We start from the raw sequence: 57,671 nt of genomic DNA on the forward strand, positions 1-57,671 counted from the left end.
TATAATGTATAATGTATAATGTATAATGTATAATGTATATATTATTAATTTATGATCGTTTAACCGGTACCCTTATATGCTGTGCCTGAATAGAATATAAGGTAAGGATCAGTCAGACAAAACTCAATAATAAAAAAAATACCCGGAGAATTCTCCGGGTATTTTTATGACAGTAAGTGATCATCAGTTCACTTTTACCATATTATTTTCAGGGTTGACATCTGCCAGTCTCTGGCTGAGGTCGATCCCCAATGCCGAAAGCTGGGATTTTGTATAAGGCACCGTTATACTGTACTCTTTCTGGGTCCACGGCCAATACGGCATTGTTTTGAATTCACCAAATGCATCTTTCTCCTTCCAGGTATGGGTCATACTCATCGGGATCTGGTAGTTGATGACTTTATTATCTTTGGTAACGATACTGAAATCTACCGGCATCGGCACCTGTCCGTTGTTTATCAGGGTGATGGTAGTAGACCTGTCGCCGTACTGCACCTCCTTGATACCGTAATCGATCGTTTTTGTTGTATTGATCCAGTAATGCTGGAACCACTTCAGGTCCATACCGGAGACCTTTTGGGCAATATGGAGAAAGTCCCTGTCCGAAGGATGCTTCATCGCCCATTGGTCATAATATTGTTTCAGGGTTTCGGCAAGATTCTGCTCACCCATGATGTACCCCAGCTCCACCAGATACAACTCCCCTTTCACGTAAGAAGCATAAGTATAGGCCGTTCCGTTATCATGATGGTCTCCCAGCCATACCGCAGGCTCTTCAATGCCTTTCTTTATAAAATTGCGGTAGGCGTTGACGGTATTTACAAACGGGTTCGGCAGCGGCTTTGCCGGAGGGAACAGCTGGTTCATCACATAGCCTTCCGCATAGCTGGTAAAGCCTTCATCCATCCACGGGCGCATCGGTTCGTTGGTGGCCAGCATCTGCTGGTACCAGGAGTGTGCGCCTTCATGGGCCATCAGCCCCATCAGCCCTTCAATATCTTCGGCTTCTCCCAGGATCATGGTACACATCCCGTATTCCATCCCGCCGTCTCCACCCTGGATGAAAGCATAGGAAGGATACACATACTTGCCGAAATGGCTGTTCATCAGCTGGTAATATTTTGTAAGATAAGGCGGAGCCTGTTCCCAGACTTTCGTTTTATCATTGTTCTGGTACACCAGGAATACTTTCGGGCCCTGCGGGACATCGAAGCTTTTCACAATATAATCCCTGTCGGCGGCCCAGGCAAAATCCAACATGTTCTTAGCGGTCCATTTCCAGGTTGCTTTGTTTTTATCAGCCTTGATTCTGGCATTGGCATCATAGCCTTTTACCTCAGCCGGATTCTCTAAAGTTCCGCCGGCGCCTACTACATAGTCTTTGTTTATTTTAATCGTCACATCAAAATCCGAGAACGGGGCATGGAATTCCCTTCCCACATAATCGAAAGTGGCCCAGCCGTCATAATCATATTCTGCGATCTTCGGATACCACTGGGTCATCGTCATATCGACTCCTTCCCGGTTGTTCCTTCCGCTTCTCCTGATCTGCTGCGGGATTACGGCATCCCATTCCATGGTAAAGGTAGCTGATGAATTCGGTTTAACCGGTTCGGCAAGGTAGACTTTCATCACGGTTTCCTGGATTTCAAACTTCAGATTTTTTCCGTTTTGTTTAATCCAATGGATATGCTGCGCGCCTTCCTGGTCTTTGGGAATGGAAGCAAGTCTGGATATTCCGTCTTTCTGCAGTCTGGAATCACCGTTTTTCCCCTGAGATGCCACCCGCTGGTCCATCATGGAACCCGGCCTGAACGCATTCCAGTATAAATGGAAATACACCACTTTAAGTTCGTCCGGCGAATTGTTTTTGTAGTCTAAGGTCTGTTTTCCTTCATAGGTAAATTTTTCTGCGTTGACATCGATGTCCATCTTGTATTTCGCACCCTGCTGGTAATAAGGACCCTGCTGGGCATGAAAATGGGAAATGATCAGGGCAAAAAGAATCGCAACCGTCTTTTTCATGTACAATTTTATTTTTTTCTAAAGGTAAGTATTTAAAATAAAAGCCTCAAATAAACAGGAATCATGAAGTCTTTTCCTTTACCTTTAGATTAAATTTCTACTGGGGGTTAAGTTCGCGCTAATTGTTTTATGTTAATTTATATTTGAAATTACCAGCTTCTTAATCAGAGTAATCTGTCCCAGATGATAATAACAGTGTTCGATCATTCCATCAATATTTCTGAGGAAGGTTCCATACTTTTCATCAACGAAAGGTTCGTTCATTTTAGTATCAGGCATCTGTTCCAGCAAAACGGCAAATCTCTCAGCATCGCTCAAAAGTGTATTCAGCAATGATTCCCATTGCTCCTGCGACTCAACAGGAGGAAGATCAAAGCTGTATTTATCTTTAATCTCCAAAGGTCCGCCTTCAAAAACCTGAATCAATCCTGCAATATAGTAATCGATGTGAAAGGTAAGCATGGCAATGGTATTCAGAGAACCGACTCTTGTGACGGCCTGCTCCCACGTTACATCAGAAAGCTGATCCTTAAAATTGGTATTGGCAATCCACAGACCATCCAACAATACTTCCCTGAATCTTTTGGCTAATTGTAATACGGTACTCATTTCTTGTAATTTTCTTAAAGATAATTATTTTTACTTTTCCTGGCTGCCCATGCTTTTTAAAATGAATCTGCAAATTCCTCAGCTATTGAAGCTTCTGTTTTTATGCGTAAACATCTGTGAAATCCGGTTGATCTGTAGGAAAATAAAAATCCTTCAGGGTTTTTGAAAACCTTGAAGGAGTATAAGCGTTTTAAGACTTTAAATTAAGCAAAAAGCTCTTTCTTTCCGCTGCGTAAAATCTTTTCGAGGATTCTTAATGTAATCAGGTAAGTCGGTTTTACTCCTGTCAGTCCCAATCCTCCTGAAGAAAGCGTGCTTCCTGTTTCCAACGGATTATCGGATGCGTAATACGCGTACATTACGAAAAGGTCCGGCGTGATATGATGCCTGATCTTGGAGGCTACCTGTATGGCTTTCTGGTAGTGGGCACCTTCCATTTCCAGCCCGATCGCTTTCCATGACGTATTCATAAAGTAGGAAAGAATATCCCTGTTCTGCAGCGACGTTCCCAACACGGTTATCATCGGCCCTTCGAAGGCCAGCAGTTCATCATCTTTAAAATCTTCCAGCTTCAGGGCATTTTCAAAAGGATAGTTATCGGCCGTCCCTTCAAAAATATGGGCGGTCGGGATCATAATGTCGCCTTTTCCGCCCGCCAGGATTCCTGCTTTCCCCATGATGGATACGGATTTTACCTTCATCATATACACTTCGCCTTTATGCTCAAAAGGCCTCAGCAGCTCGTCCATCACTTCAAAAGCCTGTTCCCCGAAAGCATAATCGAACACCATTACCACATCGTCCCCGTTGTACTTGATATCATTGAAGGGCGTATTCTTAAGGCTGGTTTTGCTTAAATCGAAGATCTGGACATCGATATTGCTGCCGCTTTTATCGTTGATATAGATCATTCCTTCTTCCAGGGCATACTTGGAAACCTTATCGCGGAGTTCTTTCTTATCGGAAATATCGCCGTACAGCTTATAGTCTACTTCCTTCTGGTCTTTTTTCTTCAGTGCATCGTTTCCGTACAGCATGTTTTTTACCGAATGCATATTGGCAGAAATGATATGAAGCGGACGCATATGGAGGTCATTCTCATACAGCACTTCTTTTACCTTATGGGCCCATTTTTCCCCGAAATAATGGTGCCCTACCCTTTCTTTCAGGATGGCGCTGAAGTGGATTTCCCTTTCCCGGGTCTGCTTGGCATCTTCCAGGCTCACTTTGGCCAGATGGTAAATGATCTTAAACAGGCGGTCCGGATTTTCATCTTCCCCGAAGGTGTTATAGGCGCGTAGGGTCTCGTCAAACGTTCTTCCTATTAAAGAAGACAGGTGGATCAGGGCTACTTCCTTTTCCTTTCTGCTGAATTTCTTTTCCCCTTTCACCACTTCTTCGATGATCTTGAAAGCACGGGTCGGCTTCCAGTTCTCGTCCTGCGCAAAGGCCAGGTTCCTGATCTTATCGGCTTCAATGAACAGGAAAGTAAGATGGGTAAGGATATCGTAGATTTCGGAACGGCCGAGCAGCACTTCAATGTTCATCTGATGTTCATCGATGCGGTAGCAGTTCCTTCTTCTCTTTTTGGGAACGATGGGCTCAAAACTTCCCTTGTCAAACCCTTCATCCGAAGTAAGATGGATAAAGGCACATTCTTCAATGCCTTCAGGAAGGCGGTCCAGCACATACATCAGTCCGTTCAGTTCCAGTTTGCCCGGCACGTTCATGCTCCCGTAGATCTCAGGATTGATGATCTTAAGCAGACTTCTGATGGTCTCGCCCGAAACTCCGGCAGGTTTAAAAAAACCTCTGTAAAAGAGGTGTCTCATAGAAATATACAGTCTTTCGATCGCTTCCGTCGTTTCTCTTGCTCTAGAATTCGTCATACAATAAATTTCACACAAATATACAAAATCTCCGCCCAACCTGTTTTAAGTAACTTTTAATAAGTTGCTTAACCGTCATAGATAATACGGGACTGTATTCCTTCTATTCACTTCAATGAAAACCATCCGGTTTTGTTAACAGCCCCGGTCCGGCGATGATCCATTTTCCGGTCCCAGTTCTTTGTTTTCCTTCCTTTCCACTATTTTTCAGGAGTTATTTCCTGCTATCCGCTCATACTCCTCGCGCCGGCATATGCCTGTAACACCATCACCGATCCTTCCGCCCGCCAGCCTTCCCGCCCTGCTGTGGGGTAACCGCTGCTATCAGGACTAAGGCGGAAACCTTCCCGCTGAATCTGCTTTTGACACATTTTGCCCGCCATAACCTTACTCCGGCCTTATCAATTCACCCACAAGGATATCCCGGAACTTCAATCCTGAATCCCGAATCCTGAATGTAAAATCCGCTACACCCCTTTTTTAAATCAAATCTTTGTTTAAATTTTTGTTAAATTTCCGTTAACCCCTTAAATTTTCAGGGTAAAAATATTTTCACTGCTTTTTTTTCGTAAATTTGCCCCGTAAAAATCAAACCTAATATGTCAACTTTAAGATTCAAAGCGTTAGAAACTTTACCATTCAAGGATTTCAGGAGAGATCACTCTGTTGAGGTTCCTGTAAAACTTTCAGAACTGTTCTGCCAGAATGTTTTCTCTGAGGAAACCATGAGAGAATATTTGACGAAAGAAGCATTCACTTCCATTATGGATGCTGTGAGAAAAGGAACCAAAATCCAGCGTCACATTGCAGACCAAGTGGCAGTAGCCATGAAAGACTGGGCCATGAGCAAAGGGGTAACCCACTATACGCACTGGTTTCAGCCGCTTACAGGAAGCACCGCAGAAAAGCACGATTCTTTCTTTACTCCGATCGAAGGCGGCAGAGCCATCGAAAGGTTCAGCGGAAACCTGCTGATCCAGCAGGAGCCGGATGCGTCTTCTTTCCCGAACGGTGGTATCAGAAACACTTTTGAAGCAAGAGGATATACGGCATGGGATCCTACCTCCCCGGCATTCATTATGGGAACAACCCTGTGCATCCCTTCCATCTTTATCTCTTATACAGGAGAAACACTGGATTATAAAGCACCTCTTCTAAGAGCACTGAATGCAGTAGACGAAGCAGCGACCAATGTCATGCAGTATTTTGACAAGAACGTAACGAAAGTAACGCCAACCTTAGGATGGGAGCAGGAATACTTCCTGGTAGATTCCGCCCTGTACCAGTCCCGCCCGGATCTTGTACTGACAGGTAAGACATTATTAGGACATTCCCCGGCTAAAGGCCAGCAGCTGGACGACCACTATTTCGGGTCCATTCCAACCAGGGTCATGAATTTCATGAAAGAACTGGAAGTAGAATGCATGAAACTGGGAATCCCTGTAACAACAAGGCATAACGAAGTGGCACCGAACCAGTTTGAGCTGGCGCCGATGTTCGAGGAAGTAAACGTAGCCGTAGACCACAACTCGCTGCTGATGGACATCATGGCCAGGATTGCCCACAGACACCATTTCCATATTTTATTCCACGAGAAACCGTTTGCAGGCGTAAACGGAAGCGGAAAGCACAACAACTGGTCACTGGCAACCGATACCGGAGAAAACCTGCTGAGCCCGGGAAGGAACCCTAAGAAAAACCTGCAGTTCCTGACTTTCTTCGTCAACACCATCAAGGCTGTTTATGAATATGCCGACCTTTTAAGAGCAAGTATCGCTTCGGCCAGCAACGACCACAGATTAGGAGCCAATGAAGCCCCGCCGGCCATCATTTCCGTTTTCATCGGAAGCCAGCTGTTCAGGGTACTGGAAGAGCTTGAGAAAGTAACCAGCGGAAAACTTTCCCCTGAAGAAAAAACTGAACTTAAATTAAATGTCGTAGGAAAGATCCCTGAAATCCTGCTGGATAATACCGACAGAAACAGGACTTCCCCGTTTGCATTTACCGGAAATAAATTCGAGATCAGAGCCGTAGGTTCTTCTGCCAACTGTGCAGAATCCATGACAGTAATGAACACCATCGCTGCCAAACAGCTGAGCGATTTTAAAAAAGAAGTGGATGCGCTGATCGAAACCGGGCTTAAGAAAGATGAAGCCATCTTCAATGTATTAAGAGAATACATCAAGCAATGTAAGGATATCATGTTTGAAGGTGACGGATATTCAGACGACTGGGCACAGGAAGCTGAAAAAAGAGGCCTGAATAATTTAAAGACCACTCCGGAGGCACTGAAGCAGGAAATGGATGAGAAGTTCATGGCCCTGTATGAAGAAATGGGTATTTTCACCCACAGAGAAGTGGAAGCAAGAAACGAAATCAAGCTGGAGAAATATTCTACGGTTATCGATATCGAAGCCAGAGTGCTGAGTGATATTGCAAGAAACCATATCATTCCTTCCGCTTTGAATTACCAGAACCGGTTGATTGAAAACGTAAAAGGCCTTAAAGAAATTTTTGGGGAAGACGAATTCAGAAGCCTGGCGAAAGAACAGATGAGCCTGATTACCCAGATCTCTGAAAACGTAGCCGTGATCAAGCTGGGCGTTGAAGACCTTATCACCGCCAGGGAAGCGGCAAAAGCAACTACGGACAGCCAGCAGCAGGCAGAAGATTACTGTAACAAGGTGAAGCCTTTATTCGATGTCATCAGAGAAGCATCCGATGCGCTTGAGATGATGGTGGATGATGAGCTTTGGCCGATGACAAAATACAGAGAGATGTTATTCACAAGATAACCTCTGTAAAGTTCCATATTAGTTAATAAACTCTCCGGTTTCCCGGGGAGTTTTTTTCATAAATAATATGATCATCAGCGCCGGGCTTTGTTCTGCATGTTATATAAGCCGGGATTCTTCAGCAGCCAAATTAATACAACATAGTAGCCATAGATGATATAGCCCGCAAGATGGAAAGCTGAATATTTCCGTCGTGTAACAATTAGAGAGCAGAGCTTTGTGTGATGCCGCAGTACCGTATCAGCAAAATCTTACTGTAAAACCCTGAGCAACCGGCCCGAAACATTTTGGACTACGCCCCCTCTGACTGAAAAGAAATACCTGAACCATTAGGCGGAAAACAGCAGCCCTAATGATTTCACGGGCAGAGCGCCTGGATTTCCTTTATTTCGTCCTGTTTACCATCGTAAAACATAAAAATATGATCTGAACCGTTATAAACATAAGCTCCGTAAAAGAAACAGGAAAATTAAAAAACATTGGAAAAGCACACATTAGTCATTCTTCAGGGAAATTACTGCCTCTATAATTAAACAATCATTTAATTAACGATAGTGTTCATCATCACGGAGTTACAGACAGGTTCGGATACCACTAAATATTAGAGTTATCGCATCAGATCTGTGGGACTTTGTAAAAACAGAGCTTTTATAATGTTAAAGAATCTTAATAAAAAAAACCGTAGCCGCACCTGAAACAGGGCGTTACGGTTTATTTTTCTTTAACATACACGCACGATATGTTAAAATGTGTTAAAAACAGAACCTGACAATAATCATATCAAAGTCCTTTTGAACGGAATACATATTTTTGTAATGCTTTTGAAAAATACTTAATCCTTATTTATTTAACACGGTAATCAAATATATATGAAGAAAAGAGTTTTGTTTTACTTAGTCGCTTTTGTATCTACAGTATCGTTACAATCGTGTGTTACCAATTATGTAGTGTCAAAACCAGCGACTTACACTAAAGAATACAAAACAGATGCCAAACTTGCTTCTATCGAAACCAATAAAATGGAGCAGGACAAACAGCAACTGATCAATTCCTTCCTCTCTGAAAAGGCTGCCTCTCTGGCCAACGCCAAAAACTCCATCAAAAATTCTGAAATTGCCAAGGCAATCCGCCACAATAAAACCATCGATAACATTTTAACCGAAGCTGCAACTTACCTGGGAACACCTTACCGTTACGGAGGGATGACCAGAAACGGGATCGACTGTTCAGCTTTTGTTCTTTCGGTTTTCGGTGCGGCGGCCGGACTCAGCTTACCAAGGGTAGCCGCTTCCCAGTCTCAGGAAGGAGATAAGATTGAAAAGGAAAATCTTCAGAAAGGTGACCTTATTTTCTTTTCTCACGGCAGAAGAATCTCTCACGTGGGAATCGTGGAAAATGTAACGCCTGAAGGGGAAATCATGTTTATCCATGCCGCAACCTCGAAAGGAGTTATGGTTTCTTCACTGAATGATTCCTATTGGGGACCTAAGTACAGATTCGGGAAAAGAATCATCAATGAAAACGGCGATGCAGTAAATGCTAACCTTGCAGCAACATCTCCTGCTGAAAATACGGCTGCTTTTTAATTTTAAATAATTGATTTACATACTAAAACCATCAGATGACTGATGGTTTTTTTATTTTTAATGAATTCCTGCCCATCCTGCTTGCAGATGTACAGAATCGTATGGAAATTAAACCAGGAGCTTGCAAGATAACAGAATGTTACGGAGTCACACCGCTCAGCTGTTCTTATCAATTTCAATATCCAGATAAGTGAGGAGTCCGTGAACCTCGGAAAGCGAGAATTTAGCTTTTCTGAGCTTGTTCAGTGAAGGATTAATGGAATAGTTGAAGGAAGTACGAAAATCTACTTTTTCAAGGTGGGTCCTTTCAAAAACGGCACCGGAAAGATCGCAGTTGGTGAATATGGCATTTGAAAGGTCTGCTTCGGAGAAATCCGTTTCGGTAAGCCTGCAATTCCTGAACATGGTTTTCTTTAAAGATGTTTTATAAAAGACGGAATTGTTAAGCAGGCAGCCGTCAAAACTGAATGACAGCCCGAATTCATGGCAATCGTTAAACGGCATCCCGAACATTTTGCATTCCCTGAATTCAACCTTCCGGAAAGCTGTGGAGGCAAGTTTTGCCATACTCAGGTTACAACCGGAAAATTCACAGTTGCTGAAGTGGCAACCGGAGAGATCGGTATATTCAAAACTGCAGTTCCGGAATGTACAGTTTTCGTATTCCGCTTTCATAAAAGGTTCCTGTGTAAAGTCCTTGTTTTCGAAATGCAGGTCTGAAAAAAAGTTGCGCATCATTATTACTTTTTAGACATAAAATTAGCATATCATAAGACTGAAAAATGAAAAGCACACCCCATATCCTGCTGCCTATACAAGACTGTTCTTATCCGAATAATTAAGCTTGAAGAAAATAAAAGTCATCATTGAAAAGGCGAGCAGTGAGCTTCCGCCGTAACTGAAATAAGGAAGCGGGATCCCGACGGTTGGAAAGAGCCCCATTACCATGCCTAAATTGATGGTAAAGTGCATCAGCAGGATCGAAGCAAAGCAATAGCCGAAGACCCGGTTAAAACCTGATTTCTGCTGTTCTGCAAGATAATAGATCCGGCCGATGAAAATCATGTAAGAAAGAATCAGGACAGCACTCCCAGCAAAGCCCCATTCTTCTCCCACGGTACAGAAAATATAATCGGTTTCCTGCTCCGGAACAAATTTCCCCTGGGTTACGGAACCTTCCCGGTATCCCTTTCCCCAGAGTCCTCCGGAACCAATAGCCGTTTTGGAATAGAGCAGGTTATAGCCGGAAGTATCCCGGAAAGCCTTTTCCCCCTTAAAAAGAACCTCAATTCTTTCCCGCTGGTGCTTCGGCAGTTTTTCCAAGATAAAAGGCGAACCGAAAGCCAGGCCACATAAAATGACCACTGAGCCTACAATGCCGGAAATGGAAATAACATTCCAGGACATTTTATAATAATTCATGGCAATCCAGCCACCGACAATAACAACAATCGTAAGGGCTACCCAGACTGGATCCACAGCGAGAGAGATCAAAAAAACACCGGCAAAAAGAAACCCGATGCCGAAGAGGAGCCCGTTAAGCCCTTCCCGGTACAGGGCAATGAAAAACGCAATGAACACCAGCATGGAACCTACATCCGGAATCGCCAGTACAACCACAGCAGGAATTCCCACGATTCCTAAAGTCGTGAGAAGCGATTTCCTGTTTTTCAGGTTGAACTCCGGTCCGGAGACGTAATTTGCCAGCATCAGGGCAGTACCTATTTTTGCAAATTCTACAGGCTGCATGGTAAAGCTCCCGAATTTATACCAGTTTTTCTGTCCGAGGATTTCTTTCCCGAAAGGAAACAGCCCTATCAGCAGAAGGACTCCGCCGATGTAGATGATCCCCGCCATGTTTTCGAAAAACTTGCTCCGGCTCACAAAAATCACCAGCCCTGCAAACACGGAAATACCAAAAAAAATCAATTGCTTTTCCCCAAGTTTCTGATCCACACTGTAGATATTGGCAATAGCAAACAGGCAAAGCAGGAAGTACAGCCCGAGCCCTAATTTATCAATTCCTTCAGCCCATTTCATTGTTTCACCGGTTTTTTGTTGGCATTCTTTTTTTCCTTGTCTATCTTTTCCTGCAGCTTTGCTTTCTGCTCTTTGATCCGCTGCTGTAAGCTGTCCTGGATTCTTTTCTGCTTAATAGAATCCTGGCTTGGCTTATAGAGCCCTTTCCTTTTCAGATCGGCAATCCATTGTCTTTTGTATTCGGGCATAAAGCTGGAAGTCACCATTTTTTTGTACAGGTGCTCACGTTTTACATCTCCTGTAATATACTTCTCCGCAATAACGGTAGCAGCAGGCCCTGCCCAGGTAGCTCCGAAGCCGGCATGTTCCATCACTGCCGCCACCACAATCTTGGGCTTATCGGCAGGCGCAATCAGTACGAAGATGGAATTGTCTTTTCCCTGCGGCACCTGGGCCGTACCGGTTTTTGCCAGCTGGGTAAAATCGCTGGACTTTAATCCGTGTGCCGTACCTCTCAGTACCACCGCTTCCATTCCTTTCAGTACGGGATCAAAGTGTTTTTTATCCACCAGGGTCTGGTGCTTCTTTTTGAACCTTGGGTCCGGGTTTGGCTTCCCGTCAATGGCTTTTACAATATGCGGCGTATAATACCAGCCTTTGTTGGCAATGGCAGATACGTAATTGGCAAGCTGAAGAGGAGTTACCAGCACATCCCCCTGCCCCATTCCGTTATAAATGGCACCGGTAGACATTTCATCCCAGTTTTTCAGATCCGCCCTCTTGGAACCGCTGGCTTTGATGATGGCCTTGAATCTTTTTTCATAGAAATCACCGGAAGGAATTCTCCCTTTACCACCTACCGCAAAGTCATTATTTAAAAATTCCCCGACGCCAAAGCTGCTCATGATTTTTTTCCATTCATCCACGCCCCGGGAAGGATTTCCGGGATATTTTTTGATGATGGCAATAAAGGCATACGTAAAAAAGCAGTTGCTGGAAACCTGTATGGAAGGGATCAGCGGATCTGCCCCGCCATGGCCTTTGATTCTTTTTCCTTTGTAATAAAATCCGCCGCCGCAGGGAAAAATCGTATTTTCATCCATCACGCCCATCTGCATGGCCGCCAGTGCGGTTAACAGCTTGAAGGTAGAACCCGGAGGATATGCCGCCTGCAGCGACCGGTCGAAAGTCGGCTTATTTTCATAGATGGTATCCTTGGATAAGGCGTACAGGTTCCTGGATTTATTAGGGCCGGTAAAAAGATTGGGATCGATATCCGGGCCTGTAGCGGCTACCAGCACCTCCCCGTTATTGGGGTCGATGGCCACAATAGCGCCATGTTTATTTACCAGCATTTCTTCGGCAATCCGCTGCAGGTCGTAGTCGATGGTAAGGGTAATATCTTTTCCGGTAATCACATCTTTATCCAATGATCCGTTTTTATAGGGCCCGACGTTCCGGAGCCTGATGTCTTTCTGGATGTAATTAATGCCTTTTATTCCGCGGAGTTCCTTTTCATATGCCTTTTCAATTCCTGTTTTCCCTATGAAATCGCCCGGCAGGTAATAGGCCGAATCTTTTTTGATTTCCCGTTCGTTTACCTCGCTGGTATAGCCGAGGAGGTTTCCGGAAGTTGATACTTCATACTGGCGCTGAGGCCTGGAGACAATACTGAATGCAGGATATTTGAATATGATTTCCTGAACCCTTGCGATATCCTCGCGGCTGAGGTTTTTCATAAACGTCATCGGTGTCAGCTTGGAATAATATTTTTCCTTTTTGATGTTTTCAATGGTCTTGATGAAATCATTTTTTGAAACCTTCATCAGGTTACAGAATCCTACTGTATCAAAGTCCGGCCTCATCAGGGCCTGGGTAAAAGAGATCTCATAGGCCGGCTGGTTCCCGACAAGAATCTTGCCGTTACGGTCAAAAATAACACCCCGCTGAGGAATGATATATTCGGTCTTTATGGAAGTATTGGCTGCATTAAGTGCATACCGGTCTGTAAGAAGCTGTAAATAGGCGATGCGCGCCACAAAAATGAGGGCGATTATGATAAGAGCCGATAAAATCTTTAAATAACGTGTGTTCAAACTTTCTGTTTGATTTTAAATATTAATGCATAAATAACGATAAACACGAAAGATATGATGCTTGTTACCGTTACATTCAGCAATATTTCAAAAAACCTGCTCAGCTTAAAAAATTCAATATACTGTACCAACAGCTGATGCAGAAAAATACTGGTAAACAAAAAGAGCAAAAACTGCGCCCATTGCAGGGACTGAAAAGAGAAAAAATCAGTGGAGGTATCGGTGGAGGTCCTGAAAATCAATGTCCTGAAATAAGCCACTACGGTTGTGGCAAAAGCGTTGATTCCCCAGGAATAGAGAAAAGCATCTACCGAAAGCCCGATAAGGAAGCTCAGGGCCAGGAACTGGAACCGGTTCCTGAAAAACGGATAGAACATCACAAACACGGGATACAGCACAGGCGTATATTTCCCGAACAGGGTAATCCTGTTCAGTACGAAGATCTGCAATGCTACCAGGAACATCATGATCAATATATCCGTAAACAAAGTTCTGCTAATCATTTTCCTTTTTTATTACCGCCTGCAGGGTATCCTGAATCTTCTGGACTTCGGCTTTCTTAAGATTTTTTACAACGTATACTTTATTCAGGGCGCCCATTTTCTCGCTCAGCTCTACGGAGATATCCCAGAATCCGGTTTTATTATCTACGGAATAGCCTGCAATGGTCCCGATCATCACTCCTTTCGGAAAGATGGCGGATTTTCCGTCCGTTACTATGGTATCCCCCACTTTCAGGGCTACATACTTAGGAATGTCTGCCAGGTGCATCACCCGGGAATTTTCACCACTCCAGGTTAGAGTCCCGAAGTATCCGGAATTTTTCAGCGCCGCATTAATCCTGATTTTATTGACGCTGAGCACCGATTGTACCAAAGCATAACTGTCCGTGGCATTGATAACGATTCCGGCGATTCCTTTTGGAGCCATAACGCCCATCTGCGGAAATACACCATCCCTACGGCCCCGGTTGATGGTAAAATAGTTATTGCGCCTGTTGATGCTGTTGAATACGATTTCACCATCCACAAAGGTATAGATCTGGCCGCCGCCCAATGTATCATGAACTTTTCTGAACTGAGGATTTTTTGTGCCCTGTTTCCCGTAGAGCTGCAGCATAAGCGCCTTGTTCTGGGTCACCAGATCTTCATTGATCTGCTTCAGCTTAAGATAGGAAACACCCTCGTCGATATATCCGGATACCCAGGAGTTCAGCGCAGCTGACTGGCCCGCAATCCAGGATTTCTGCATCGCATTTTTAGAGAATATCAGAACCAGAGCAATGATTTGCAGGAATATAAAGAAGACAAAAAGTGCGTTCTTCGAAAATAATCTCAGCAAAAATCCCATTCAGATGTGTCGTAAAAGTTAAAATTATTTAATCAGGAAGTTGAATTTATCCATGTTTTTAAGCGCGATCCCTGTTCCGCGTACCACGGCCCTTAAAGGATCTTCAGCAACAAAAACAGGAAGCCCGGTCTTTTTATGAAGCCTGTCGGCAAGCCCTCTCAGAAGCGCACCGCCGCCGGCAAGGTAAATCCCGGTCTTGTAAATATCAGCTGCCAGCTCAGGAGGCGTAAGGGAAAGGGTTTCCATTACCGCATCCTCAATCCTGATGATGGATTTGTCAAGAGCCCTGGCAATCTCTTTGTATCCCACCATGATTTCTTTCGGTTTTCCTGTAATCAGGTCCCTTCCCTGTACCGGAATATCCTCGATATCCACATCCAGGTCTTCCACGGCAGAACCTACTTCAATTTTGATTCTTTCTGCCGTTCTTTCCCCGATATACAGGTTATGGTGGGTTCTCAGGTAATAAGCGATATCATTGGTAAATACGTCACCGGCAATCTTCACGGATTTATCACAAACAATACCTCCCAAAGCAACAACGGCAATTTCCGTGGTTCCTCCGCCGATATCGATGATCATGTTCCCTTCAGGCTTCTGGACGTCAATCCCGACTCCTATTGCCGCTGCCATCGGCTCATAAATCAGCCTTACTTCTTTGGCATTTACTTTCTGGGCAGAATCGCGTACCGCTCTCTTTTCCACTTCAGTGATCCCGGAAGGAATACAGATCACAATCCTCAGTGCCGGCTGGATAAATTTACCTTTAATGCCCGGAATTTTCTTGATGAATTCTTTAATCATGTGCTCAGAAGCGTGGAAATCGGCAATCACCCCGTCTTTCAGCGGACGGATGGTCTTGATATCCTCATGAGTTTTTCCCTGCATATGTTTTGCCTGCTCTCCCACGGCAATCGGTCTACCCGTAGAACGTTCGATGGCAACAATAGACGGCTGATCTATAACAATTTTATTATTATGGATGATTAGGGTATTGGCAGTACCAAGGTCTATCGCAATTTCCTGCGTAAACATATCGAATAAACTCATATTTCCTTCTGATTTTTTAAAGAGTTACAAAGATATAAATTTAACATGACCGAAGAAATTTCGCAGCCATATAATTTGGTTAAAATTTTATTAAAATTAAAAAGCGCTTATTAACTTTCAGTTGAAGTATTTACAGGCTTTAATTTAAGCGGGATTGAAGAAAATTAACAGGGTCTCAGGGGAATATCCGGCCGGATCATTGTCCTGTTATTTTTACGAAATATTTGCATGAAAGAAAAACCGCCGGTGAGGAGTATAATCTGTTTTCCGGTACCGGTTTAGCTGTGATGGCAGGGCCTGCAGCACCCTCTGTAAAAAGAGAAGCCGGATGCAGGAATAGTTTTTTACGATAATTATCATATACAGGATCAGGAAGCCCTTTGGCAAAAAAAGCGTAAATTTGCATCGCTTATGTTACAGTATTCCAACATCCATCAGACCTCGAATTTTGCGGTACTTTCCATCAGTTATGAAAAAGCTGATGCCGAGACGCGCGGAAAATTTGCATTTTTTGATGAAAACATCAAAAGTTTTGTCACCAGGATCCATGATGAAGACCTGGGAGATGCCTTTGTGGTTTCTACCTGTAACAGGACGGAAATCTATACCACTTCTCCCAATTACCTGCTGGTAGCAGAAGAATACTGCAAGACCATCGGTGTCAACCTGATGGATTTCCTTCAGTTTGCCAATATCCTTACCAAGGAAGAAGCGCTTACCCACCTGTTCCGGGTAGCGGCCGGACTGGAAAGCCAGATCATCGGGGATTTTGAAATCATCGGCCAGATCAAAAAAGCATATAACCGTTTCAAAAAGGAAAGAAGGAATTCCAATCCTTTTCTGGAAAGGGCCATTAATTCCGCAATACAGATTTCAAAAAGGATAAAAAACGAGACGGCCATTTCCAATGGGGCAGCTTCTGTTTCTTACGCGGCCGTACACTACATCCTGAACAGCCAGAAGAGAATTACCGATAAGAACATCCTTCTTCTCGGAGTAGGTGAAATCGGGCAGAATACCGTAGAAAACCTGGTAAAGCATGTGTACCAGCCAAAAATCAGGATCGCCAACAGGACCCAGGAAACCGCAGCAAAAATTGCAGACAAGTACCACATTCCCTATATCGACTATTCTGATTTTGATAAGGAACTTAAAAATACCGATATCCTTATTGTGGCGACAGGTGCAAGACACCCCATTGTCAACAGGTCCCATTTCCCTAACGGAAAGCAGACACTGGTAATCGACCTTTCTATTCCGCATAACGTTGAAAAAAACGTGACAGAAAATGAAAACGTAACCCTGGTGGATGTGGACGACCTCTCCAAACAGATCCAGGAAACCATCCAGCAGCGGGAAAAAGAGATTCCGAAAGCAGAAAAGATCATCAAGGAAATGACAAAGGATTTCATGGAGTGGGAAAAGAAAAGGAAACTCGCCCCTAATATCCATCACTTCAAAGCGGTCCTGAAAAATATGGAGCGCAATGAAATGCATAACTTTTACAGAAAAAACAAATACATCAACATCACGGATATGGAGCTTTCTGATAAAATGATCCAGAAGATTACCAGCCGTTTTGCAAAATACATCATCGATAATCCTTTGAAAGCCGAAGAAATTAGTAAATTAATGCACGAAATATTAGTTGAACAACCAAACAACGAATTCAATGAAAAGCATTAGAATCGGAACCCGGAATTCCGCCCTTGCCCTCTGGCAGGCAAGAGAAGTAGCGAGACACCTTCAGAACCAGAATTACCTGACGGAAATCGTTCCTATCGTTTCTTCAGGCGATAAAAATCTTAACCAGCCGCTGTATGCACTGGGAATTACCGGTGTCTTTACCCGTGACCTGGATGTGGCACTGCTGAATGATGAAATTGATATTGCCGTACACTCCCTGAAAGACGTACCGACCCAGCTGCCGGAACATATCGAACTGATCGCCCACCTGGAAAGGGATTATCCCCAGGATGTACTGATCAGGAAAGAATCGGCGAAAAATAAGGAATTCCATGAACTGAAGCTGGCGACCAGCAGCCTGAGAAGAAGGGCTTTCTGGCTGAAAAACTTTCCGGCTGCCGAATTTTCGGATATCCGTGGAAACATTCAGACCCGCCTGCAGAAACTTGAAGAAGGGGATTTCGATGCGACCATTCTTTCTCTGGCAGGTATCAAGAGGATGAATATGGATATCGACTATGAGATGTTGCCTTTTATGATTCCTGCGGCTTCACAGGGCGTAATTTCCGTAGCCGGCCATTCCAATAAAAAGGAAATCAATACCATTGTAAGTTCCATCAACCATAAGCCAACACAAATCTGCGTAGAGATGGAAAGGAATTTTCTGAGAACGCTGGAAGGAGGCTGTACGGCGCCTATCGGTGCTTTTGCCGAAATTTTCGATAACCAGATCCGTTTTAAGGCAGCACTCTGCTCCCTGGATGGAAAAAGCAGCATTGCCACCGATGAGAATTTCATTTATAACGAAGAGGAAAACTCCGGTGAAAAATTTGCCGCCATCGTTCTTGAAAACGGGGGAAAAGAACTGATGGCCGAAATTAAGAGCCAACTGTAATTTCCTGTATCTTTAAAAGTGCGCTTATGAAAATCCTGTTTACCAAAAACATAAAGGCTTCTGTTATTTCCCAGGCTTTAGGCCCGGATATCACGGCCGATTGTATTGAGGTAATCAGGACAAAAGCTTTACCGGTCCAGCCCTTTGCCCTCAAAGCCCATTCCCTGATTTTCACCAGTGTCAACGGAGTAGATTCATTTTTCAGGAACGGATTCCGGCCCAATGAAGATTTTACGGCGAAATATTACAATAAAATCTACTGTGTGGGCGAAAAAACAAAACGTGAGCTCAGGAAGCATGGATTCGGAACTTTCAAAGTACTGAAAAATGCCGATGCCCTGTCGAAGTTTATCACTGCTTACTGCCAGCACGAAAGCTTTCTGCATTTCTGCGGCAACCTGGCCATCAGTGTGCTGGATAATGACCTTCCGCTGCAGAACATGCGGTATAAAAAAATTACGGTTTACGAGACGGAAGAAATCCGGCCGCTGATTCATGAAAAATATCATGCTGCCGTATTTTTTAGTCCGAGCGGAGTTCGTAGTTTTGCACAGCGGAATTCTTTTGAAGGCATGACGCTGTTTTCAATAGGGGAAACCACTTCGGGCGAGCTGAGAAAACATGTTTCCCAACCGGTTTTTACCGCTGAAGGAAATACGCTTTCCTCTCTTCTGGACCTGATCAGAAAAACAGCTGCAGACAGAAAATGAAAGATGCGCTGTCGGTAGACGACGATATTAGTTGAATAATGCTATGCTATGATTAAAAACGACCTATATTTAAAAGCCCTTCGCGGGGAAATTGTGGAAAGGCCACCCGTTTGGATGATGAGGCAGGCCGGAAGATACCTGCCGGAATTTATTGCCCTCAGGGACCAGTATGATTTCTTTACGCGGTGCCAGACCCCGGAGCTGGCTTCCGAAATTACCGTACAGCCGATCAGAAGATTCCCGCTGGATGCCGCTATTCTTTTTTCAGATATCCTGGTTGTTCCCCAGGCCATGGGAATCGATTTCAAAATGAAAGAAAATGTAGGCCCGTGGCTGGATAACCCGATCCGTACCCTGGAACAGGTACAGAACGTTCCCGTTCCGGATGTGAATGATACGTTAGGATACGTTTTTGATGCCATTGAACTGACTTTACAGAAATTAGATAACGAAATCCCGCTGATCGGGTTTGCCGGCTCGCCATGGACGATCCTGTGCTATTGTGTGGAGGGGAAAGGAAGCAAGGCTTTTGATATTGCCAAGTCCTTCTGTTTCCGCCAGCCGGAAGCGGCCCACCTGCTGCTTCAGAAAATCACCGACACTACCATCGCTTACCTGAAAAGGAAAGTGGAAAAAGGTGTTTCAGCCGTCCAGGTTTTCGATTCATGGGGCGGAATGCTTTCGCCGGCAGATTATCAGGAATTTTCATGGCAGTATATCAACCAGATTGTTGAAGCCTTAAAGCCGCTGACCCACGTTGTAGTGTTCGGGAAAGGTTGCTGGTTTGCCCTGGAAGACATGACCCGATCCGGAGTTTCTGCTTTGGGCGTAGACTGGACCATTACTCCGGAACTGGCCAGGACATTCACCGGCAATGCCGTAACGCTTCAGGGTAATTTTGATCCTGCCAGGCTGCACTCTACTCCCGAAACCATCAGAAAGATGGTTCATGAAATGATCAGCCGCTTCGGGAAAGACAAATACATCGCCAACCTGGGCCACGGAATCCTGCCTAACATCCCGGTAGAAAACGCGGAAGCATTTATCCGCGCGGTGGTGGATTGGAAACCATCCGTCTAAGTAGCATGAACTTTTCTATCCCAACCAAAAATAAACACCCTTTCCATACCAGAAAGGGTGTCTTTATATAAAATTCTATCTCACTGCAGGTCTGTAGCCGGCACCGAGACCTGGTCTGCAAAATACTGCTCCAGATCTTTCAGGGTTTCCGGATGGGTACGGATATCCTTTACTACGGTTCCCTTATTTACCACCACAATCCTGTTGCACACTTCCGTGGTATGGGAAAGATCGTGGCTTGAAATAAGGAAAGTGACTCCATCCTGCTTAGACAGTTCCCTGATCAGATTTTTAAGCTTGATCTGGGTGGAAGGATCCAGGTTGGCAAAAGGTTCGTCGAGAATAATGATTTCCGGATTTCCCAGGATAGCGCCTACGATTCCCACTTTTTTCTGGTTTCCCTTGGAGAGGTCACGGACATACTTCCCGGAATTCAGGATCTCGCCGCTGAACAGATCATGAAACTGTTTAAGGAATTCATCCACCGATGCCTTGGTCTGTCCCCTGAGCTCCCCGATGAAATAAAAGTATTCTTCAGGCGTAAGATAACCGATCAGGAAGGAATCGTCTACAAAAGCGGATACTTTATTCTTCCATACTTCCGATTCATGAACTTTGATTCCATCGATGCTTATGTAGCCTGTTGTAGCACGGATCAGATCCAGCATCAGGCTGAACAGGGTGGTTTTCCCGGCTCCGTTATTTCCCACCAGCCCGAAGGTTTCTCCTTTCGGAATCTCAAGATTTTCAATATGCAGGACGGTTGCCTTACCGTATGTTTTTGATATATTATTAATGGTAATCATATTTTATTTTATTAGTCTTTGTTTTTAAATGCCTCCAGCGTGCTGTATTTTTCTACTTTGTATGTCTTTACGATAATATCGAATATTTTTTCCCGGATCAGGAAACCGGCCAGCCCCATGGTAGCAACACTGATTACTCCAGCCGTGATCCCGAAAAAACGCTGTACCAATGCAAATACCACCATCGGCAGGAACATTTTGGGAATCAGCAGCAGCAGGGCTTTCAGGTTGAAGCTGTTTTTCTGGCCGAATCTTTTTTCTTTCGAATTAAGGTCAATCTGCATTTTATTATAAGCGCCTGACCAAAGGGTAAACTGAGAATTGACCCCAATGTTGTAAATTCCGGCTGCAAGGAAAGTCAGATACATATCCCAGCCGAAATAGGCATAGCAGAGTGCCAGTACAACGGAAGCGGCAGTTACGATATTCATAAGCCACCATTTCGCTTTCAGATATTCTTTATAAGGCACATTCAGCGTCATCATCAGGGGATAATAGGAGCTGTCGAAAGCCGGTACCCGCTGCCCGAACAGGAACTGGAAGCCACCTGTAACGAACAGCCCCATGAACATGGTCATGGCAGGCGTTTTATAGATCGAAGAGGTAAACATCAGCATACCATAGAACAGGAACAGGAAACTCCCCCAGATAATGCCTTTCGTTACTTTATTTCGTTTCATCATCTTGATATCATTGTTGATGAAAGTCCCGATGGCACCGTATCTATTAAGGAAAGCAATGTTTTCGGTTTTCCCCACTTCTTTTTTCACTTCCAGTCCCTGATCCAGGTAAAAAACTTTCCGGATATGGCGGAAGCAGATTTCCCACAGCCTGATAAACAACATCAGAGAAACCACTGCAAAGTAAGGCCTTTCGTAAAAATTATAGAACAGCCGCTGGGAATAATCCAGCACCGGTATCACCTGGTAATAAGCAAGGCCTGCGACAAGCGCAAAAACACATCCTACTGCTACCACCACAGCCTCTTTACCATTGAAAAGGATATTGATAAAATTATTCAGGTAGAACAATAGTGAAACCCCGATAAACCAGCCTGCTATGCCGGCAACCGCGTATCCGTTGAATAATGCAATGATGCAGAAAGTGATAAGGAACAATGAGTTCAGCCAGCTGAAAAACGAAAGAAAGGTCTTCGTCAGCAGGTAATTGACCAATGTTTTTTTAGGGATATTGAGGGTAAGGAAAGGCTTGATATTCTGGGTAGGCATTTCCTGCCAGATATACTTGGCAATCAGGTCTATTGCCCAGGCCGCCAGTAAAAACCGGGATACCACCTGTAGCGGATCGCGGTGCATTTCTTCCTGAATGTAGAAAAAAGCCCCGAATGCTCCGGCCACCAGGCAGACCATAAAATAGAGGATCCCGATGAAACGGAAGATCTTCATCGCCAGATTGATTCCCAGCGAACTGCCGCGAAAAAAACTTTTGATTTCCAATCTGAGGAATTGTAAAAACATAGTTATCTTTTTTATAGTATTAGTTATAAAGACGGGTAAAATGTTACAGAATCCCGAAGATTAAATCCCCGCATAAGAAATGGCTGTGTGGAATGACCTGACCTGATTTGGCAGACAGTCGGAAAAAATACCCTGTCTTTTCTGAGTTGTTTACAGATGGATTCCCTGAATATAAAATACGGAAGATTTTCTGCAGTACACAAACGGGCCACTGATCTGATCACCGGCAGTGTAGCCAAAAATAAATTACTATCCGCACATAAAAAGCCTCCTTACAGGAAGCCTTTTGTTCTGTTATTATGAGGTGGGAAATTACCCGATCAGTTCTTTTGCCTGCGCCAGCGCGGCTTCGGTAATCCTGCTGCCCGAAAGGAGCTGGGCAATTTCGTTGAGTTTTTCCTGATCGCTGAGCGGAATGATGGTAGACTGGGTCTTGCCGGCTACATCTTTCTTCACAACTTTATAATTGTTATTTCCTTTGGCTGCTACCTGGGCAAGGTGTGAAATCACGATCAGCTGCATATCGGCTGACATTTCACGCATCAGGTTTCCGATTTCTTCAGCTACTTTCCCGGAAACCCCGGTATCGATTTCATCTAAAATAAGGGTCGGAAGGTCATCACTTTCTGCAATAATCTTCTTTACGGCCAGCATCACCCTGGATCTTTCCCCACCGGAAATGGCCGTCTGTATAGGTTTCAGCGGAAATCCCGAATTGGCCTGGAACAGCAGCTGGATGCTTTCTTTGCCAAAGGCGTTGAATTCCTGTACTTCCTGAAGCTCAATACCGACCTTCGCTTTTTCAAGGCCGAGTTTTTTCAGCAGGCTTTCTGCCTTTCTGATGAAAACCGGAATGCTCTTTTTCCTGTTTTTAGAAAGCTTTGCCGCCAGAACCGCAAGGGATTTTTCTTTTCCGGAAATGTTCCCCTCTATTTCTTCAATCTGGGATTCAAGTTCCGAAGCCCCTTTCTGGTCGCCTGCCAGCTGGTCTCTCACTGCTCTGAGCTCTGTAATATCACTTACGCTATGCTTAAGGAACAAGACATTGATCCGGTTGTTCAGTTCGGAGAGAACGGCTAAGTTTTCAGGATTTATTTCAATTCTTTCCGCTTCGTTTTCAAGCTCGGAAATAATATCTTTCAATTCCACGAAAGACGTTTCGAGTCTTCCGTGCAGTTCGGCAAAGCTTTGGGAAACTTCCGCGATCCTGGCCAGCTTGTTTTTAGCCTCATTAAAGAAAGAGAAGATTCCTACTTCTTCCTGATGGAAGCGGGACAATACCTGAGCAAGATTTTCGGAGATCATTCCAGCGTTTTCCTGGATGGAAAGCTGATTCTGGAGCTCTTCGAAATCTACGTTATCCAGATGCAGTTCTTCCAGTTCGGTAAGAAGGAAGGCTTTGTAATCACTCTCCTTATTGGCATCTGAAAGCTGGGTACGGAGTCTTTTCAGCTGCAGCTTCAGGCTCTGGAAATCTGAAAATTCATGGTGGTAATCCTGTACCAGCTGCCTGTTTTCAGAAAGTCCGTCGATAATTTTAAACTGGTATTCCGGCGTAAACAGGTTGGACGTCTCAAACTGGGAATGAATGTCAATCAGCTGTGAAGACAGGGTTCTCAGGACATCCAGTGTCACCGGTACATCATTGATGAAGGCCCTGGATTTCCCGGAAGGCAGGATTTCCCGCCGTATAATGGTCTGATGCTCGTAATCGAGATCATTTTCGATAAAAAATTTCTTGAACTGGTTGTTCAGGGCAAATTCCGTTTCTACAACACTTTTCTGATCGGTTTTTGAAATCGATTTTACATCGGCCCGTTCACCCAAAATCAAGCGCAGCGCACCCAGGATAATGGATTTTCCGGCACCGGTTTCCCCGGTAATAACCTGCAAACCATTGTGCAACGATACTTCAAGGGTATCAATCAGGGCGAAATTTTTAATGTAAATTCTCGAAAGCATTGATAATAGCAATTATTTAGCTAATGCAAATATAGAACTTTAGATTTCAGAATTCAAACGAAGTTACTATTTCCACTTGTTCCATCTTGATTCCGTATTTTTCGGGGACAGGATGATCATTTCGTTTTTCAGGTCGGCCAGTATAAGACCGCCGTTGTTTCCGGTATTGAAGATATTGAAGATCTCATCGGCCTTGGTATCCATGAAAAGATTGAAGAAATAAGCCTGCTGGAAGGTATTTTCATATTGCTTCAGCTGCATCAGTGCATCGAAGATCACTTTTTTGGCCTGGGTCTGGTCCTGGTTGAACAGGTTGTCCAGCCCTGCGCGGTGATAGGAATAGATCGTGGCGCGGACCTGGCTCCAGCTCGGGGCCATAATTTCCTTGATCAGGATCGAACGGCTTCTGGGCTCATTGATCTGCTTCCATCCGTCATAGGTATTCTGTGATTCGCCGTTCTGGGCAATCTGCTGGGCCTTCTGGAACCATTGGGTTCCTGCCATGGACTGAAAACTGTCGGCATCATATCCAAGGATCACATAGACATAAAAGCTGATAACGTCAATGAGGTTTTTTCCGGAAAACTGTCTTTCGTTAAAAATAAGGTTTTCATTTTCCACATAATCGAAAGAGAACCTCTGGTCCTGCAGGTTGATCAGCGGTGATTCGTAAGTGGTGTTGAAAACAGGGCGTACCGCCTGTACCACAATGGTTCCCCGGAAACGGTTCCCTTCCCTTTCACTGATGACAATAGCAAAATTGGATTTGATTTTTTCAAAATTCTGAAGCCTTTTACCGGTCCAGCTGGTGTTATTGATGAAATCCCTGAGGCTTTTCTCCAAGGCTTTATAGGCTGACTGGTTGCTGCCTCCCAGCTGCTGGGAATTCACCTGTACGGTAGCCAGCAGTTCTTGGGAAAAGCTGAGGTTGCACACGAAAAGGAGTAAAAATATACTTAAAATTTTTTTCATTTTCAATTAAAAATTAAGAACGGGAATTTAGCGAAATTATTTTACAATCTGGTCTTCAACGAAATCCAGGATATCTATGGCTACTTCCTCTTTTGGTTTCAGTCCGAATTCTTTTTTTTCCGTCCGGGTAAAGATTTTAATTTTATTGGTATCCCCTTTGAAACCGGCTCCCTGGTCTCGGAGGGAATTCAGTACGATCATATCCAGATTTTTCTTTTCCAGTTTGCCTTTTGCATTTTCTTCCTCCTGCTGGGTTTCCAGCGCAAATCCTACCAGGAACTGGCGGGACTTTTTCTCGCCCATGGTTTTAAGGATATCGGGATTTTTCACAAGCTCTATGGTCAGATGATCGTCATTTTTCTTGATCTTTTCACTCGCCGCTTCCTTTGGGGCATAGTCTGCCACCGCAGCGCTGGCAATGGCAATATCTGCCTTGTCATAAAACTCAAAAACTTTGGAAAGCATTTCCCTGGCCGAGGTTACCGGGTACACTTCAATATTTTTATTTTCTGTTTTTTGCGAAGTCGGCCCGGATATTACGATAACGTGTGCTCCCCTTACAGCGGCTTCCTCAGCAAGGGCAAATCCCATTTTTCCGGAGGAATGGTTTCCTATAAACCGTACCGGATCGATGGCTTCATAGGTAGGTCCGGCCGTGATCAGGACCGTTTTTCCATGAAAGCTTCTTTTCTCTTTTGTCGTAAAGAAACGTTCAACGGCTCTTGAAATGGTCTCCGGCTCTGCCATCCTTCCCTGCCCTATGAGTCCGCTGGCCAGCTCGCCATGCTCTGCCGGAATAACGGTATGTCCGAAACTTTCTGCAAGTGCTATGTTCTTTTGTGTGGAAGGATGTGCATACATATCCAGATCCATGGCCGGAGCAATAAATACCGGGCATTTGGCAGACATATAGGTGGCCATCAACAGGCTGTCGCACATTCCGTGCACCATTTTAGCCAATGTATTGGCCGTACATGGCGCCACCAGCATCAGGTCTGCCCATAATCCCATGTCCACATGGCTGTTCCAGGTTCCGTGGTCATTGTAAAATTCAGTATATACCGGGTTCTTGGATAAGGTGGAAAGACTTAGTTTGGTTACGAAGTGCTCAGCATCAGGTGTCATTATAACCTGGACCTCGGCTCCTTTCCTGACAAAATCCCTGATCAGAAAATGAATTTTATAAGCTGCAATTCCTCCGGAAACCGCAATCAGAATTTTTTTACCGGAAAGGCTCATTGATCGTCGTATTTAATTTTTAGCCTACTAAATTACTTAATTTTTGTTACAAACCGACCCGTAACAACAAAGGTCATAAAGAAAAGATTTCCTTATGACCTTCGTTTATAAAAACATGATGATGTTTATTTTCTTTCTTCTGTTTTTCTGAAGTAAATTTCTTCATTCAGCCACTCTTCAACGGCAATGGAAGTAGGCTTCGGAAGTTTTTCGTAATGCTTGGAGATTTCAATCTGTTCTCTGTTTTCGAAAACCTCTTCCAGGGTAGAATTGTGAACGGCAAACTCATCAAGCTTGTTGTGCAATTCCGTACGGATTTCAGCATTGATCTGCTCTGCTCTTTTTCCCATGATAACAATCGCTTCGTAGATTGAACCTACTTTGTCTTCAATCTTATCTTTATCGTAAGTAATGGTATTTACTTCTGCTTTTGTATCTTTTACACTCATTTTGAGAATATTAATTTTATATTAAGTCCGCAAATTTACGAATTATCTTTGAATCTTGAAAGTGGCTGCTGGCGGAGGGGTATTAATTACCGCACTATCCCTCTGGATCTGTATGGCTTTTTTCTCGTTATCCACCTGATCTTTGATCTGCTGCTCTGTTTTGGCCTTCTCTGCATTCTGGGCTTCCAGTCTTTTCTGACGCTCGGTAAGGGCGGCTATTCTTTCTTCGGTCTGCTTTTTAACGATCACGAAGTCTTTTTTCTCTTTTTCAAGTTTTTCCCTTATATCCAGCGCTGTTTTGGCAACTTCGGTATTCGGCATCTCTTTTTCAATCTGCCTCGTAAAAGCCAGTGCGTTTTCAATACGCTCATCCTTGAGGTCATATACCGATTTGGTAGCGAGCTGATAACGGGATTTTACGATATAATCATAAATCTGAGGGCGCAGTTTTGTACTTGGGAAGTCTTCCAGTACATTTTCCAGGGCTACATTTGCCGCTTTGTATTCCCCCATATTGAAATACTGTTTTGAATTTTCGTAGGCTTTGAATTCCAGTTTATAAGAAAGTTCGTCAATCAGGGTATTGATGTTTTTTGATCTTTCCGAATTGGGGTAGTTATTCAGGAAATCCTGAAGTTCACTGATGGCGGACTGCGTGGTAGACTGGTCCAGGTTATAATCCATAGATCCCTCGTAATAGCACAGGGCAGACATATAAGCCGCCTCTTCTGCTCTCGGGTCTTTAGGAAAACTTACGGAGAAGTTCTTGAACTGGTGACCGGCCAGTTTATAGTTTTTGTCGTAATAATTAGCATATGCCGTGTTGAAACCTACATTCGGGAAATCATCTGTTCCGGCAACAAGATTGGTAAGCCTGTCATAAAGAGCCAGTGCATTTTTCCATTTCTTTTTGGCAAAATTTTCGTTTGCCGCTTTTAAGATCACATTTTTGTCAGCACTTTTCATCGCTCTTTCCTGCTGGCTTACACATGAAGCGACCACTGCTACAGCAAAAAGACCTAAAATATATTTTTTCATATAAAAAATTCAACAGTTTTCGGGTATTACAGCCGATTTACTAATTTGCAAAAATATAACTTTTTTGCCAATAGATTTTTTTTTATGAATATTTAACGTAATTTTAGTCCGCAGCGTATCCCAGAATGGCAAAAACGCTCATTAAAAGATTCATTCTCACCTTCTTTTCTGCTTCCCGCGCATACGTTTCCTCGCTTTTACTCGGCACATAAAGTTCATAGAAATTGCGGTTTCTGATGACGAACAACGTAGAACCTATAATGGTGGTAAGAACATCTTCAGGTTTCGGAGTAAAGGTAAAAACGCCTGTAGCTACGCCTTTTTTAATAACCTCATCCAGTTTTTTGACAAACAGCTGATAAAAATCAAGCAGCTCGTCTTTTACTGTATCCGTATGCCTGAGTTCCTGGGTGACAAAGCCGTGGAAATAATTGTATTTAAATAATTGCGAGACAATATATTTGATGATTTCCTTCATTTGCATTTCCGGTTTACCCTCCTTGATAGTATCTGCAAATTCAGAAAAAGTTTCCCGTGTTTTCAGTACCCTGTACTGGTACAGATAAGACATCATCTTTTCTTTGGAGCCGAAGTAATAGGAAATCATGGCTACATTAATGTTGGCTTTTGAACAGATATCCCGTACCGATGTCCCTTCATATCCTTTCTTGGCAATCAGTTCCTCTGCAATATCCAGAATGTGAATTTGTTTTTCAGTAAATTTTTTCCTCATACTTTGCACTTTGAGTAAAGTTAAGAATTTTTTAACAGATTTATAAACGTTCGTTTAAGAAATTTACTTGGTACGGTAATTTATCTTATTTTTGAACATGGACTTTTTTGATTTTCACCATCATAAAAAAAATATGCCAAACGGTATTTATAACCTGGGCTTACAGGATATTCCGCCGGATTTCCCCTATTCTATAGGGATACACCCTAACGATATCGGTTCAGGATCAACGGAAGATCTTTTTTCATGGCTGGAGGCAAATATCAGGGAAAACTGCTTTGCCATCGGGGAATGCGGACTGGACTCCGGAGCAACGGCAGACCTGAAAACGCAGGGAGAAGCCTTTCTGAGACAGCTGAGGATAGCAGAGGAGATCAGAAAACCGGTCATTATCCACTGCGTGAGGAAATTTTATGAAGTGATCTCTTTCAGGAAATACACTTCGCAGCCTATGATCATGCATGGTTTCAATAAAAAGCAAAAAGTTGCAGCAGACCTGCTGGACAATAATTTTTATCTGAGTTTTGGAAAAGCCGTTCTGTATAATTTATCTTTGCAGGATACTTTGAAAGCAGTTCCCCTGCACAGGATCTTTCTGGAAACGGATGATGAGGACTTTGATATCGGGATTCTGTATGAAAAAGTTTCAGTCCTCAGGGGGATTTCCCTGAAAAGCCTGAATGAACAGATAAGAGAAAATTTAGAGACAATAAAAAATGGATAAATACTGGCTTGAAAGAACAGAACTTCTGGTAAAGGAAGAAGGTCTGGAAAAACTGATACAATCAAACGTCCTGGTAGTCGGATTGGGCGGCGTAGGATCCTTTGCCGCAGAATTCCTGGCGCGAGCAGGAATAGGAAGCATGACCATTGTAGACGGTGACACCGTTGACATTACCAATATCAACCGTCAGCTGCCCGCTTTGCGATCCACTGTAGGGAAGCATAAAGTGGAAGTGGTTGCCGAGAGGTTGCTGGATATCAATCCTGATCTGGCCTTAACCAAAATCAATGAATTCCTGAACCCTGAGAGAATGGAAGAAGTACTGGATTCGGCTGAGTTTGATTACGTACTGGACTGCATTGACAGCGTCACGCCCAAACTCTCCCTGATCATCGCGGCCAAGAGGAGAAAAATAAAAATTGTCAGTTCTATGGGAGCCGGAGGAAAATCTGATCCCAGCAAAGTACTGGTGAGGGATATCAGCAAAACCGAGCACTGCCACCTGGCAAGGGAAGTACGGAAAAGGCTGAAGAAAGTAAAAATTGATAAAGGCGTGCGCTGTGTTTTTGCCAATGATATCCAGGATGAAGAGAGTCTGAAAATGACGGACGGCACCAATTATAAAAGATCTTTCTACGGTACCATCAGTTATATGCCTGCCATTTTCGGATTGTATGCGGCTTCGGAGGTGATTACCTATCTGCTGGACAAAAAATAACAGTTTACCCGGTCCTCAGCCTGCCTATCGGGACCGGAAAGCCTAATAAAGATTCCCTTTGCAACTTTTCATGACAAATTTCAATTATCCCAGAGCCGAAAAGCTCAAAAAAAATACCGAAATCACCCTGCTTTTTGAAAAGGGCAAATGGAAGACGCTTGGAAACCTGAGGATTATCGTTCTGAAAGACAAGCCTTCCGTTCCGATAGAACATCCTAAGTTTGCCGTATCGGTTTCCAAGAGATACTTTAAAAAAGCGGTTCACAGGAACCGCATCAAGAGGCTGCTGCGGGAATGCTACAGGCTGAATAAGGATCTGTTCCGGGAAGCTTTCGGAGAAAAGTCGGTTGCCATGCTGTTCTGGGCCTCACCGGAAATGCCTTCCACCTTTAGAGAGGTGGAGGAACAGTTCAACAGGCTTTGCAAAGCCCAGAAGAAAGGATGATTATTTCCGGCACTGTTAGTTCATCTATTGCCGGTTTGCTGCAGTTGAGGTAAATATATTTCAGCAGACGGCCGGCTTTCCTGTTTCACGGATAATTTTTTGTATCTTTAAACAAAACAATTAACCTGAAAATCAATATGTCAGAAAATCTGTCTTTCTTCTCTTATGTGCTGAGCGCTTTTATCGGTATCGGGCTGGCTGCTGCCAGCGGCTTCAGGGTCTTTTTACCGATGTTTGCCGTAAGCCTTGCCTCCTATCTTCACTGGATTCCTATGAATGAGCATTTTGAGTGGCTGGCCGGTCTTCCTACATTGGTAACCACCGGTATCGCCATGGTTGTGGAAATCCTTGCTTATTACCTTCCGTTTATCGATCACCTGCTGGACACGATTTCCATTCCGATGGCTACCGTGGCGGGCTCCGTTCTGTTTGCCAGCCAGTTTGCGGAACTGGGAACCTTTCCGCAGTATGCACTGGCCCTGATTGCGGGCGGGGGCACGGCCATGACCATAAGTTCCGGATTTGCAGGGCTCAGGGCGGCCTCTACGGCAACAACCGGCGGATTGGGAAATGCGGTGGTAGGCACCTCGGAAACGGCAGGTGCCGGTATAATGGCTATCCTGGCGATAGCCGCTCCGGTAATTGCTGCTGTGATTGCCGTTATACTGGTAATATCAGCACTTGTTTTCGGCCGTAAACTCTGGCGCAGGCTACGAAACCGCAGACGAGCAGTCAAAGCAAGTCAGGATGTGAAATAAAAGAGATTCTTATTCCGGGATTGGTAAAAGCAATACCGGTTGATGCCTGTACGCTCCGGCCGGCTTTCACATCCTGATAACCAGCCGTAGCATCACTTTACATTTATTTTTTCACCATACGCACTGATTGGCGGGAAAATATCCCACCGATAAGGGTGTATATTATTTCGACCTTCCCAGTAAATTCCCGAAGATAATTCCCAGTGCTCCTGCCAGCGGAAACAGGATCAATACCAGGTAAGGCAATAGGCCTGCCCTATTTTTATACAGCACTGCAAAGGCATATATATACATGGCAGCCACCAGCACCGCAGCGGTTAAAAGCTGGAAAGCATTAATTGACAAAAAAATCATGTCTGTGGTGTTTATTTTATTGGTTTATGTCTGCTGATTACGGCCTATTTGGTTCTGAAATCTTTAATTTCCTGGATCTTACCTTTAAAATATTCTTCTTTGTCCGGCGATTTTTTAATCAGGATCTCAAAGGCTTTAATGGCTTTGGTATAGAGTTTCTGTTCAAAATACAGATTGGCCAGCGTTTCGGTCATCAGGTGCGAAATATCATCTCCTTTTTCCTTTACAACGAAGGTACTTTCATCTTTCAGCTGGCTGATTTTCGGATTGTTCTCAATAAAAGCCTCGATTACTTTGGCCTTGGTTTCCGTTTTCTCTTTCTGGATCTCTTCCGTCCGGTCTATTTTGAGCCAGCTCTGCCAGGTATTGATGAAGCCAGGCACGTTGCTGTCCAAAGGCTGGGTAGCGGCGGCAGAAACGGCTTCGAGCTTTTCTGCCACCTGTTCCTGCTCAGCCGGCACATCCTGATCTGCAGGCCTGCTTTTCTCTTCAGGTGTTTCCGGCTGGGCAATGGTCCATCCGGAACCAAAGAATGATACATTCATTACCGGCGCTTCTTCAGCAGGGCTTATGGTATCGGAACTTTCAGGCTGATCCTGCTTTTCAACCGTATCCCGTGTTTCTCCGGTCAGGGTTTCAAGCGGCTGTTCTTCCTCCGTAACAGCTTCTTTTTTATCTTCAGGAAATTCTCTACCGGAAGTTTTTTCAGTTCCGGTTTTTAATTCCGTTTCCGGCAGAATGGATGGGGCCGGCTGGTTGAGCAATGAGTCCGGCAGGTTGGATTGGAAGTTCATTGGCCTCCATGCGGAACGGGCCGCTTCCGTATCCGGCTGGTCTTTTACTGCCTCAGGTTCCTCAACATCTGCTTCATTCTGTCCTGAGATTTCTTCCGACGGGGTTTCTGATGAAGATTCCGTCTTTTGCGGTTCATGTGCCGAAGAAGTATCATCAGGCCTTGTTTCAGCAAAGTTGATGTTGCTGTCTGCGGTTTCAGGCTGCGGCTGCTTATCCGTTTTCTCAGCAGCTGCCCTTTCCTTCATTTTCTTCTCTACTTCTTCAATCAGGCGGCGCATCTCTTCCTCATGCTTATTGATGTTCGGCTGGATCGGTTCATCCGGTCTTTCTTCCTGAACAGGCGCCTGAATGTTTACTTCCGGCAGGAATGACTCCGTTCCGTGGAAACTGAGCTGCGATTCATCATGCAGGGTTTCCTTTTCCCCTGAAATTCCATCTTCACTGATGATCTTTTCCGGAGTGAAAAGAGCGGCCTGCTCACCTGCGTCTACAGATCTATCCGCAATGTTTTCTTCCCGGATCTGTTGCTCCGGATCCTCAGCGGCTTCAACGGAGGTATGAGGCATAAAGGATTCTGTTTCATGAAAGCTGAGTTCAGCATCACCGGGCATTTTTTCCGTATCTCCGGAGCCGGTTTTTCCTTCTTTGATAAGGGTTTCAGAAGTAAAGTCACCAACACTGTCCGTTTCAGCAGATCTGCTGACTTGCTGTACGTCTTCCGCCCGGACATTTTCACCGGCAGCCGGTAAAGCCTCTTTTTCTTCTTTTTCGGCACTTTCAGCATCAGGATTAGGCGTACTTTCTTTGTAGTCTGTGCTTTCTTCCGCAACAGCTGAATTTTCAATTTCCGCTGTTCCAGACTGTGGCTCTTCATCGATCCCGGCTTTCCTGCTATCCCCTGCATTTCCCTCCTGTTCCGCAGGTTCTTCAGGAACCGGTAAGGATTCAGTTTCCTCGGCGATTCCAGGATTGTAAGCATTTCCACCGGATGGAACGTTTCCGGCGGCTGGTAAAAGCCCATCCTTTCCTTCCGTTTCTGAAATAGCTTGATCTGCCCTGTGATCCGTGCCAGCAAGACCGGGATCTTTATCTTTTTCCTGTGGCAGGTCGTTTCCGGTCACAGCAGTCTGTGCTTCTTTATGTGGCTTTTGGGTAACAATAGAACCTGATTCCAGCGTGGACTCAAGATCAATGGTTTCAACATCCTGATCTGCCAGGAAGTCTTCTTCACCTTCGAAAAGGATTCTGTTCAGTTCGCCGTTGGCATATACCGGTTTACTTTCAGTCCTAGGCAAGGGCGACAGGCGTTCTTCCTGATCAGACCCGTTGGATTTTTCTTCAGGCTGCTTATCTGATTTTTCCTGTATGGCAGCTGCAGCCTCCTCTCTGGCCAGCGGGAATCCTGAGATATTCGGTTTCCGGGCAGTGTCCTGCGTTTCTGTTCCGATAATTGCCTGTTCCGGTACATTCGCCGGCACTGTGGTTTCAGGTTTAGGCTTTTGCCTGATTTTCCCATTGATCAGCTGATACAGGATTTTTTTATCCGTAGTATAGGCGGCTGTGGTAGAAAGCACTTTCTGGTAATTTCCCTGATCATACCGGTACACGCCATACAGATATAAAGCCCTGATGTTCTGAATATAGGGATAAGAATCAATTTCCTGTTTCAGGAGACCGAGATCTTCTGACTGAATATTTTTCGGGGCCTTTAATAATTCCAATACTCTTTCATTCATCTTACCAGTTCGCTACAATGTCGTTAAATATTTTATTGATGATCCTGTCCGTGGCGATTTTCACCTGGGAACTTTCGATCTCAGACTGTGACAGGTTGCTGTTGAAAACGGCCTCGTCAGAATATGTCCTGTCAAAACTTACTTCCGGATGCAGTTTATTCTCATAATGCACTTTTACCGTAATGGTCAGCTTGTTCTGCGATTCCTGCACCACGCCACCGGTACTTTGGTTAGTCACGGTATTGGATCCGATGGTGGTAGGCGTAATGGAATAATCGGTAATTTCCCCTTCCACCAGGATATCCGGGTTTTCTTTGGTTCCTTTCAGTGTTGTCCTCTGCAGGAAACGGTTTTGGATATCCGTGGAAAACTGCTGGGACAACGTAGGGTTTACCAACGGCGCATTATTCGGAAACTCATTGATCTGGATGGTCTTTTCATCCGTAAGGGATGAACCGGTAAAACTATAGCAGGATTGCATAAGCCCGAGGCAAAACCACAGGATCCAGATTATTTTAGGCTGATATTTTTTATTTTTAAAATCCATTTTTCGTTCCAATTTCTTTTTCATCATGTTCGATCTGTTGCATCCCGTCTTCCAGAGCGAAATAAATAGCCACACGGGCAAACGGCATTGTAAAAAACAATCCGATACCACAGGCCAGTATACCCAGGTTGGCCAGTATGCTGACCACAAAAAGGAATAAAAACAGGGTAAGCCCATTGCCTTTGGTCATGATGGTTGACATTTTCCACGCTGTTTTAAGATCTGTAATTCCACCCAGGGAAATCAGGGCTGTCATATAGAAAGTTTTGATCAGCAATACAAATATGGCGACCACCAGGAACAGTATATACAATACAAATATGATCCCGAATACAGCGGCTGCATTGCCACCGGTAGCTATAACCGGCAGAAAAATAAGCATCGGGATATACAAAGCGAAGAATACGCCTATGAAAATCAGCTGCAGGACGAAATATGGGATAAAATTATCGAAATTGAAGACATCGCCCGTATTGACCTGTTCTTTCCTGCGCAGCCCTCTGCAGTACCTGTAAAAATTCCCCATTGCCAGCAGACCGCAGAAAGGAATTAAGGACATCACACAGCATAACAGGAAAGCTACAAAGATATCACCGAAATGATCTTTCAGGAAACTGTATCCGCTATTGATGTATTCGCCCATTTTAAAATGTACGGGTCTTGCTTTTAATGTATTCATAGGTTTAATTTATTCTTCCAGATTATATTGTTTTATTTTTCTGTATAAGGTCCGCTGCGAAATCCCCAGCTCATCTGCTGCCTTGTTTCTCCTGCCCTTATGTTTCTCCAGCGCTTTGATGATCAGATCCTTTTCATTGTTCTGTAGTGAAAGGGATTCCGGCCTGTGTTCTTCCACCTCAATGTCCTCAATATCCTCATAGCTGTCATCGGATCCTGAAATAATGGTGGGGTTCTGGATTACAGGATGATCACTTGCGGCCTTGTTTTCAAAATACAACAGGGAGCTGGGCGCAACATTCTGCTGGGCTTCAGGCGTATAGATCCTGTTGATCAGGTTTTTCTCCTGATTGCTGAGGTCTGCATTCCCCCGGTTCTTAATCAGTTCCGAAGTTAGGGATTTTAAATCATTGATATCGTTCCTCATATCAAAAAGGATTTTGTACATGATTTCCCTTTCGTTTCCGAAATCGCTTTGTTTAGGGGAATTGGGGGTATTGACGACCATCGGAAGATGGCTTTCCATCGGGATATATTCTGCCAGCTTGTCTACGGTAACGTGCCTGTTTCTTTCAACAACGGTCATCTGCTCCACAAGATTTCTCAGCTGGCGGACATTTCCGGGAAAGGTATAATTTTCAACATAATGAACGGCGCCCGGCTCCAGTTCCAGCTCAGGCATCCGGTATTTTTCGGCAAAGTCAATGGCAAATTTCCTGAATAAGAGATGAATATCGCCTTTTCTTTCCCTCAGAGGCGGCATATCGATCTGTACGGTATTGAGACGGTAATACAGGTCTTCCCGGAAGCGGCCGTCCTGGATGGCCTTCATCATATTGACGTTGGTAGCAGCCACGATTCTCACATTGGTTTTCTGGACCTGGGACGACCCTACTTTCATGAATTCGCCGCTTTCCAGCACCCGCAGCAGGCGGACCTGCGTCTGTAAAGGCAGCTCTCCTACCTCATCCAGGAAAATAGTACCGCCGTCAGCTACTTCAAAGTAGCCTTTCCGGGTGGCTGTTGCCCCGGTGAACGCCCCTTTTTCATGTCCGAACAATTCGGAATCGATGGTTCCTTCCGGAATCGCTCCGCAGTTGACCACAATATAAGGCTGATGTTTTCTTTTGGATTCCGAATGGATGATTTTCGGAATAAATTCTTTCCCGACCCCACTCTCTCCGATTACCAGTACGGAAATGTCTGTGGGTGCTACCTGGATGGATTTTTCCAGCGCCCGGTTAAGTGCCGGAAAATTCCCGATGATTCCGAAACGGTTTTTTATATTCTGTAAGTCGTTGCTCATAAGTAAAGTTTTAGATTATTTTTTAGCAGTTTCCTGCTGTCCGATTAATTTTTAAATAATTTCCTGTCTTAATAATTAACCTATCGTGCTTAAATAATCTTTGTTTCTGACTTTTGAAACTTTTGTTTTAAAATATAAATTCCGGGCAAATCGCTGCTCCCTGCTTTTTCTCTCGAAGTTTTTGAGAATGAGCGCATGTTCTGTACCAGCAGGAAGAAATGCTTCTGCTTTGTTTTTGTAAATGCAACCCTGTTTTTTGGCTGACAATATATTGGCGGCAGAATCTGCTTTTTCTGTATATCCGCATGAAGACCTGTTGCTGGTTTCGGCAGAAGTCTGTGATTCAATCCCCGATTCCAGAATCTGACTGCAGAACTGATACAATACCCTGCACCTTTCCTGATGCAGAACTTCTTTACCAGTCTGCGCGGAAATATTGCTGTATATGATCACCAGCAAGACTCCAAAACAGTATTTCTGAAATTTTTCCATTATTAATTATATCTGTTAACTCATTTTTCCTCCTGTACTGTAATTGACTGAGGCAATATCAGCAGAAAGACCAAAGCTTTTTGTATCTCAGGGTCTCAAATTCCCAATCTAAGTCTCTGACATTATCATGATAAGCCCAATGATAACAATACATTTTTTCCTGCTTTACCGGAACCAGACTTTTTCACTGAGCTTTTCGGAGATAAACCATTCTTCCCGTTTCATAACAGGCAAGCACAATGGTCCGCTTAAAGGCAGCAACAAATTTACCCCGGGTATCTTCGGGCAATGCGGAACTATTTTTTACAAGCGGTTCAGTCATTGGTCTTTCCGGCATATTTATTTTGAAACCGTTTCCCCTAAAAGTGTGCCCTGGGTATTGTCAAAGACAAAAACATCCACAAGGTCACCGATCTTCTGTCCTTCCAGCACATCAAATACACAGACAGCGTTCTGTGAATTCCTGCCTTTCCACTGGTTTTTATTTTTTTTGGAAACGCCCTCAATAAGTACTTTATGGGTCTTCCCTACATAGGATTTCATCCGGTTTCTTGAGAGTTCCCCCTGTAAGGCAATAACTTCCGCAAGACGCCGCTGCTTTACATCAGCCGGAATATTGTCTTCCATCTTTTTATGAGCCGGTGTCCCCGGCCTCTCCGAATAGGCAAACATATATCCATAATCATATTCTACTTCTTTCATCAGGCTTAAAGTGTCCTGATGATCCTGTTCGGTTTCATTACAGAACCCGACGATCATATCCTGGGAGAAAGCAATATCCGGAACAATTTCCTTGGCTTTCCGGATCAGATCGAGGTATTCTTCACGGGTATGCTGCCTGTTCATGGCTTCCAGCATGGCATTGCTTCCGCTTTGTACCGGAAGGTGGACGTATTTGCAGATATTTTCGTGCTTTGCAATCATCCTGAACACATCCAGGCTCATGTCCTGCGGATTGGAGGTGGAAAACCGGATTCGCATTTCAGGAACGGCTTTCGCTACCAGGTCGAGCAGCTGGGCAAAATTCACAGCGGTTGCTTTCTGCATTTCAGAAGCTTTGGCAAAATCTTTCTTGGGACCTCCGCCGTACCAGAGATAAGAGTCTACATTCTGGCCCAGCAGGGTAATCTCTTTGTATCCGCTGTCGCGCAGGTCTTTACATTCCTGCAGAATGGAATGCGGATCCCGGCTTCTTTCCCTTCCTCTTGTAAACGGAACCACACAGAAAGTACACATATTATCGCAGCCCCTGGTAATCGTTACGTAGGCAGTTACCCCGTTTCCGCCCAGACGTACCGGGTTGATATCGGCATAGGTTTCCTCTTTTGAAAGGATCACATTAATAGCATCCCTTCCGTCTTCGGTTTCTTTTAAAAGATTGGGCAAATCCCTGTAAGCATCAGGACCCACTACAAGATCCACCAGCTGCTCTTCTTCCAGGAATTTCGTCTTCAGCCTTTCCGCCATACAGCCAAGAACCCCTACCGTCATGTTCGGTTTTTCTTTTTTCAGGTTTTTAAACTGGGAAAGACGCATCCGGACGGTCTGTTCGGCTTTCTCACGGATGGAACAGGTATTCAGGAGAATTAAATCGGCCTCTTCCACTTTCAGGGTGGTATTATATCCCTGTTCATTAAGAATGGAAGCGACGATCTCAGAATCTGAAAAATTCATCTGGCAGCCGTAGCTTTCCAGGAAAAGTTTTTTGGAATTCCCGTCTCTTTCTGCAACTGCAAAAGCTTCGCCCTGCTTTGTTTCGTCTATATATTTTTCCTGCACTTCGATAGATTTAAGGTTCAATGTTTGAGGCCCAAAGCGTACGCTCTGCATTCTGAACCCAACACGTTGAACAGATTAAGTCTGCAAAGATACAAAATATTGTGACAGAATGGCAGGAGAATTATTTTGGTGCGGAAAAGCTCAGCGGAAGCCTGAACCGGTAATCCACAGGCTCCCCGTGAATTCTGGCCGGGCTCCATTTCTTTCTGAGGCTTTTTATCCCTTCAAGAACCCTTTCATCAAACTCTGCATTACCCGAAGATTCCTCCATAGCCAGCTGATCTATTTTTCCTTCTTTATTAACCACAAAAACCACCACCAGCCTGAAAGGCTGATTCCATTCAAATCCTCTCAGATCCACATGCCTGACCACCTCGTTCCGGAAATTATTAATTCCTCCCGGCAACCCTTCCTTTTTGCCAAAGACCGTTTCTTCTATAAAATTCTGCGGCAGGTAGCCTTCCTTATAGCCATCGAACAATGCATCCGGGAAAATGATAAATCTGGTTACTGCCGGCTTTTTAATCCCATCAAAAACAGCAGGTTTCCATTGATCCATATGCTTCAGGACTTCAAGGCTCAGGTCAAAAGCACATTTATTTTTCGTTATCAGCTCATTATTCAATTCATCCTTTACGTATTTTACCGTGGCATCTTCATACACCACCAGCTTAAGGGTAAAAAATTCTTTCTTATTATCGCAGGGCTTTAACGATTTGTCTGTAACAATCTGATGAAAGTCTTTATAAAACTGCACATCGCCGCCTTCATAGGAATTCTGGCCCTTAGGATATCGGTCCATTATCTGTTGTGCGGAAATTTGCCATGAGAGAAGTATGTTCATGATGAACAGGACACGCTTAATGGTAATCATAGGTATTAGAAATTAAATTAATTTTTATAACAAATCCGGAATTTCTTATATGGTTTATGCACCTTCCGTTTCTATTGATCATTTGCAGGCATAAAAATACGATAAAAATTAAAAACTCCGCACTATGGCGGAGTTTGTTGTTTTAATGAGCAGCCTGTATTGCGGTTTGCTGATTTCTGCTTCCTGTTTCCTTCAGCAACAGCGAAATCAGGATGGCCAGTACAATTCCCGTAATCCAGAACAGGACCGAATGCTGGAAATGTTCCGTGCCGGGTACCGTGCCGAGACTTTTCCCGAACCATCTGCTGAAAACCGGACTCAGCAACGTTGTAACGCCGAAAGTAATAAAATTGATGGCTCCGGTAGCACTTCCCTTCACGAAATCCGGATTGGCTTCCTTGATTACGGAATAAGGGATCATAGCCGCTCCCGAACCCAGTCCCAAAATAAACATGCTTATCCTCGCAGGATAAAGTTCCGGAAGATAGATCAATTGCAGAAGACTGAGGATCATGATTACCGCTCCTGCTGCAAGAACAGGTTTCCGCCTGCCGATCTTATCCGTAATAAAACCCAGTAACGGACACCCGAAAACCCATCCGAACGCCACCATGGCACTGGTTACAGCCGCCTCATGAAAAGCAAACTGCCGGTCTTTCTCAAAAAAGGCAACAGCCCAGGTCATGGCAAAAATGGTAGTCGGGGCAAAGAGCAGCCCGGAAATAATCCCGCATAGCCAGGACTGCGGATTCCTGAACACAATTTTATACGGTTCAAGATACCCGACAGGCTTTTCTTCCGGGGATCCTTCTTCGTTCTTTTCCTTCGGAATTACGAAAAAGAGGCAGAATGCCGTAATAACGGTTGCTATTCCGGACCATAGCCAGAAGGTATTGATATTTACTCCTTCTTCCACCCATGGCCCGACAACGAATTGCCCTGCGGTACCGCCCAGCATCCCGATGCATTGGGTCGCCCCGATAGCTGTTGCCAGGGATTTGGAAGAAAAACCTTTGCTGGCGAGATACACACATCCCGGGAAGGCAAAAGCACATCCTGCACCCTGCAGCAATCTTCCGGTAATCCCTGCTACCTGGCTTGAAGCCAAAAACAGAAGACATCCGACGCCCAAAATTAAGGTACCGATAAAAAGGGATTTTTTACTTCCGAATTTATCCAGCGCAATCCCCGCAATAAGGCTGCAGGTAGAATAGGTATAATAATAGGTCCCGACCATGCTGATGAGCTTCAGCTCTGTGGTATTGAAATTATCAACCAGTTGCGGAATCATGACTGCCGGAGCCGATCTGATGACATAATCCAGAAAATAGAATACAAGGCCGAAAACCCATGCGACGATATATAACCTCTTTAATGATGCACTCATTACAACAGGTCTTTAACATGTTTATAATTGCTTTTCACGGTATCCAGCACTTCTTCCATTTTACCGCCCAGCATCAGTTGTGTCATAGCCTTGGTCATCCCAAGCACCTGGTTGGCTTCTATCTTAGGCGGTAATGCCAGTGCATTCGGATTGGTGAAAACATTCAGAAGAAAAGGACCGTCATATTCCAGGCATTCCTTTATGGCAGCCTCCACTTCATCCGGACGGTGTACATTCTTACCGGGGTATCCCATAACCTGGGCAAGCATGGCAAAATCCGGGTTTACCATATCCGTTTCGTTGTCCGGCATTCCGGCGACTTCCATTTCAAGCTTTACCATTCCAAGGGAGCGGTTGTTGAAGACAATAAGCTTTACCGGAAGCTTATATTGGAAAATGGTAGCCATATCTCCCAGCAGCATAGACAACCCGCCATCGCCGCATAAAGCAATAACCTGCTTGTCCTTATGGGCCAGAGCGGCTCCTATAGCCATCGGCATGGCATTGGCCATGGAACCGTGATTGAAAGACCCCAGCATTTTACGTTGCCCGGTTCCTGTGATATAACGTGCTCCCCAGACGCAGCACATGCCGGTATCTACCGTAAAGATAGCATCATGCTTCGCCAGCTTATCCAAAGTGTGGGTAACAAATTCCGGTTGTATGGCATTTTCAGATCCCGGATCTTTAACATAGATCATCTGGTCTTCTTTTACTTTTTCATAAAATTCAAGCTGCTGGCTAAGAAAATTAACATCCGTCTTTTCTTTCAGGAGCGGCATCAGAGCCCTTATGGTTTCTTTTACATCCCCGGTAAGCCCCAGGTCGAGCTTTGCCCTTCTACCCAGTCTTTCCGCGCTTTCGTCCACCTGTACTATTTTATTTTTAACCGGCATGAATTTCTGGTAAGGAAAATCTGTTCCCAAAAGGACCAGCAGATCTGCTTCGTGCATGGCATGATAAGCGGATGGGAGCCCCAAAAGCCCCGTTAGCCCCACTTCATTGGGGTTGTTTGCCTGAATGGCCATTTTCCCGCGGAAGGAATACCCTACCGGTGCTTTCAGGTGTTTAGACAGTTCTATCACCTCTGCATTGGCATGCTGGGCGCCGATACCGCAATACAGGGTAACTTTTTTATGTTCATTGATCAGGTCGGCAAGCTGCTGAAGCTCTTCATCCGAAGGACGGATGACCGGGTTCGTATGGAAAACTTTATTGGCCGTTACCGCTTCTTCTGCCTCCAGTTCCGAAACATCTCCCGGAAGCCCGATCACCGACACTCCTTTTTTGGAAATGGCATGCTGGATAGCCGTCTGCATTATCCGCTGCACCTGTTCCGGCCGGGTAATCATCTGGTTATAATGGCTGCAGTCATCAAACAGCTTTATGGTATTCGTCTCCTGGAAATAATCGGTTCCCATTTCTTCGCTGGGAATGGTAGAGGCAATAACCAGCATCGGCAAATGAGAACGGTGCGCCTCGTATACGCCGTTAATGAGATGGATATGCCCTGGTCCGCAGCTTCCCGCACATACGGCAAAACCGTCCAGTTCCGCTTCAGCGGCAGCGGCAAAGGCACCTACCTCTTCATGCCTTACATGGATCCACTCGATGCTGCTTTTCCTAACCGCCATATTCAGATGGTTCAAACTGTCTCCGGTTACTGCATAAATCCTTTTCACGTTTGCATTTTCGAGCATTTCCACAATCTGCTCGGCTATATTCTTTGCCATAATTAATATTTTTTGATAAAGTGAGAAATTAGATTCTAATCCCTAAGGAGTAAAGAGATAAGCGTGGAAAGATTATGCCATTATGGTATTTTGGAGCGGCAAATTGCCTTAAAATATTGAGAGGGACAGAGCCAATGGCGAATAGTCAACTTCCTTAGCTTGCCGATTATACAGACTTGGACTCTGCTACGGTATTTAAAAAGTATGTTCGATGAATTTTAAACCGGTTTTAAAAATGTAATCGGCTTCTATAATCAGTAAAAGCAAATGGTCAATTCCCTACACCTGCCAATCGGTAAACTTTAAAAAATCACCATTGACCTGCGGAGCAAATTGACCATTCGTAACCTGTAAAACAGGCGGATCATAAGTCTTTTTACAAAATCTCGATCTGGTTTCTCAGCAGATCTTCAAATTCATCCCTTTTCCTGATCAGATGAGGTTTCCCATCGAGAAAGAGCACTTCAGCCGGCTTCAACCGGGAATTGAAGTTGGAACTCATCTCAAAACCATAAGCTCCGGCATTACGGAACACCAGGATATCGCCCTCCCTTACTTCATTCAGCTTCCTGTCCCAGGCAAAAGTGTCGGTTTCACAGATATTCCCTACAACGGTATAGATCCTTTCCGCTCCTTTCGGATTGGATAAGTTTTCAATGGCGTGATAGGAATCGTAGAACATCGGCCGGATCAGATGGTTGAAACCTGAATTTACCCCTACGAAAACCGTAGCCGTGGTCTGCTTGATCACATTGGCTTTTACCAGCAGGTTACCGCTTTTTCCTACCAGGAACTTTCCGGGCTCGAACCACAACTCGAATTTTTTTCCGGTTGATTTTGAAAATTCGGAGATAACCTTTTCCACTTTTTTCCCAAGGGTTTTCACATCAGTTTCCTCCTCACTGTCCTGGTAAGGAATCTTGAATCCGCTGCCCATATCCAGGTATTTCAGGTTAGGGAAATGCTCGGAAAGCTCCAGCATGATTTCCAGGGCCTGCAGGAACACATCCGGATCCTTGATTTCGCTTCCGGTATGCATGTGGAGGCCTTCCACATTCAGGTTGGTACTTTTCATCACCCTTTCGATATGACGCACCTGGTGGATGGAAATCCCGAATTTACTGTCGATATGACCTGTAGAGATTTTATAATTCCCGCCTGCAAAGATATGCGGATTGATCCTTACCAGAATCGGATAGCTGTTCCCGTATTTGTTCCCGAACTGCTCCAGAATGGAGATGTTATCGATATTGATATGTACTCCGTATTTCATGGCTTCCTCAATCTCAGCCAGGTCTACACAGTTGGGTGTAAATAATATTTTCTCTTTGGTAAAACCTGCTTTAAGCCCCAGTTTTACCTCATTGATGGACACGCAGTCCAGCGAGGCACCCAGGTTTTTCACATATTTCAGGATGTTGATATTGGTAAGTGCCTTGGCAGCGTAAAAAAACTTGGTATGTTTCAAAAAAGAAGAAGTAAGTTTCTCATACTGGGATTTAATAGACTCTGCATCATACACGTATACCGGTGTGCCGAATTCATTGGCAATCTGTAACAAATCTTGTGAGTTCATAAGTAAATAATTAAACTTTTTCTTTTTGATTAATAAAATACAAATGTACTGAGAATTTGTTTACTGTATAAAATGAAACCCTTAGAATTTTATTCTTATTAAAATCATATTTGCAGAATAAAACACTTAAACAAAAACAGGAAGACAATATTTGTTTTATTTTTTCAGAAAAAAACCAATTATTACAATACCGGCTGATATTAGCGAAAATACAATGACAGAGGAAGGATTTGCGAAGTTGACAGTCCAGCCTAATCCTATCCTTTTAGGAGGAAACATTCTTTTGTCGTTTTTATTGAAATAGAAAAACCCCAACTTCCAGTGGGACGGATCGTGACCGATGTGATTCATGGATATAGAATTTTAAATGACCTGTTTATTATTTTGGCAAAGGCAGCGTTTCAAAGTCGCCGCGTAAAAGGGCCAGCTGGAGTTCATTGACTAAATCGGCAGGCTGGAAAAGCAGATCTATTTTCAGTTTGGAAAGCTTGCTTAATGTCTGGATCTGGGTAAAAAGATCATAAAACCCGTAAGAAACCACCTTTCCGTTCTCAATAATGAGGAACAGTTTTTCACCCAGCCTTCTTCCCTGGCCCAGCCAAAGTTCATTTTTTTGCCTGAAACTGATTTTATTCTTAAAAAATTCAACATCGGCATAGGCATCGACTCCTGTAATAAACTGCACCGCTTTCGCGCCCTGTGTAAAAGACCTGAATTTCAGGATAGGTTTCTCGGTTTTGTTAAGCCTGTTTTTCTCTACAACATATTTCCCGTTTCTGCAGTACAGACCGAACGGCAGGATTTCTTTCTTCCGGATGCCTTTGGAGCTCAGGATAAGTTTCGCAATGATATCTGTTCCGGTGAGTTCATAACTGATCTGTTCCACTTCGTCCTGAACGGGTTCCCATTTTCTGGATTTGGAATTGAATATTTTTTTTGAAAACTTATTGATGTCCTGTACGTAATCTGAAAAAATGATTTTGCCTGCATTGTTCTGGAAGTAGACAAATCCTTTCTCGTTCGGAAGATCCTGAGTCAGCTCTCTGATTTTGTTGATATAGGTTTTGGCATTCAGCTCTTCGTGATGTTCCTGGATAATTTCATTCTCCGTATCTTTTGCCACCAGCAGCCTGAACAGTTCCAGGGTAGCCCGCGCATCTCCATCTGCCCGGTGAGGGTTGGTTAATGGAATACCCAATGATTTTACCAGCTTCGAGAGTGAATAACTGGCTTCATCAGGGATCAGTTTTTTTGCTAGGGGAATGGTATCGAGCGTATGGATTTTATAATCATATCCTAATCGTTGGAACGACTGCCGGAGCATACGGTAATCAAATTCGATATTGTGGCCAACCAAAGTGGTATTGGCTGTAATTTCCACTACCCTTTTTGCAATTTCATGGAATTTCGGAGCGGTTTTCACCATTTTCGGGCTGATGCCGGTAAGTTTCTGTACAAAAGGAGTGATATCACTTTCAGGATTGACGAGCGAAATGAACTGATCGGTGATCTTCTGCCCGTCGTACCGGTAAATGGCAATATCGATAATGCATTCTTTTCTATACCCTGCACCATTGCTCTCTATATCTATAATGGAATACATTTCAATTTAAACAAGTTTCTTTTATATATTAATCTTAGTCACAGCTGCCATCATAAGCCCAATACCCACTGATAACAAGCTAACAACATAACCCATGCCACAAACCCATAACGGTTTAAGAGGGTTTTCCCGGGGGATACTGAGATGTGAAACCAGCATGCCAAAACAGATAAAGGCCAGTCAGTAAAAATAAGTCCGCCAAAAATCCTGTCCAGTCAACCCTGTTCACAACCGGAGACCATCCCGCTAAAATAACAAAAATTACATCAAAAGAACCGAAATTCCTATGAATAATATCCGTCACCAGGATGAGAACTCCATTGCAGTAAAGTATAATGCTGCTTTTACTTGTCCTTTTAGATCATGATCCTCTGTATCGGCCGCATTACCTCCTTCTTCCTCCCAGTCCCAGCATCCCCAGTATAGCCTTTGCTCCTTCCCTCATCAGGGTACTGGTAAAAGTACGTCCCGCTTTGCTTTGAAGGATCTGTTCAAACATACCCGGATCTTCTTTTACAGGCTTTGATTTTTTATCCGGCATCTCTCGTACTGCCGATTCCATTCTTTTTGCCAGGATTTCATAGGCCGATTCGCGGTCAACCGGATTTTCATATTTGGCAACCAGGCCGGACCGGCGGGTAAGCCCGTCAACTTCGGCATCGCTTAGTACATCCATCCTGGATTCCGGGGAAATTAGATAGGTATGTACCAACGGTGTCGGGATGCCTTTTTCATCCAGCGCCGTCACCAACGCCTCTCCGATTCCCAGGTTCTGGATCAGCGAGGAAGCTTCATAAAATGTGGTGGACGGATAATTTTCCACTGCTTTGGAAATCTCTTTCTTGTCTTTTGCCGTAAATCCCCTCAGGGCATGCTGTATTTTCAGGCCGAGCTGGGACAGCACCGCTTCGGGGACATCCCCCGGAATCTGGGTAATGAAATAAATTCCTACTCCTTTAGAACGGATCAGCTTAACCATGGTCTCGATCTGGGAAACCAACGCCTTGGAGGATTCATCAAAAATAAGATGCGCTTCATCGATAAAAAGCACCAGCTTCGGCTTTCCGCTGTCGCCCTCTTCCGGAAATGCCATATAGATTTCCGCAAAAAGCGAAAGCATAAAGGTGGAAAACAATTGCGGCCTGCTCTGGATATCGGCCACCCTCAGGATATTCACGACGCCTTTTCCGTCCCGGGTCTGCAGCAGGTCATGGACATCAAAGCTCAGCTCTCCGAAAAATTCAGAAGCGCCCTGCTGTTCCAGCGCCACAATGGATCTCAGAATCGCTCCCAGCGAGGAGGAAGCTACAGATCCGTAATCGGTAGACAGCTCAGCTTTTCCCTGTGGATTTTCCGTAACATATTGCAGGACTTTTTTCAGGTCTTTCAGATCCGTAAGCGGAAGCCCCTTGTCATCACAATATTTGAAGACAATGGCCATAATGCTCTGCTGGGTCTCGTTCAGCTGCAGGATCTTGCTCAGCAGCACCGGCCCGAATTCCGTCACAGTAGCGCGCAGTTTTACGCCTTTTTCTCCCGAGATGGTCATCAGCTCCACGGGAAATGCCTGAGGCTGATAAGGAAGCTGAGTTTTCGCATACCTTTCCTCAATCACCGGATTCTTTGTGCCGGCTTCAGCAATTCCGGAAAAATCACCTTTAATGTCAAGCACCAGGGACGGAACTCCCGCATGGGAAAGCTGTTCTGCAAATACCTGCAGGGTTTTGGTCTTTCCGGTTCCGGTAGCTCCGGCAATCAGCCCGTGGCGGTTTACGGTTTTTAAAGGAATCGATACATTTACTTCCGGTACCACTTCTCCGTCCAGCATCGCCTTACCCAAGATAATATGGTCGCCTTTTGGGATATAACGTGAATTCAGTGCTTCAATAAATTGTGTTCTGCCTGCCATCTCAGTCTTTTAAATGATAAATATAAAGATTTTTTGGAGACTGAAGGGCAATTGCCTTTCCTTATGATTTATTTCAGATACAACAGACGGTAAATAACAGTATCTTCGCCCTGTTCTGACATTCAGAAAGTTAACGGAACGAATAAGGATGAATAAAAACTTTATAGACAATCTCTATCAATATAGATTTTTTAATTTTAATGGGTTTTAAAAAATAAAAACCGATTTTTGTAAGTATTAAAACATTAAAACGATTACATCATACAATGAAAGTCGAACAAATATATACCGGATGTCTTGCTCAGGGTGCCTATTATATTGTATCCGGAAATGAAGCTGCAATCATTGATCCGTTGAGGGAAATAAAGCCTTATCTGGATCGGCTGGAAAAAGACGGGGTCCGGTTAAAATATATTTTTGAAACCCACTTCCATGCAGATTTCGTTTCGGGACACCTGGACCTCAGCAATAAAACCGGGGCTCCTATCGTATACGGCCCGACAGCACAACCGGAGTTTGAAGCGATCATTGCAGAAGACGGACAGGTATTTGAAATCGGCCAGGCAAGGATAAAAGCCCTGCATACGCCCGGACACACCATGGAAAGCACGACTTATCTCCTGATCGATGAGCAAGGCACCGAAACAGCCATCTTTACCGGAGACACTTTATTTCTGGGAGATGTAGGAAGACCGGATCTTGCCCAGAAAGCCACCAATCTTACCCAGGAAGACCTGGCAGGGATCCTGTATGACAGCCTGCAGACGAAAATCATGCCTCTTGAAGACAGCATTACCGTTTATCCTGCTCACGGCGCAGGCTCGGCCTGTGGAAAGAATATGCAGAAAGAAACGGTGGATATCCTGGGAAACCAGAAAAAGACAAACTATGCCCTCAACCAGCCGGATAAAGCCTCTTTCATCCGCGAAGTACTGGACGGGCTGACGGCCCCGCCTAAATATTTCGGTATGAATGTGGTCCTTAACAAAGGAGGTTACGAAAGCCTTGACAGTGTGATGAACAAAGGCCTTACCCCCGTTCCGGTGGAAAGTTTCGAATCTTACGCAGAAGAGACCGGTGCCCTGATCCTGGATACCCGCAGCGCAGCTGAATTCTGTAAGGGATTTATTCCGAATTCTATTAACATTGGCCTGAAAGGGGACTTTGCTCCCTGGGTAGGGACACTGATTGTAGACGTAAAGCATCCGCTGTTACTGATCGTGGATAAAGGGATGGAAGAAGAGGCCATTACACGGCTCAGCAGGGTTGGATTTGATAACGTACTGGGCTATCTGGAAGGTGGATTCGAGGCCTGGAAAATCAAAGACAAGGAAACCGATGAAGTCAGAAGAATCACACCGGAAGAATTTGCCGCCGTGTTTACGGAACAGTCAAAAGTAATTGATGTCCGCAAGATCACGGAATACTCGGCTGAACATATCAACCATGCTTACAGCAGGCCCCTGGACACCATCAGCGAATGGGTAAAAACCATTGACGATTCCGAACATTTCTTTCTTCACTGCGCCGGAGGGTACAGAAGCATGATTGCCGCCAGCATCCTCAATTCACACGGAATCAGGAACTTTACCGAAATCGAAGGCGGCTTTAACGGAATCAAAAAAACGAAAAAATTCCCGACTTCGGACTTTATCTGTCAGTCGAAAACGGAATAAGAAATAAAATCCCCTTTCCGGACGAAAAGCTTCTTAAGAACGGTCCGTCCGGAAAATCAATTAAAAACCCAACCCTATGTCACAGAAATTTCAGGAAATCATCGACTCGGAAAGACCCGTACTTATTGATTTTTTCGCCACGTGGTGCCAGCCCTGCAAAGTACAGTCTTCCGTACTGAATACGGTAAAGGAAAATGTAGGCGAAGGAGCCCGGATCATTAAAGTAGATGTCGACCAGTATCCGGCTTTGGCCGCCCAATATGGCGTTCGCGGAGTACCTACCCTGGCGATTTTCAAAAACGGGGAAATGCTCTGGAAGGAAAGCGGCGTTCACGATGTGAATACCCTTACGCAGCTTCTTCAGCAGTACCGGTAAGTCATATGGATGCAGAGATATTTTAAAGAAGCAGGCCTTCGCCTGCTTCTCTGTTATATAAGATCCTGAAAAAGGGTTTAACGATCTGACGCTACCACTGTGAATTCATTCTGCTTCAGATCAAATATCCCAGTCAAAACGTATCCTTATTTTACATTTGAACTGAAAAGACATCACGATCATTGAGGAAGCTGAAATGGTTCCTGAAATCGTTCAGTTCTGAAAGGCTTAGCTCAGCACTGACAAGGTTCCCGGTTTTCCGGGCAATTTCAGTTCCGTCAGGGGAAAAGCAATGGGAGCTTTCCCGGTACACCAGGTCATTCCCATCGGTACCGATCCTGTTCAGCCCGAATACATAAGAAAGATTCTCAATAGCCCGTGCCTTCAGCAGGTGTTCCCAGGCCCCGACTCTTTTTTCCGGCCAGTTCGCCACATACAGCATCGCATCGTAGTCATCGTTGTTTCTGGAAAAAACAGGAAACCGGAGATCATAGCATACCTGAAGCAGAATTCTGAATCCTTTATATGACACAATGGAGCGCTCCCGGCCACGGGTATACACTTCGTCTTCACCTGAAAATGAAAACAGGTGCCTTTTATCATAAAAATCAACCCTGCCATCCGGCTGTACAAAATACATCCGGTTATAGAAATTCCCCTCTTCTTCCACCGGAGCACTGCCGCAGAATGCGGAATTTTTCTTACGCGCCATTTTTTTCAGGAATTCCAGGGACTCCTGATGACGGTCGGAAACTTCAGCAGCATCCATGCAGAAACCCGTGGAAAACATTTCCGGTAACAGGAAAAGGTCTGCCTCCTGATCATGCAGTTCGAACTCAATGATTTCAAAGTTTTTTTCTTTGTTTTTCCAGACAATATCCAGATTCAGTCCCGTAATTTTCATAGAAGGTATTAAAGTTTAATAAAAATACGGTTTTATTTCTGATGCGGTTTTATTTTTGATGCGGATATTTGTTACGTTTTTATCTGAAAAATATAATTTATGAAGAAACTGATGTTTACAGCTTTGCTGATGATGGCCGGAACGGCAGCGCAGGCACAGGCCTGGACAGGAAAAGGGGACCAGAAGATCAATGCAGGATTCAGTGTCTGGGGTTACGGAACAGGCATTGCCGGAACCTATGACTACGGTTTGAACAGGCTGATCTCCGTAGGTGCCGGACTGAATGTTTATTTTGACAATTACCGGGATAACGATGATGACAACAGGGCATTTGTTTTCGGACGGCTGAATTTCCACCTGAAAGATGCCCTCGATCTTCCTGAAAAACTGGATATTTACCCGGGTGTAGACCTGGGTGTCGTGGGACGTGATTTCGGGATCGGAGCCCACATTGGTGCACGGTACTTTTTTACGGAGAGAATCGGGGTTTTTGCAGAAGTCGGAAACAATGGCAGCCTGGGCGTGTCCATTAATCTGTAGAAAATCTTGTATTTATATGACAAAGCTTCCTGAAACGGGAAGCTTTTTATTTGGCATCCTTTTGATAATTGTTACCTTTGCAAATTAAACATAAAAAGCATTAATGGAAATAGCAATCAAACTGTTTCAATTTATATTGAGCATTTCTATCCTGGTCATCCTTCACGAACTCGGGCATTTCTTACCCGCCAAATGGTTCAAGACCAAAGTTGAAAAATTCTATCTGTTCTTCGATCCCTGGTTTTCACTGGTAAAGAAAAAAGTAGGTGAAACCGAGTATGGAATCGGCTGGCTTCCTTTCGGAGGCTATGTAAAAATCGCCGGAATGGTGGATGAGAGCATGGATACGGAACAATTGAAGCAGCCTGCACAGCCATGGGAATTCAGGGCAAAACCGGCCTGGCAGAGGCTGATTATCATGCTGGGAGGTGTTACGGTAAACTTTTTCCTGGCCTGGTTTATTTACACCTGCCTTTCCTTGTTCAACGGAGAAGTATATGCAGACCTTAATAAATTCAGCAATGGGATCGGCGTTACGGAAGCAGGAAGAAAGATGGGCTTTGAAAACGGTGATAAGATCATCAGCATCGACGGAAAGCCTGCTGAACGGCTGGATAATGCTTCTATCAATATCTTACTGGGCGACAATGCTACCGTATTGAGAAACGGAAAGGAAATTACGTTCCCGATCAATAAAGAAGGCGTGGCAGAAGTACTGAAACAGAGGGAAGCCAAAATGTACATTGCACCGAGATTCCCAATGACCGTAGATTCCCTGGTAACGCCGTCTGCAAAGGCTTCGGGACTGCTGAAAGGCGACCGTATTGTTTCCGTAAACGGTAAAGCGACTCCTTTTTTTGATGAAGTCGGGACGGTGCTTACTGAAAACAAAGGTAAAAACGTAGCAATCGAAGTGCTTAGAAACGGAAAGCAGGAAACCCTGTCTGCTGCAGTAGACAAAAACGGGAAACTGGGCGTTGCTGTAGACCAGGCTGGCGTGAATAACGTGATTACGGATAAAAAATATTCTTTCGGAGAAGCCATCCCAAGAGGTTTTGTGCGCACCATTGAGGCATTGACCATGCAGGTGAAACAATTCAAGATCATGTTCAACTCCAAAATCCAGGGTTATAAAAACGTAGGCGGCCCTATCGCCATCATTAAGAATATGCCGATTGACAAAAGTTCAGACGGCGACATTTCCATCAACTGGACTGCTTTCTGGAGTTTTACCGCGATGTTTTCCGTATGGCTTGCTTTCCTGAACCTGATCCCGATTCCCGGACTGGACGGAGGCCACGTTATTTTCACGTTGTACGAAATGATTGTAGGGAAACCGGTTCCGCAAAAAGTTTTGGAAAATGCCCAGATGATTGGGGTAGTATTCCTATTAGGACTCATGATCCTCATTTTTGGAAGTGATATTTTCAAGGTATTTACCGGGAAATTATAATATTTTTTAAAAATTTAAAAAAAATAGTTGCGCAGTACAGATATTCGTCCTATATTTGCACCACTTAAAACAGAAGGACATTCCTCCTTAGCTCAGTTGGTTAGAGCATCTGACTGTTAATCAGAGGGTCGCTGGTTCGAGCCCAGCAGGAGGAGCAAGAAGGCTTACAGCAATGTAGGCCTTTTTTTATGCCCTGAATTTTCTTTTCGCTGATTAATTTAATTCCCTGATAAATAATAAAATAGAGCTGCAACCTGCATCAATACGGGAAAATTTTAATTATTTATGAAATAAAAACTTGCTTGGTATTGATAATCGTTTTATATTTGCACCACTCTAATGAAGGAAAATTCCTCCTTAGCTCAGTTGGTTAGAGCATCTGACTGTTAATCAGAGGGTCGCTGGTTCGAGCCCAGCAGGAGGAGCAAAAAGACGTACAGCAATGTAGGTCTTTTTTTATGCCCTTAATCCAGGTATCAAGTCCAGGTTTGCATATATTTTGTACCATTGGTAATAAATTGCGCATGTGCTATAACTTCAATAATAAAAAAGTCAGTTTAAAGAAAGCAGTAGAGGATCTCGGGGCAGAAGGATATGATGAGGAAAACTTTGTACTGAAAGGCAGCATCAATGCATTCACCAAGCAAACGGAACCTGAAATCCCTGCTATTGTCAATCATAACGGGATTGTGCTGATGAATACATTCTGGGGCGTCAAAGAACACCCGGACGCTCCAACCAAAGGAAAAAACCTGCAATCTGAAAATACCCACACGTTTTACCGTAAAATCGAAAAAAACAGGTGCCTTATTCCCGCATCTTCCTACTTCGAACACAAAACCGTGTCTGTGCCGGGAAAGAAAACCCCGGTAAAAGTAAAGCATGAAATGTTCTGGAAAGATAAAGCCCAGTTTTATATCGCCGGGTATTTTGATATCTATTCAGACGGCAACCTGGGTTTCGGCCTGGTGACCACATTACCGAATCCGGTACAGGCCGAAATCCACAACCGGATGATTATTACCCTCGATGCGAGGTCAGGCCGTGCTTTCCTGGAGCAGGAGCCGATTGAGAGGTTTCAGTTCCCTCAGTATTCACCGGATCTGCAATATGCCAACCTGGAACCTGAAAAGACACCGGATACCCTTTTTTAGCCTTTATACAACAAGAGCCCCGGACTGCGGGGCTCTGTATTTATTTGGTTTAAAGATAAAATGGAGATGCGGAAGCGGAATCGGGTTCCGTATAGATGGTAATAATGCTGTTTTTCAGCAACAGTGCCGGAAGCATCATTCCGGAGCCGTCTTTTTCATAATACATGCCTTTCACATTGGCGTCATCGGTAATGGCTTCCGTAATTTCCGAATGGATCTTTTTAAAGTATTCTATGCTTTCGAATTCCAGGATAATTTTTTCAAGCGGTGTTTTGATTTCTATTTTCATAATGTATCGGGTTTATTATTTAACGTCATTGAATCGGCAGTCCCTGCTGCTTCCGGAATCACTGATGCAAAATACACGCCTTCTTTTGCAGAAAAATCCCGACACCTTTATTTTACGGAAAGGGGCCGTAAAAGATAACGGATGATCATCTTATTTCATTACCTTTGCCGTTTATAGGAAAGCCGTCTTTCAGGCTGAATATTTTAACTCGTAACAATAAAACTGCATACTTTTTGTTTATGCTAATAGCTTGAAGGAACAACAAATGTCAATTAACCATCCGAAATACTACGCTCTTTTTTTTCTGCTCTTTTTTTTCGACTGTATCTATTGCCAGAATACAGCTTCCGGAAGGATTGTTGATGCAAAAACCAATAAGGATGTCACGGGAGTCGATCTGTTCATCAATGACGACGAAAAGCCGGCACTTACCACCACCTCAGGGAATTTCCTTGTTCAGTCGGATACCATCATCTATAAATTAAAATTTCTCAGGAAAAACTATGCCTTGCAGAGCATAGAAATCAGCCCTGAAAATGCTTCCAATATTTTCGTTAAGCTTGCACAGGAAAAAGTAAGCTCCATTGAAGAAGTGGTGATCCATAACGAAAAGCCTAAATATAAGAACAAAAAGGAAAACCCTGCGTATGCCATTATGCAGAAAGTGTGGGAACGCAAAAGAAACAACGGTCTTGATAAATTTGACACGTATACGTTCAAGGAGTATGAAAAGATCCAGTTTGATGCCAACAACCTGGACAGTGCTTTCATGAAGAGGAAAATCTTCAACAAGCTGGATTTTATTTTCGATTATGCCGATTCTACTGCCAGCGGTAAAATCGGGCTTCCGCTTTTCCTGAATGAAGCCGTCTATGAAAACTATGGGGAAAACAGGCCATCCAAAAGGAACAAGAGATTGCTGGTAGCCCAGAAAACCTCAGGCTTCCAGGACAACCAGATCATTACCCTGACCGCTAAGAACCTTTACCGTGATATCAATATTTATGACAATACCCTGAATTATTTCGACATCGGATTTCCGAGCCCGGTGGGAGAAACCGGATTCAGCACTTACGATTACAATCTGATCGACACGATTTCGATCCGCGGTGAAAACGCTTTTAAAATACGGTACCTGCCGAAAAGAACGGAAGTCCTTGCCTTCCAGGGATACCTGTATATTGATACCGACAGCTATGCCGTACTGGGAGCAACGTTAAAATCAACCCAGAAAATCAATGTGAACTTCATCAACGGCATTTCCACGGAACTGGAATATGACAATCCGGATGAAAACACATTCCTGCCGAGAAAGGTGATTACGGAAATCGAAATGACCCCTTTTTCAAAGAAGAAAAGCGCCAAAAGCATCGTGGCAAAGCGGTCTGTGGACTATTCCGACTACGGTTTCAACAAACCTCTTGAAGATAAACTCTTTAAAAGGACCGAAGAAGAATACAGCGATCAGTTTGTTGAAAAAGATGACGCCTATTGGGTACAGGCCCGGCCCGACTCACTGTCAAAAAGCGAACAGGGAATCTATGATATGCTGGATAAGCTCCAGCAGACCCCGAAGTTTAACCGGCTGGTAAAACTATATGAAACACTGGGTTCCGGCTATTACAATGTAGCCAAAAGCATTGACCTCGGCTCTATTTTTTCTGTTTACGGTAAAAATGAAGTGGAAGGAGACCGGATAAGGATCGGTGCGAGAACATATTTTACACGGAATGATCCCTGGAGGCTGCAGTTTTATACGGCTTACGGCTTCAAAGACCACCAGGTGAAATACGGGGCGGAAGGACGGTTTATGTTTAACCGGGTAAACCGCTTTACCGTCGGGGCAGGGACCAGAAGGGACATCTTGCAGCTCGGCGTACAGCTTACCAACGACGATGGGATCATGGCCCGGACATTTGCCTCCTCCACTCTTTTTGCAAGGGGCGAAAACGCTTCTTTAAGCTCCGTAAACCAGACCAATGTCTTTACCTCTATAGAACCCTGGAAAAATATCCAGTTGAGGCTGGACGGTACGATGCAGAGCATCAAATCAGCCAATCCGGATGGATTCAACCTGATGTATTACAAAGACGGCAATGTAAGGAAGACAACCAATGATTCCCACCTTGCCCTGAGCCTTATTGCAAGACCGGGCGCCAAATTTTCACAGACCGGCCTTGACCGGACCGAGCATGGAACACTGGCACCAACCATTATCCTGAAATATACCCGTGGGATCGAAGGCCTTTTCGGATCGGACTTTACGTATAACAAGCTTCAGTTTATGTTTTACAAGCCGATCCTGATCGGGAGCTGGGGCAAGCTGATGCTGAATTTTGAAGCGGGAAAAAACTTCGATACCGTGCCCCTGGCATTGCAGAATGTAATTCCGGGTAACCAGTCGTACAGCCTGGCGGCCAACACATTTGCACAGCTTAACTATTATGAATTTGTAGCGGACACGTATACCACCCTTCATCTGGAACATCACTTTAACGGAAAGATCCTTTCTTTCATTCCGCTGATCAAAAAACTGAAACTACGGGAGGTTGCTTTTATCAGAAGCGCTTACGGAACATTGAGTGATGATTCAAAAGCCATCAATGTGACCGGATTCAAGTATTCTGCCCCGAGTGAACATATCTATTATGAATACGGAGTAGGCCTCGAAAACATCGGTTTCGGGAACCTGAGGATTTTCAGGGTAGACTTTAACTGGAGAGGGAATTACCTGGACCGGCCGGATATTTCAAAATTCGGAATCAAAGCCGGATTTCAGGTAAACTTTTAGAATAACAAAACTCCTTCATAAAGAAGGAGTTTTTTACTGGTCAGGATTCCGAAGGATAGTCTTTGCAGCCGTTGCAGTGGGCAACAATGTACACGATATTGCACGTTGGCCTCTGCCCTTCAGGGATTGCACAATACACATCACACGGAAGACAGCCTGCCGAAGGATTGATTCCTCCCGCCACTTCTTTCAGCTGCTGCCTGCTGATTTTTTTCAGGTTTTTCATAATGACTTTGTTTTAATTTGATGATGGGCCCAATCCGGCTCAGATGGTATAATCTGTTACGTATTTGACACTTACCAAATATATAAATATTTCTCTTTGAATTGAAAAATATAACAAGAAATAAATTCATTTGAATAACCGCATAAAAAAACCTCAGCAATTGCTGAGGTTTTGATTTTTATAAAACGCGTAATTGATTAAGCGTTTGCTTCTACAGATACAAAAGACCTGTTGTTTGCTTTCTTTCTGAAAACTACTTTACCATCAATCAGAGCAAACAAAGTGTGGTCTTTACCGATACCCACGTTTGCACCCGGGTGGTGTTGCGTACCTCTTTGTCTAACAATAATATTTCCGGCAATAGCTTCCTGACCTCCGAAAATCTTTACTCCTAATCTCTTGGAATGTGATTCTCTACCG

At 44.3% G+C, this 57,671-nt stretch carries 51 protein-coding genes and 2 tRNA genes (1 of these 53 running past the window's edge); 18 read left to right on the plus strand and 35 right to left on the minus strand.

All coding sequences use genetic code 11. From position 1 onward, the window contains the following. Positions 1-183: 183 nt before the first annotated feature. The 3 genes from QZ735_RS14035 to QZ735_RS14045 all read right to left on the minus strand — a co-directional run bounded on the left by QZ735_RS14035 (position 184) and on the right by QZ735_RS14045 (position 4,523). A complete protein-coding gene (locus tag QZ735_RS14035; protein WP_294249574.1) occupies positions 184-2,025 on the minus strand; it encodes a M1 family metallopeptidase in 1,842 nt (613 codons plus the stop codon). A 132-nt stretch (positions 2,026-2,157) separates the two neighbouring features. Then, entirely contained in the window at positions 2,158-2,634 is a 477-nt protein-coding gene (locus QZ735_RS14040) for a DinB family protein (RefSeq protein ID WP_294249578.1), read from the minus strand. A gap of 203 nt (positions 2,635-2,837) precedes the next feature. Next, complete coding sequence (locus tag QZ735_RS14045) at positions 2,838-4,523, minus strand: hypothetical protein (protein ID WP_294249580.1); 1,686 nt, start codon at positions 4,521-4,523, stop codon at positions 2,838-2,840. A 599-nt stretch (positions 4,524-5,122) separates the two neighbouring features. Between QZ735_RS14045 and QZ735_RS14050 the strand changes: the two genes are divergently transcribed. Beyond that, positions 5,123-7,318 (plus strand): glutamine synthetase III, encoded by a 2,196-nt coding sequence (locus QZ735_RS14050; protein WP_294249582.1) that lies wholly within the window; start codon positions 5,123-5,125, stop codon positions 7,316-7,318. 869 nt (positions 7,319-8,187) lie between these two features. After that, entirely contained in the window at positions 8,188-8,904 is a 717-nt protein-coding gene (locus tag QZ735_RS14055) for a C40 family peptidase (RefSeq protein WP_294249584.1), read from the plus strand. A gap of 156 nt (positions 8,905-9,060) precedes the next feature. Here QZ735_RS14055 and QZ735_RS14060 read toward each other — a convergent pair whose 3' ends face one another. The 6 genes from QZ735_RS14060 to QZ735_RS14085 all read right to left on the minus strand — a co-directional run bounded on the left by QZ735_RS14060 (position 9,061) and on the right by QZ735_RS14085 (position 15,380). Then, positions 9,061-9,642: a pentapeptide repeat-containing protein gene (locus tag QZ735_RS14060; protein WP_294249586.1), complete on the minus strand. Its 582-nt coding sequence runs from the start codon at positions 9,640-9,642 to the stop codon at positions 9,061-9,063. A gap of 72 nt (positions 9,643-9,714) precedes the next feature. After that, entirely contained in the window at positions 9,715-10,944 is a 1,230-nt protein-coding gene (gene rodA / locus QZ735_RS14065) for a rod shape-determining protein RodA (RefSeq protein ID WP_294249589.1), read from the minus strand. Beyond that, a complete protein-coding gene (locus QZ735_RS14070; RefSeq protein ID WP_294249591.1) occupies positions 10,941-12,980 on the minus strand; it encodes a penicillin-binding transpeptidase domain-containing protein in 2,040 nt (679 codons plus the stop codon). Before QZ735_RS14070 ends, rodA begins: the two co-directional genes overlap by 4 nt. Continuing rightward, entirely contained in the window at positions 12,977-13,483 is a 507-nt protein-coding gene (locus QZ735_RS14075) for a rod shape-determining protein MreD (protein WP_294249593.1), read from the minus strand. The genes QZ735_RS14070 and QZ735_RS14075 overlap by 4 nt, the downstream gene beginning before the upstream one ends. Further along, on the minus strand, positions 13,476-14,330 hold the full coding sequence (gene mreC / locus QZ735_RS14080) for a rod shape-determining protein MreC (protein ID WP_294249595.1): 855 nt from the start codon (positions 14,328-14,330) through the stop codon (positions 13,476-13,478). Before mreC ends, QZ735_RS14075 begins: the two co-directional genes overlap by 8 nt. Before the next feature lie 24 nt (positions 14,331-14,354). Next, positions 14,355-15,380: a rod shape-determining protein gene (locus QZ735_RS14085; protein WP_027381028.1), complete on the minus strand. Its 1,026-nt coding sequence runs from the start codon at positions 15,378-15,380 to the stop codon at positions 14,355-14,357. A gap of 411 nt (positions 15,381-15,791) precedes the next feature. On the opposite strand from QZ735_RS14085, the gene hemA reads away from it, so the two are divergent. The 4 genes from hemA to hemE are packed head-to-tail and all read left to right on the plus strand — an operon-like array spanning position 15,792 to position 19,751. Beyond that, positions 15,792-17,066, plus strand: a complete 1,275-nt coding sequence (gene hemA / locus QZ735_RS14090) for a glutamyl-tRNA reductase (RefSeq protein WP_294249596.1) — start codon at positions 15,792-15,794, stop codon at positions 17,064-17,066. Then, positions 17,053-17,961: a hydroxymethylbilane synthase gene (hemC, locus tag QZ735_RS14095; protein ID WP_294249599.1), complete on the plus strand. Its 909-nt coding sequence runs from the start codon at positions 17,053-17,055 to the stop codon at positions 17,959-17,961. Before hemA ends, hemC begins: the two co-directional genes overlap by 14 nt. 26 nt (positions 17,962-17,987) lie before the next feature. Next, positions 17,988-18,671 (plus strand): uroporphyrinogen-III synthase, encoded by a 684-nt coding sequence (locus QZ735_RS14100; protein WP_294249601.1) that lies wholly within the window; start codon positions 17,988-17,990, stop codon positions 18,669-18,671. A 48-nt stretch (positions 18,672-18,719) separates the two neighbouring features. Beyond that, a complete protein-coding gene (hemE, locus tag QZ735_RS14105; RefSeq protein WP_294249603.1) occupies positions 18,720-19,751 on the plus strand; it encodes a uroporphyrinogen decarboxylase in 1,032 nt (343 codons plus the stop codon). An 80-nt stretch (positions 19,752-19,831) separates the two neighbouring features. Here hemE and QZ735_RS14110 read toward each other — a convergent pair whose 3' ends face one another. The 8 genes from QZ735_RS14110 to QZ735_RS14145 all read right to left on the minus strand — a co-directional run bounded on the left by QZ735_RS14110 (position 19,832) and on the right by QZ735_RS14145 (position 28,428). Beyond that, on the minus strand, positions 19,832-20,557 hold the full coding sequence (locus tag QZ735_RS14110) for an ABC transporter ATP-binding protein (RefSeq protein ID WP_294249605.1): 726 nt from the start codon (positions 20,555-20,557) through the stop codon (positions 19,832-19,834). Positions 20,558-20,568: 11 nt separating this feature from the next. After that, positions 20,569-22,035, minus strand: coding sequence for a DUF5687 family protein (locus QZ735_RS14115; protein WP_294249607.1), 1,467 nt, complete (start codon positions 22,033-22,035; stop codon positions 20,569-20,571). Between the two features lie 312 nt (positions 22,036-22,347). Beyond that, the gene (locus tag QZ735_RS14120; RefSeq protein ID WP_294249610.1) at positions 22,348-23,997 is read right to left on the minus strand and encodes an AAA family ATPase; all 1,650 of its coding nucleotides are present in this window, start codon (positions 23,995-23,997) and stop codon (positions 22,348-22,350) included. A gap of 66 nt (positions 23,998-24,063) precedes the next feature. Next, a complete protein-coding gene (locus tag QZ735_RS14125; protein WP_294249611.1) occupies positions 24,064-24,969 on the minus strand; it encodes a DUF4835 family protein in 906 nt (301 codons plus the stop codon). 36 nt (positions 24,970-25,005) lie between these two features. Beyond that, positions 25,006-26,208 (minus strand): bifunctional phosphopantothenoylcysteine decarboxylase/phosphopantothenate--cysteine ligase CoaBC, encoded by a 1,203-nt coding sequence (gene coaBC / locus QZ735_RS14130; protein ID WP_294249613.1) that lies wholly within the window; start codon positions 26,206-26,208, stop codon positions 25,006-25,008. Between the two features lie 125 nt (positions 26,209-26,333). Beyond that, positions 26,334-26,657, minus strand: coding sequence for a DNA-directed RNA polymerase subunit omega (locus tag QZ735_RS14135; RefSeq protein ID WP_294249615.1), 324 nt, complete (start codon positions 26,655-26,657; stop codon positions 26,334-26,336). Between the two features lie 42 nt (positions 26,658-26,699). Further along, positions 26,700-27,695: an outer membrane protein assembly factor BamD gene (locus QZ735_RS14140; RefSeq protein WP_294249617.1), complete on the minus strand. Its 996-nt coding sequence runs from the start codon at positions 27,693-27,695 to the stop codon at positions 26,700-26,702. A 103-nt stretch (positions 27,696-27,798) separates the two neighbouring features. Then, on the minus strand, positions 27,799-28,428 hold the full coding sequence (locus QZ735_RS14145; protein WP_294249619.1) for a TetR/AcrR family transcriptional regulator: 630 nt from the start codon (positions 28,426-28,428) through the stop codon (positions 27,799-27,801). A 133-nt stretch (positions 28,429-28,561) separates the two neighbouring features. Here QZ735_RS14145 and QZ735_RS14150 point away from each other — a divergent pair, with 133 nt between their 5' ends. From QZ735_RS14150 to QZ735_RS14165, 4 genes are all read left to right on the plus strand, one after another. Further along, the gene (locus QZ735_RS14150) at positions 28,562-29,152 is read left to right on the plus strand and encodes a TatD family hydrolase (RefSeq protein ID WP_294249621.1); all 591 of its coding nucleotides are present in this window, start codon (positions 28,562-28,564) and stop codon (positions 29,150-29,152) included. Continuing rightward, complete coding sequence (locus QZ735_RS14155; protein ID WP_294249623.1) at positions 29,145-29,870, plus strand: tRNA threonylcarbamoyladenosine dehydratase; 726 nt, start codon at positions 29,145-29,147, stop codon at positions 29,868-29,870. Before QZ735_RS14150 ends, QZ735_RS14155 begins: the two co-directional genes overlap by 8 nt. Before the next feature lie 70 nt (positions 29,871-29,940). Beyond that, positions 29,941-30,315: a ribonuclease P protein component gene (rnpA, locus tag QZ735_RS14160; RefSeq protein ID WP_294249625.1), complete on the plus strand. Its 375-nt coding sequence runs from the start codon at positions 29,941-29,943 to the stop codon at positions 30,313-30,315. A gap of 137 nt (positions 30,316-30,452) precedes the next feature. Beyond that, the gene (locus QZ735_RS14165; protein WP_294249627.1) at positions 30,453-31,073 is read left to right on the plus strand and encodes a DUF4126 domain-containing protein; all 621 of its coding nucleotides are present in this window, start codon (positions 30,453-30,455) and stop codon (positions 31,071-31,073) included. Positions 31,074-31,235: 162 nt separating this feature from the next. Here QZ735_RS14165 and QZ735_RS14170 read toward each other — a convergent pair whose 3' ends face one another. From QZ735_RS14170 to QZ735_RS14230, 14 genes are all read right to left on the minus strand, one after another. After that, positions 31,236-31,427, minus strand: a complete 192-nt coding sequence (locus QZ735_RS14170) for a hypothetical protein (protein ID WP_294249629.1) — start codon at positions 31,425-31,427, stop codon at positions 31,236-31,238. 44 nt (positions 31,428-31,471) lie between these two features. Next, a complete protein-coding gene (locus QZ735_RS14175; protein ID WP_294249631.1) occupies positions 31,472-33,958 on the minus strand; it encodes a hypothetical protein in 2,487 nt (828 codons plus the stop codon). Position 33,959: 1 nt separating this feature from the next. Then, complete coding sequence (locus QZ735_RS14180) at positions 33,960-34,439, minus strand: LptE family protein (protein ID WP_294249682.1); 480 nt, start codon at positions 34,437-34,439, stop codon at positions 33,960-33,962. Positions 34,440-34,494: 55 nt separating this feature from the next. Beyond that, on the minus strand, positions 34,495-35,184 hold the full coding sequence (locus QZ735_RS14185; RefSeq protein ID WP_294249633.1) for a hypothetical protein: 690 nt from the start codon (positions 35,182-35,184) through the stop codon (positions 34,495-34,497). Between the two features lie 9 nt (positions 35,185-35,193). Beyond that, positions 35,194-36,489 (minus strand): sigma-54-dependent Fis family transcriptional regulator, encoded by a 1,296-nt coding sequence (locus QZ735_RS14190; protein WP_294249635.1) that lies wholly within the window; start codon positions 36,487-36,489, stop codon positions 35,194-35,196. A gap of 75 nt (positions 36,490-36,564) precedes the next feature. Beyond that, on the minus strand, positions 36,565-36,981 hold the full coding sequence (locus QZ735_RS14195) for a hypothetical protein (protein WP_294249637.1): 417 nt from the start codon (positions 36,979-36,981) through the stop codon (positions 36,565-36,567). A 339-nt stretch (positions 36,982-37,320) separates the two neighbouring features. Beyond that, positions 37,321-38,760: a tRNA (N6-isopentenyl adenosine(37)-C2)-methylthiotransferase MiaB gene (gene miaB, locus QZ735_RS14200; RefSeq protein WP_294249684.1), complete on the minus strand. Its 1,440-nt coding sequence runs from the start codon at positions 38,758-38,760 to the stop codon at positions 37,321-37,323. Positions 38,761-38,881: 121 nt separating this feature from the next. Continuing rightward, positions 38,882-39,634 carry an energy transducer TonB gene (locus QZ735_RS14205; protein WP_294249639.1) on the minus strand — a complete coding sequence of 251 codons (753 nt, stop codon included), beginning with the start codon at positions 39,632-39,634 and terminating at the stop codon, positions 38,882-38,884. Positions 39,635-39,776: 142 nt separating this feature from the next. Then, positions 39,777-41,021: an MFS transporter gene (locus QZ735_RS14210; RefSeq protein WP_294249640.1), complete on the minus strand. Its 1,245-nt coding sequence runs from the start codon at positions 41,019-41,021 to the stop codon at positions 39,777-39,779. Further along, entirely contained in the window at positions 41,021-42,754 is a 1,734-nt protein-coding gene (locus QZ735_RS14215) for a thiamine pyrophosphate-dependent enzyme (protein WP_294249642.1), read from the minus strand. Before QZ735_RS14215 ends, QZ735_RS14210 begins: the two co-directional genes overlap by 1 nt. A 376-nt stretch (positions 42,755-43,130) precedes the next feature. Beyond that, the gene (gene lysA, locus QZ735_RS14220; RefSeq protein WP_294249644.1) at positions 43,131-44,330 is read right to left on the minus strand and encodes a diaminopimelate decarboxylase; all 1,200 of its coding nucleotides are present in this window, start codon (positions 44,328-44,330) and stop codon (positions 43,131-43,133) included. Between the two features lie 156 nt (positions 44,331-44,486). Next, complete coding sequence (locus tag QZ735_RS19545) at positions 44,487-44,681, minus strand: DUF5808 domain-containing protein (RefSeq protein ID WP_367117854.1); 195 nt, start codon at positions 44,679-44,681, stop codon at positions 44,487-44,489. Between the two features lie 28 nt (positions 44,682-44,709). Beyond that, a complete protein-coding gene (locus QZ735_RS14225; RefSeq protein ID WP_294249646.1) occupies positions 44,710-45,933 on the minus strand; it encodes a PolC-type DNA polymerase III in 1,224 nt (407 codons plus the stop codon). Positions 45,934-46,318: 385 nt separating this feature from the next. After that, the gene (locus QZ735_RS14230; protein ID WP_294249647.1) at positions 46,319-47,842 is read right to left on the minus strand and encodes a helicase HerA-like domain-containing protein; all 1,524 of its coding nucleotides are present in this window, start codon (positions 47,840-47,842) and stop codon (positions 46,319-46,321) included. 266 nt (positions 47,843-48,108) lie between these two features. Between QZ735_RS14230 and QZ735_RS14235 the strand changes: the two genes are divergently transcribed. Both QZ735_RS14235 and QZ735_RS14240 read left to right on the plus strand, forming a co-directional pair. Then, the gene (locus QZ735_RS14235; RefSeq protein ID WP_294249649.1) at positions 48,109-49,518 is read left to right on the plus strand and encodes an MBL fold metallo-hydrolase; all 1,410 of its coding nucleotides are present in this window, start codon (positions 48,109-48,111) and stop codon (positions 49,516-49,518) included. A 76-nt stretch (positions 49,519-49,594) separates the two neighbouring features. Beyond that, the gene (locus tag QZ735_RS14240) at positions 49,595-49,894 is read left to right on the plus strand and encodes a co-chaperone YbbN (protein WP_294249650.1); all 300 of its coding nucleotides are present in this window, start codon (positions 49,595-49,597) and stop codon (positions 49,892-49,894) included. Between the two features lie 151 nt (positions 49,895-50,045). Here QZ735_RS14240 and QZ735_RS14245 read toward each other — a convergent pair whose 3' ends face one another. After that, positions 50,046-50,798 carry an amidohydrolase gene (locus QZ735_RS14245; RefSeq protein WP_294249651.1) on the minus strand — a complete coding sequence of 251 codons (753 nt, stop codon included), beginning with the start codon at positions 50,796-50,798 and terminating at the stop codon, positions 50,046-50,048. Positions 50,799-50,897: 99 nt separating this feature from the next. Here QZ735_RS14245 and QZ735_RS14250 point away from each other — a divergent pair, with 99 nt between their 5' ends. From QZ735_RS14250 to QZ735_RS14270, 5 genes are all read left to right on the plus strand, one after another. Beyond that, positions 50,898-51,338 carry a DUF6646 family protein gene (locus tag QZ735_RS14250; protein WP_294249652.1) on the plus strand — a complete coding sequence of 147 codons (441 nt, stop codon included), beginning with the start codon at positions 50,898-50,900 and terminating at the stop codon, positions 51,336-51,338. Between the two features lie 103 nt (positions 51,339-51,441). Continuing rightward, positions 51,442-52,791 (plus strand): RIP metalloprotease RseP, encoded by a 1,350-nt coding sequence (gene rseP, locus QZ735_RS14255; protein ID WP_294249654.1) that lies wholly within the window; start codon positions 51,442-51,444, stop codon positions 52,789-52,791. 81 nt (positions 52,792-52,872) lie between these two features. Further along, positions 52,873-52,946, plus strand: a tRNA-Asn gene (locus QZ735_RS14260). A 196-nt stretch (positions 52,947-53,142) separates the two neighbouring features. Continuing rightward, a tRNA-Asn gene (locus QZ735_RS14265) sits at positions 53,143-53,216 on the plus strand. Between the two features lie 99 nt (positions 53,217-53,315). Beyond that, positions 53,316-53,945, plus strand: a complete 630-nt coding sequence (locus tag QZ735_RS14270) for an SOS response-associated peptidase family protein (RefSeq protein ID WP_294249656.1) — start codon at positions 53,316-53,318, stop codon at positions 53,943-53,945. A 49-nt stretch (positions 53,946-53,994) separates the two neighbouring features. Here the strand turns inward: QZ735_RS14270 and QZ735_RS14275 are convergent, their stop codons facing one another. Continuing rightward, positions 53,995-54,234, minus strand: a complete 240-nt coding sequence (locus QZ735_RS14275) for a hypothetical protein (RefSeq protein ID WP_294249658.1) — start codon at positions 54,232-54,234, stop codon at positions 53,995-53,997. Positions 54,235-54,499: 265 nt separating this feature from the next. Between QZ735_RS14275 and QZ735_RS14280 the strand changes: the two genes are divergently transcribed. Next, complete coding sequence (locus tag QZ735_RS14280; RefSeq protein ID WP_294249660.1) at positions 54,500-57,025, plus strand: DUF5686 family protein; 2,526 nt, start codon at positions 54,500-54,502, stop codon at positions 57,023-57,025. Between the two features lie 40 nt (positions 57,026-57,065). Here the strand turns inward: QZ735_RS14280 and QZ735_RS14285 are convergent, their stop codons facing one another. Further along, entirely contained in the window at positions 57,066-57,251 is a 186-nt protein-coding gene (locus QZ735_RS14285; RefSeq protein WP_294249662.1) for a hypothetical protein, read from the minus strand. Between the two features lie 197 nt (positions 57,252-57,448). Beyond that, positions 57,449-57,671: the 3' portion of a 50S ribosomal protein L27 gene (gene rpmA, locus QZ735_RS14290; protein ID WP_027387413.1), read on the minus strand. It continues 35 nt past the right edge of the window; only the last 223 of its 258 coding nucleotides appear in the window; the start codon falls outside the window, past its right edge; it ends in the stop codon at positions 57,449-57,451.

The sequence above is a fragment of the uncultured Chryseobacterium sp. genome (assembly GCF_913776365.1).
Lineage (GTDB): Bacteria > Bacteroidota > Bacteroidia > Flavobacteriales > Weeksellaceae > Chryseobacterium.

Bases quoted from the DNA above. Each gene is read 5' to 3' on its own strand.
- QZ735_RS14140 (WP_294249617.1), bottom strand. From the start codon at position 27,695: ATGAAAAAATATATTTTAGGTCTTTTTGCTGTAGCAGTGGTCGCTTCA.
- QZ735_RS14145 (WP_294249619.1), bottom strand. From the start codon at position 28,428: ATGAGGAAAAAATTTACTGAAAAACAAATTCACATTCTGGATATTGCA.
- QZ735_RS14170 (WP_294249629.1), bottom strand. From the start codon at position 31,427: ATGATTTTTTTGTCAATTAATGCTTTCCAGCTTTTAACCGCTGCGGTG.
- QZ735_RS14035 (WP_294249574.1), bottom strand. From the start codon at position 2,025: ATGAAAAAGACGGTTGCGATTCTTTTTGCCCTGATCATTTCCCATTTT.
- QZ735_RS14245 (WP_294249651.1), bottom strand. From the start codon at position 50,798: ATGAAAATTACGGGACTGAATCTGGATATTGTCTGGAAAAACAAAGAA.
- QZ735_RS14050 (WP_294249582.1), top strand. From the start codon at position 5,123: ATGTCAACTTTAAGATTCAAAGCGTTAGAAACTTTACCATTCAAGGAT.
- QZ735_RS14195 (WP_294249637.1), bottom strand. From the start codon at position 36,981: ATGGAAAAATTTCAGAAATACTGTTTTGGAGTCTTGCTGGTGATCATA.
- QZ735_RS14100 (WP_294249601.1), top strand. From the start codon at position 17,988: ATGAAAATCCTGTTTACCAAAAACATAAAGGCTTCTGTTATTTCCCAG.
- QZ735_RS14110 (WP_294249605.1), bottom strand. From the start codon at position 20,557: ATGATTACCATTAATAATATATCAAAAACATACGGTAAGGCAACCGTC.
- QZ735_RS14225 (WP_294249646.1), bottom strand. From the start codon at position 45,933: ATGTATTCCATTATAGATATAGAGAGCAATGGTGCAGGGTATAGAAAA.
- QZ735_RS14165 (WP_294249627.1), top strand. From the start codon at position 30,453: ATGTCAGAAAATCTGTCTTTCTTCTCTTATGTGCTGAGCGCTTTTATC.
- coaBC (WP_294249613.1), bottom strand. From the start codon at position 26,208: ATGAGCCTTTCCGGTAAAAAAATTCTGATTGCGGTTTCCGGAGGAATT.
- QZ735_RS14075 (WP_294249593.1), bottom strand. From the start codon at position 13,483: ATGATTAGCAGAACTTTGTTTACGGATATATTGATCATGATGTTCCTG.
- QZ735_RS14230 (WP_294249647.1), bottom strand. From the start codon at position 47,842: ATGGCAGGCAGAACACAATTTATTGAAGCACTGAATTCACGTTATATC.
- QZ735_RS14150 (WP_294249621.1), top strand. From the start codon at position 28,562: ATGCCAAACGGTATTTATAACCTGGGCTTACAGGATATTCCGCCGGAT.
- QZ735_RS14285 (WP_294249662.1), bottom strand. From the start codon at position 57,251: ATGAAAAACCTGAAAAAAATCAGCAGGCAGCAGCTGAAAGAAGTGGCG.
- QZ735_RS14045 (WP_294249580.1), bottom strand. From the start codon at position 4,523: ATGACGAATTCTAGAGCAAGAGAAACGACGGAAGCGATCGAAAGACTG.
- QZ735_RS14155 (WP_294249623.1), top strand. From the start codon at position 29,145: ATGGATAAATACTGGCTTGAAAGAACAGAACTTCTGGTAAAGGAAGAA.
- QZ735_RS14040 (WP_294249578.1), bottom strand. From the start codon at position 2,634: ATGAGTACCGTATTACAATTAGCCAAAAGATTCAGGGAAGTATTGTTG.
- QZ735_RS14115 (WP_294249607.1), bottom strand. From the start codon at position 22,035: ATGTTTTTACAATTCCTCAGATTGGAAATCAAAAGTTTTTTTCGCGGC.
- hemE (WP_294249603.1), top strand. From the start codon at position 18,720: ATGATTAAAAACGACCTATATTTAAAAGCCCTTCGCGGGGAAATTGTG.
- QZ735_RS14085 (WP_027381028.1), bottom strand. From the start codon at position 15,380: ATGAGTTTATTCGATATGTTTACGCAGGAAATTGCGATAGACCTTGGT.
- QZ735_RS14205 (WP_294249639.1), bottom strand. From the start codon at position 39,634: ATGATTACCATTAAGCGTGTCCTGTTCATCATGAACATACTTCTCTCA.
- QZ735_RS14280 (WP_294249660.1), top strand. From the start codon at position 54,500: ATGTCAATTAACCATCCGAAATACTACGCTCTTTTTTTTCTGCTCTTT.
- QZ735_RS14125 (WP_294249611.1), bottom strand. From the start codon at position 24,969: ATGAAAAAAATTTTAAGTATATTTTTACTCCTTTTCGTGTGCAACCTC.
- QZ735_RS14175 (WP_294249631.1), bottom strand. From the start codon at position 33,958: ATGAATGAAAGAGTATTGGAATTATTAAAGGCCCCGAAAAATATTCAG.
- rnpA (WP_294249625.1), top strand. From the start codon at position 29,941: ATGACAAATTTCAATTATCCCAGAGCCGAAAAGCTCAAAAAAAATACC.
- hemC (WP_294249599.1), top strand. From the start codon at position 17,053: ATGAAAAGCATTAGAATCGGAACCCGGAATTCCGCCCTTGCCCTCTGG.
- rodA (WP_294249589.1), bottom strand. From the start codon at position 10,944: ATGAAATGGGCTGAAGGAATTGATAAATTAGGGCTCGGGCTGTACTTC.
- QZ735_RS14135 (WP_294249615.1), bottom strand. From the start codon at position 26,657: ATGAGTGTAAAAGATACAAAAGCAGAAGTAAATACCATTACTTACGAT.
- QZ735_RS14275 (WP_294249658.1), bottom strand. From the start codon at position 54,234: ATGAAAATAGAAATCAAAACACCGCTTGAAAAAATTATCCTGGAATTC.
- mreC (WP_294249595.1), bottom strand. From the start codon at position 14,330: ATGGGATTTTTGCTGAGATTATTTTCGAAGAACGCACTTTTTGTCTTC.
- QZ735_RS14190 (WP_294249635.1), bottom strand. From the start codon at position 36,489: ATGAGCAACGACTTACAGAATATAAAAAACCGTTTCGGAATCATCGGG.
- QZ735_RS14240 (WP_294249650.1), top strand. From the start codon at position 49,595: ATGTCACAGAAATTTCAGGAAATCATCGACTCGGAAAGACCCGTACTT.
- QZ735_RS14185 (WP_294249633.1), bottom strand. From the start codon at position 35,184: ATGAATACATTAAAAGCAAGACCCGTACATTTTAAAATGGGCGAATAC.
- rseP (WP_294249654.1), top strand. From the start codon at position 51,442: ATGGAAATAGCAATCAAACTGTTTCAATTTATATTGAGCATTTCTATC.
- QZ735_RS14060 (WP_294249586.1), bottom strand. From the start codon at position 9,642: ATGATGCGCAACTTTTTTTCAGACCTGCATTTCGAAAACAAGGACTTT.
- lysA (WP_294249644.1), bottom strand. From the start codon at position 44,330: ATGAACTCACAAGATTTGTTACAGATTGCCAATGAATTCGGCACACCG.
- QZ735_RS14215 (WP_294249642.1), bottom strand. From the start codon at position 42,754: ATGGCAAAGAATATAGCCGAGCAGATTGTGGAAATGCTCGAAAATGCA.
- QZ735_RS14120 (WP_294249610.1), bottom strand. From the start codon at position 23,997: ATGCTTTCGAGAATTTACATTAAAAATTTCGCCCTGATTGATACCCTT.
- QZ735_RS14210 (WP_294249640.1), bottom strand. From the start codon at position 41,021: ATGAGTGCATCATTAAAGAGGTTATATATCGTCGCATGGGTTTTCGGC.
- QZ735_RS14180 (WP_294249682.1), bottom strand. From the start codon at position 34,439: ATGCAATCCTGCTATAGTTTTACCGGTTCATCCCTTACGGATGAAAAG.
- QZ735_RS19545 (WP_367117854.1), bottom strand. From the start codon at position 44,681: ATGAATCACATCGGTCACGATCCGTCCCACTGGAAGTTGGGGTTTTTC.
- QZ735_RS14235 (WP_294249649.1), top strand. From the start codon at position 48,109: ATGAAAGTCGAACAAATATATACCGGATGTCTTGCTCAGGGTGCCTAT.
- QZ735_RS14270 (WP_294249656.1), top strand. From the start codon at position 53,316: ATGTGCTATAACTTCAATAATAAAAAAGTCAGTTTAAAGAAAGCAGTA.
- QZ735_RS14055 (WP_294249584.1), top strand. From the start codon at position 8,188: ATGAAGAAAAGAGTTTTGTTTTACTTAGTCGCTTTTGTATCTACAGTA.
- hemA (WP_294249596.1), top strand. From the start codon at position 15,792: ATGTTACAGTATTCCAACATCCATCAGACCTCGAATTTTGCGGTACTT.
- QZ735_RS14250 (WP_294249652.1), top strand. From the start codon at position 50,898: ATGAAGAAACTGATGTTTACAGCTTTGCTGATGATGGCCGGAACGGCA.